Annotated in this window: 40 protein-coding genes, 1 tRNA gene and 2 pseudogenes (1 of these 43 running past the window's edge); 26 read left to right on the top strand and 17 right to left on the bottom strand. The window is 61.7% G+C overall.

Translation table 11 applies throughout. The features are described 5' to 3' along the window. Window positions 1-15 precede the first annotated feature (15 nt). From K1X71_02215 to K1X71_02235, 5 genes and pseudogenes are all read left to right on the top strand, one after another. A pseudogene (locus K1X71_02215) lies at window positions 16-318 on the top strand (glycosyltransferase). 7 nt (window positions 319-325) lie between these two features. Continuing rightward, complete coding sequence (locus tag K1X71_02220; GenBank protein MBX7071938.1) at window positions 326-1423, top strand: glycosyltransferase; 1098 nt, start codon at window positions 326-328, stop codon at window positions 1421-1423. 3 nt (window positions 1424-1426) lie between these two features. Beyond that, window positions 1427-3397 (top strand): asparagine synthase (glutamine-hydrolyzing), encoded by a 1971-nt coding sequence (gene asnB, locus K1X71_02225; GenBank protein ID MBX7071939.1) that lies wholly within the window; start codon window positions 1427-1429, stop codon window positions 3395-3397. A 279-nt stretch (window positions 3398-3676) separates the two neighbouring features. Next, window positions 3677-4939 (top strand): glucose-1-phosphate adenylyltransferase, encoded by a 1263-nt coding sequence (glgC, locus tag K1X71_02230; protein ID MBX7071940.1) that lies wholly within the window; start codon window positions 3677-3679, stop codon window positions 4937-4939. Between the two features lie 237 nt (window positions 4940-5176). Beyond that, complete coding sequence (locus K1X71_02235; GenBank protein MBX7071941.1) at window positions 5177-5986, top strand: hypothetical protein; 810 nt, start codon at window positions 5177-5179, stop codon at window positions 5984-5986. Between the two features lie 71 nt (window positions 5987-6057). On the opposite strand, the gene K1X71_02240 is transcribed toward K1X71_02235, so the two are convergent. From K1X71_02240 to K1X71_02250, 3 genes are read right to left on the bottom strand one after another with little or no spacing between them, the layout of a single operon-like run. Then, window positions 6058-6954, bottom strand: coding sequence for an MBL fold metallo-hydrolase (locus tag K1X71_02240; protein MBX7071942.1), 897 nt, complete (start codon window positions 6952-6954; stop codon window positions 6058-6060). Between the two features lie 19 nt (window positions 6955-6973). Then, window positions 6974-8458: an acyl--CoA ligase gene (locus K1X71_02245; GenBank protein ID MBX7071943.1), complete on the bottom strand. Its 1485-nt coding sequence runs from the start codon at window positions 8456-8458 to the stop codon at window positions 6974-6976. Beyond that, the gene (locus K1X71_02250) at window positions 8440-9735 is read right to left on the bottom strand and encodes an aspartate aminotransferase family protein (GenBank protein MBX7071944.1); all 1296 of its coding nucleotides are present in this window, start codon (window positions 9733-9735) and stop codon (window positions 8440-8442) included. The genes K1X71_02245 and K1X71_02250 overlap by 19 nt, the downstream gene beginning before the upstream one ends. Window positions 9736-10124: 389 nt before the next feature. Here K1X71_02250 and K1X71_02255 point away from each other — a divergent pair, with 389 nt between their 5' ends. Next, window positions 10125-11546 carry a PDZ domain-containing protein gene (locus K1X71_02255; GenBank protein ID MBX7071945.1) on the top strand — a complete coding sequence of 474 codons (1422 nt, stop codon included), beginning with the start codon at window positions 10125-10127 and terminating at the stop codon, window positions 11544-11546. A gap of 23 nt (window positions 11547-11569) precedes the next feature. On the opposite strand, the gene K1X71_02260 is transcribed toward K1X71_02255, so the two are convergent. Together K1X71_02260 and K1X71_02265 are read right to left on the bottom strand one after the other, a co-directional pair. Continuing rightward, a complete protein-coding gene (locus K1X71_02260; GenBank protein MBX7071946.1) occupies window positions 11570-11821 on the bottom strand; it encodes a hypothetical protein in 252 nt (83 codons plus the stop codon). Window positions 11822-12396: 575 nt separating this feature from the next. Next, window positions 12397-12735: a hypothetical protein gene (locus K1X71_02265; protein MBX7071947.1), complete on the bottom strand. Its 339-nt coding sequence runs from the start codon at window positions 12733-12735 to the stop codon at window positions 12397-12399. A gap of 168 nt (window positions 12736-12903) precedes the next feature. Here K1X71_02265 and K1X71_02270 point away from each other — a divergent pair, with 168 nt between their 5' ends. After that, window positions 12904-13395: a hypothetical protein gene (locus tag K1X71_02270; GenBank protein ID MBX7071948.1), complete on the top strand. Its 492-nt coding sequence runs from the start codon at window positions 12904-12906 to the stop codon at window positions 13393-13395. Window positions 13396-13406: 11 nt separating this feature from the next. On the opposite strand, the gene K1X71_02275 is transcribed toward K1X71_02270, so the two are convergent. Both K1X71_02275 and K1X71_02280 read right to left on the bottom strand, forming a co-directional pair. Beyond that, the gene (locus K1X71_02275) at window positions 13407-13655 is read right to left on the bottom strand and encodes a hypothetical protein (GenBank protein MBX7071949.1); all 249 of its coding nucleotides are present in this window, start codon (window positions 13653-13655) and stop codon (window positions 13407-13409) included. 235 nt (window positions 13656-13890) lie between these two features. Further along, on the bottom strand, window positions 13891-15477 hold the full coding sequence (locus K1X71_02280) for a sigma 54-interacting transcriptional regulator (protein ID MBX7071950.1): 1587 nt from the start codon (window positions 15475-15477) through the stop codon (window positions 13891-13893). 661 nt (window positions 15478-16138) lie between these two features. Between K1X71_02280 and K1X71_02285 the strand changes: the two genes are divergently transcribed. The 10 genes and pseudogenes from K1X71_02285 to K1X71_02330 all read left to right on the top strand — a co-directional run bounded on the left by K1X71_02285 (window position 16139) and on the right by K1X71_02330 (window position 23409). Next, window positions 16139-16363, top strand: a complete 225-nt coding sequence (locus K1X71_02285) for a hypothetical protein (GenBank protein ID MBX7071951.1) — start codon at window positions 16139-16141, stop codon at window positions 16361-16363. 192 nt (window positions 16364-16555) lie between these two features. Further along, a complete protein-coding gene (locus K1X71_02290; GenBank protein ID MBX7071952.1) occupies window positions 16556-16930 on the top strand; it encodes a P27 family phage terminase small subunit in 375 nt (124 codons plus the stop codon). Between the two features lie 80 nt (window positions 16931-17010). Further along, entirely contained in the window at window positions 17011-17523 is a 513-nt protein-coding gene (locus K1X71_02295) for a hypothetical protein (protein MBX7071953.1), read from the top strand. A gap of 144 nt (window positions 17524-17667) precedes the next feature. Continuing rightward, a complete protein-coding gene (locus K1X71_02300) occupies window positions 17668-18267 on the top strand; it encodes a hypothetical protein (GenBank protein ID MBX7071954.1) in 600 nt (199 codons plus the stop codon). Window positions 18268-18422: 155 nt separating this feature from the next. After that, complete coding sequence (locus K1X71_02305) at window positions 18423-18644, top strand: helix-turn-helix domain-containing protein (protein MBX7071955.1); 222 nt, start codon at window positions 18423-18425, stop codon at window positions 18642-18644. Between the two features lie 79 nt (window positions 18645-18723). Further along, a complete protein-coding gene (locus K1X71_02310; GenBank protein ID MBX7071956.1) occupies window positions 18724-19254 on the top strand; it encodes a DUF669 domain-containing protein in 531 nt (176 codons plus the stop codon). After that, a complete protein-coding gene (locus K1X71_02315) occupies window positions 19251-20216 on the top strand; it encodes a DNA primase (GenBank protein MBX7071957.1) in 966 nt (321 codons plus the stop codon). The genes K1X71_02310 and K1X71_02315 overlap by 4 nt, the downstream gene beginning before the upstream one ends. Continuing rightward, window positions 20213-21154 carry a DNA helicase gene (locus tag K1X71_02320; GenBank protein MBX7071958.1) on the top strand — a complete coding sequence of 314 codons (942 nt, stop codon included), beginning with the start codon at window positions 20213-20215 and terminating at the stop codon, window positions 21152-21154. Before K1X71_02315 ends, K1X71_02320 begins: the two co-directional genes overlap by 4 nt. An 89-nt stretch (window positions 21155-21243) precedes the next feature. Further along, a complete protein-coding gene (locus K1X71_02325; GenBank protein MBX7071959.1) occupies window positions 21244-21564 on the top strand; it encodes a helix-turn-helix domain-containing protein in 321 nt (106 codons plus the stop codon). A gap of 699 nt (window positions 21565-22263) precedes the next feature. Then, a pseudogene (locus K1X71_02330) lies at window positions 22264-23409 on the top strand (tyrosine-type recombinase/integrase). 169 nt (window positions 23410-23578) lie between these two features. On the opposite strand, the gene K1X71_02335 reads toward K1X71_02330, so the two are convergent. Beyond that, window positions 23579-23665: transfer RNA gene (locus K1X71_02335), tRNA-Ser, on the bottom strand. Between the two features lie 329 nt (window positions 23666-23994). Here K1X71_02335 and K1X71_02340 point away from each other — a divergent pair. Beyond that, on the top strand, window positions 23995-24183 hold the full coding sequence (locus tag K1X71_02340) for a hypothetical protein (protein MBX7071960.1): 189 nt from the start codon (window positions 23995-23997) through the stop codon (window positions 24181-24183). A 21-nt stretch (window positions 24184-24204) separates the two neighbouring features. On the opposite strand, the gene K1X71_02345 is transcribed toward K1X71_02340, so the two are convergent. Together K1X71_02345 and K1X71_02350 are read right to left on the bottom strand one after the other, a co-directional pair. Next, entirely contained in the window at window positions 24205-26133 is a 1929-nt protein-coding gene (locus tag K1X71_02345) for a hypothetical protein (GenBank protein MBX7071961.1), read from the bottom strand. Window positions 26134-26593: 460 nt separating this feature from the next. Next, complete coding sequence (locus tag K1X71_02350; protein ID MBX7071962.1) at window positions 26594-26833, bottom strand: hypothetical protein; 240 nt, start codon at window positions 26831-26833, stop codon at window positions 26594-26596. Between the two features lie 343 nt (window positions 26834-27176). On the opposite strand from K1X71_02350, the gene K1X71_02355 reads away from it, so the two are divergent. After that, window positions 27177-29804, top strand: coding sequence for an RNA-binding transcriptional accessory protein (locus K1X71_02355; protein MBX7071963.1), 2628 nt, complete (start codon window positions 27177-27179; stop codon window positions 29802-29804). A gap of 161 nt (window positions 29805-29965) precedes the next feature. Next, the gene (locus K1X71_02360; protein ID MBX7071964.1) at window positions 29966-30451 is read left to right on the top strand and encodes a hypothetical protein; all 486 of its coding nucleotides are present in this window, start codon (window positions 29966-29968) and stop codon (window positions 30449-30451) included. Between the two features lie 12 nt (window positions 30452-30463). On the opposite strand, the gene K1X71_02365 is transcribed toward K1X71_02360, so the two are convergent. From K1X71_02365 to K1X71_02375, 3 genes are all read right to left on the bottom strand, one after another. Further along, entirely contained in the window at window positions 30464-31237 is a 774-nt protein-coding gene (locus tag K1X71_02365) for an SDR family oxidoreductase (protein ID MBX7071965.1), read from the bottom strand. Between the two features lie 28 nt (window positions 31238-31265). Continuing rightward, on the bottom strand, window positions 31266-42020 hold the full coding sequence (locus tag K1X71_02370; GenBank protein ID MBX7071966.1) for a KR domain-containing protein: 10755 nt from the start codon (window positions 42018-42020) through the stop codon (window positions 31266-31268). Between the two features lie 135 nt (window positions 42021-42155). Beyond that, the gene (locus K1X71_02375) at window positions 42156-43616 is read right to left on the bottom strand and encodes an SDR family oxidoreductase (GenBank protein MBX7071967.1); all 1461 of its coding nucleotides are present in this window, start codon (window positions 43614-43616) and stop codon (window positions 42156-42158) included. A 402-nt stretch (window positions 43617-44018) separates the two neighbouring features. Here K1X71_02375 and K1X71_02380 point away from each other — a divergent pair, with 402 nt between their 5' ends. Then, on the top strand, window positions 44019-46265 hold the full coding sequence (locus tag K1X71_02380; GenBank protein ID MBX7071968.1) for an MMPL family transporter: 2247 nt from the start codon (window positions 44019-44021) through the stop codon (window positions 46263-46265). A gap of 13 nt (window positions 46266-46278) precedes the next feature. Here the strand turns inward: K1X71_02380 and K1X71_02385 are convergent, their stop codons facing one another. After that, window positions 46279-47595 (bottom strand): hypothetical protein, encoded by a 1317-nt coding sequence (locus K1X71_02385; GenBank protein ID MBX7071969.1) that lies wholly within the window; start codon window positions 47593-47595, stop codon window positions 46279-46281. 470 nt (window positions 47596-48065) lie between these two features. Here K1X71_02385 and K1X71_02390 point away from each other — a divergent pair, with 470 nt between their 5' ends. Both K1X71_02390 and K1X71_02395 read left to right on the top strand, forming a co-directional pair. After that, complete coding sequence (locus K1X71_02390; GenBank protein ID MBX7071970.1) at window positions 48066-49532, top strand: alpha/beta fold hydrolase; 1467 nt, start codon at window positions 48066-48068, stop codon at window positions 49530-49532. Window positions 49533-49628: 96 nt separating this feature from the next. Then, window positions 49629-50462, top strand: coding sequence for a sulfite exporter TauE/SafE family protein (locus K1X71_02395; protein ID MBX7071971.1), 834 nt, complete (start codon window positions 49629-49631; stop codon window positions 50460-50462). Window positions 50463-50465: 3 nt separating this feature from the next. Here K1X71_02395 and solA read toward each other — a convergent pair whose 3' ends face one another. Then, a complete protein-coding gene (gene solA, locus K1X71_02400) occupies window positions 50466-51632 on the bottom strand; it encodes an N-methyl-L-tryptophan oxidase (protein ID MBX7071972.1) in 1167 nt (388 codons plus the stop codon). Between the two features lie 84 nt (window positions 51633-51716). Here solA and K1X71_02405 point away from each other — a divergent pair, with 84 nt between their 5' ends. Beyond that, a complete protein-coding gene (locus tag K1X71_02405; protein ID MBX7071973.1) occupies window positions 51717-52847 on the top strand; it encodes an SMP-30/gluconolactonase/LRE family protein in 1131 nt (376 codons plus the stop codon). Window positions 52848-52865: 18 nt separating this feature from the next. Here K1X71_02405 and K1X71_02410 read toward each other — a convergent pair whose 3' ends face one another. Both K1X71_02410 and K1X71_02415 read right to left on the bottom strand, forming a co-directional pair. Continuing rightward, window positions 52866-53963 carry a Gfo/Idh/MocA family oxidoreductase gene (locus K1X71_02410; protein ID MBX7071974.1) on the bottom strand — a complete coding sequence of 366 codons (1098 nt, stop codon included), beginning with the start codon at window positions 53961-53963 and terminating at the stop codon, window positions 52866-52868. Between the two features lie 90 nt (window positions 53964-54053). Further along, entirely contained in the window at window positions 54054-56120 is a 2067-nt protein-coding gene (locus tag K1X71_02415) for a hypothetical protein (GenBank protein MBX7071975.1), read from the bottom strand. Between the two features lie 519 nt (window positions 56121-56639). Here K1X71_02415 and K1X71_02420 point away from each other — a divergent pair. Both K1X71_02420 and K1X71_02425 read left to right on the top strand, forming a co-directional pair. Next, a complete protein-coding gene (locus tag K1X71_02420) occupies window positions 56640-57365 on the top strand; it encodes a hypothetical protein (protein MBX7071976.1) in 726 nt (241 codons plus the stop codon). Further along, window positions 57362-57671, top strand: the beginning of a protein-coding gene (locus K1X71_02425) for a hypothetical protein (GenBank protein ID MBX7071977.1). 1151 nt of this gene lie beyond the right edge of the window; 310 of the gene's 1461 nt are visible here — the first part of the coding sequence; it begins with the start codon at window positions 57362-57364; its stop codon lies beyond the right edge, outside the window. The genes K1X71_02420 and K1X71_02425 overlap by 4 nt, the downstream gene beginning before the upstream one ends.

Raw genomic sequence — 57671 nt, forward strand, 5'->3', positions numbered from 1 at the left:
CCCTCGCTCTAAGAAGGGATGTCGCTCTCGCTACTGGAATCTATTGCCGCAGGCTTGCCCGTCATCGCCACCGACATTCCGGCCAATCAACCGCTGGTCGAACACGAGCAAGAGGGGCTCTTGGTTCCGCCACGCGACGAAAAAGCCCTGGCGGAAGCGATCATGCGGCTCTTTGGCGATCACGAACTGGCGCAGCGTCTGACGGCCGCGGCGCGGTCGCGCGTGGAGCGGCAGTTCTCACTCACTGCCTGCGCGGCGGCCCACTTGGATTTGTTCGCCCAACTGGTGACTTCCCATCGCGCGGCACGAGACTCTTGAGGCGACATTGAAGCGCATATTGCATATCATTCCGTCGCTCGACCGCTCTGGCGCCGAGAAGCAATTGGCGCTGCTGGCGACACATCTGCCGCGCGACGAGTTCGAGACGCACGTCTGCGCGCTGACGCGCGGCGGACCCTTGGAAGACGACCTGCGCGCCGCCGGCGTGCCGGTGACAGTGATCGGCAAGAACTGGAAGATCGACCCAGCGGCGTATTTTCGTTTGAAACGCCACATCGCTTCCCTCCGCCCCGATCTGGCGCAGACTTGGCTCTTTGCCGCTAACTCCTATGGCCGGATGGCGGCCTTGGCGGGCGGCGTGCCGCGAATCGTCGCCAGCGAGCGCTGCGCCGATCCGTGGAAGGCGTGGCACGAGTTGGCGATTGATCGCCGTCTGGCGCGCCGCACCGATCGCATTGTGGTCAACTCGTCGGGCGTGCGCGAGTTTTATCTTGAGCATGGCTTGCCCGCGGAGAAGTTCGTGGTCATACCAAACGCGATTCAACCCTCGCCGGCGCCCGGTGTCAGCCGCGACCAATTGCTGGCCGAGTTGCGGTTGCCTCCCGATGCGCGATTGATTGGCGCTGTGGGGCGGCTGTGGCCGCAAAAGCGCGTGAAGGACTTGATCTGGGCCGCAGACCTATTGAAGGTGGTGCGCGACGACGTTCACTTGCTGATTATTGGCGACGGGCCCGACCGCCAGCGCTTGACTCGCTACCGACGCCATGTGCGCATCGAGGACAAAGTTCATTTTCTCGGTCATCGCGACGACGTGCCGCGCCTGATGCCTCACTTTGACGCCTTGTGGCTTGCCAGCGGCTACGAAGGTCTGCCCAATGTGATCATGGAGGCGATGGCGGCCGCCGTGCCAGTGGTCGCTACAGATATTCCTGGCAATCGCGATCTGGTGATTCATGGCGAGACGGGCTTCCTCGTCCCGATGGGAGATCGCGCCGAAATTGCTCGCAAGACGCAACGATTGCTCGACGATGTTGACCTGGCGCGGCGGCTGGGCGCGGCCGGCAAGGCCCGAGTCTTGAGCCAGTTCGGCCTGGAGGCGATGGTGGATCAATACACGAGCCTGTATCGAGAGTTGTTGGGCTAAACGATGTGCGGAATTGCCGGAGCCGTTTGGACAAGCCGTGGAACACCGATCGAGCGCGATGTGCTCGAGCGGATGACCGACGTGCTGGCGCATCGCGGTCCTGATGGCCGCGGCTTCTACGAAAATAGCGCTCAAATGCTGCCTGGCGTCACCGGGGGCGCGCAGGCGGCGCTGGGGCATCGCCGACTTTCGATCATCGACCGCGCGGGTGGGCGACAGCCGATGTCGAACGAAGACGGCACGGTGTGGATCACCTTCAATGGCGAGATCTACAACTACCGCATTTTGCGTCAGCGTTTGGAGGGGTCTGGGCACGTGCTGGCCACGGCCTCCGACACCGAAGTGTTGGTTCACTTATACGAGGACGAGGGAATCGACTTTCTGCGGCATTTGAACGGCATGTTCGCCCTGGCGATTTGGGATGCCAATCGGCGACAGCTTGTGATCGCCCGCGATCGGATGGGCAAAAAGCCGCTCATCTACCGGCACGAGCCCGAGCGACTTTTGTTCGCCAGCGAGCTGAAAAGCCTGCTGCAAATCCCCGGCGTTCCGCGTGAGATCAATCCCACGGCGCTCGACGCCTATCTCACGTACCAATACGTGCCGCACCCGGAGATGATTCTCAAGGGTTTTCACAAGCTGCCGCCGGCGCACTGCGCCGTGTGGCGCGATGGCGACCTGCGCGTCGAGCGGTATTGGAACCCCGATTTCAATATCGAGCATGTATTGCCCGCCGAAGAGTATCGCCGCGAGTTGCGCCGCCTGTTGACCTCCGCGGTTGAGTTGCGCTTGCAAGCCGATGTGCCGCTGGGGGCGTTTCTCTCGGGGGGCATTGACTCGTCGATCATCGTCGGCCTTATGAAGGAACTGACCGGGCAGCCGGTAAAAACCTTCTCAATTGGATTTCCGGTTCCCGAGTACGACGAGACTTCCTACGCGCGTGAGGTGGCCGAGCGGCTGGGGACCGAACATCACGAGTTCAAGGTCGAGCCCGATAGTGTGGGCGTGCTCGAAACGCTTGCTTGGTATTACGACGAGCCGTTTGCCGACAGCTCGGCGATACCCACCTATTACGTGTCGAAGCTCACCCGCGAGCATGTCACGGTCGCGTTGACCGGTGACGCGGGAGATGAACTGTTCGCCGGCTACCTCCGCTACCGCGCGGTGAAGGTGGCCGAGTGGTTCGACCGACTGCCGGCCAGCGTACGCTGGCTGCTGACGAACCGGCTTTGGGAGCGACTGCCGGACGCGGGACGCCAACGTTCCAATTTACGGCGATTTCATCGTTGGCGAAGGGCGCTAGCCAACTCGTCTGCGCGCCGCAACTTGGATTGGGTGGGGGTGTTCAACGAGTCGGCCCGGGGCGAACTGTACACAGAGGATTTTCTGACGACGCTCCCCAGCCGCGATCCTGTGGAGTTTTTGGCTGAGGCCTTGGGCCGTTCCAGCCGGCGCGATCCGGTGACCGCGGCTAGCTTGGCCGATCTGGTCACCTATCTGCCATGCGATTTGATGGTCAAGGTCGACATTGCCTCGATGGCGAACCGCCTGGAATGTCGGGCGCCTTTCTTGGACCACCGCGTGGTCGAGTTGGCGGCGGCGATGCCGGCGCATTTGAAATATCGGCGGCTGCGCGGCAAGAGAATCTTGATCGAGACGTTTGGCGATCTGTTGCCGCAATCGGTGCAGCGGCGGGGCAAGATGGGCTTTGGCGTGCCACTCGATCATTGGTTTCGCCATGAACTACGCGACTATGCCCGCGAGATTCTGTTAGGCCCCACAGCGCAGAGCCGTGACTACTTTCGGTCCGAGGCGGTGCGGCAGATGCTCGACAGCCATCAGTCGGGCGTGGCCGACCACAGCGCGCGGTTGTGGGCGCTTTTGTTTTTTGAAATGTGGCATCGCACTTGGCTCGATGCCCCGGTCGCCAGCAGCGCGCCGGTATTCGCAAGCACGCTCGCCCAGCGCGCTTGAACCGACACTGCCCGCTCCGAGATTCCATCTGACGGACCCCGCCATTGGGGCGATGGATCGCGCCGCAAGCGGCAGAACCCCTAGAAGCGTGAATTGAGTCGGATCGCGCCGTGACAAAGGTCGATGAGAAATGCGGCGGGCTCGATTTTGGATCGCGAGTTCGAACTCAGTGACTGCGCACGTACGGTGAACGTATTTTGCCCACGTTCTGCGATCCGCAAACCTTCGCTACAATGAACCGTCGTCTGCAAACTCGTCCATTCCAGCGGGAGAAGCGCGATGCAGGATGTGCTGGCCGTGGTCTTAGCCGGCGGTAAGGGATCTCGACTGGAGCCGTTGACGCGTGATCGCGCCAAACCCGCGGTGCCGTTTGGCGGCGCCTATCGGATCATCGACTTCACGCTGTCGAACTGTCTGAACAGCGGCCTGCGCAAGATGTTGCTGCTCACGCAGTACAAGGCGATGAGCCTCGACCGGCACATCAACATCGGCTGGCGCAAGTTCCTTTGCCGGGAGCTTGGCGAATTTATCGACGTGGTGCCGCCACAACAGCGGATCGACGAAAACTGGTATCAAGGAACGGCCGACGCGGTCTATCAGAACATCTACTCGATCGAGAAAGAGCGGCCCGAGTACGTCGTGGTGCTTGCCGGCGACCATATCTACAAGATGGATTATCACCGCCTGGTCGAGTTTCACCAGGAACAAGGCGCCGACATGACGGTGGGCGCCTTACGCGTCCGAACCGAAGAGGCGGCGGGCCAGTTTGGCGTGATGGAGGTCGACCGAAACTATCGCATCGTCGGCTTTGAAGAGAAACCTCACCAACCCAAGTCGATCCCCGGCGACTCGCAATTCGCGCTGGCGTCGATGGGGATTTATGTCTTTGGGGCTCGGTTCTTGTTCGAGCAGTTGTGCATCGACGCCACACGCCAAGGTAGCGCGCACGATTTCGGCCGCAACATCGTGCCCTCCACAATCGACACGCATCGCGTATTCGCGTTTCCCTTCCTCGACGAAAACCGCAAGGGGGACGCCTATTGGCGTGACGTGGGCACGCTCGACGCTTACTACGAAGCGAATCTCGATTTGATCTCCGTCGATCCGCAACTGAACTTGTACGACCAGCGCTGGCCAATTCGCACCTACATGCCCAATCTGCCGCCGCCCAAGACGGTGTTTGCCGAGGATTCGCCGAAGGGACGTCGGGGACAGGCGCTAGACAGCATCGTGTGCCTGGGTTCAATCTTGTCGGGTGGTGGCGTTTATCGCTCGATTATCGGCTCGAATGTGCGCGTCAACAGTTACGCGCAAGTGGAAGACTCGATTGTCTTTGATCATGTCGATATCGGCCGGCACGCCAAGATTCGTCGCGCGATCATCGATAAGGGAGTGCATATTCCCCCCGGCGTGGAAATCGGCTACGACGCCGAGCTCGATCGCGCCCGTGGCTTTGTGGTCAGTGACAACGGGGTAACGGTAATCGCCAAGGCCGACGGCGTGGAGCATTTTGTCGAGTCGGAGCAGTCGGTCGGATCGTGATCGACGGCCGCCCGTAGCGTCTCGGCAAGATTCGCGGGCGCCTTCGCATTGTAGCGCCGCCACAACTCTGCGCTTCGCAGTGGTTGTGCGACCAGATTGTGGAAAACTTGTCGATTGGCTGTCGGTCTGTGCGGCCGCGACGATTCTGCTTCGGCGCCGACTTCATTACGATCTGAAGATCGGTGAGGCCACCAAGGGCCTTGCGCACCTCCGGCACGAAGCAAGGATTTTCACTGGATGGAAGCCACCTACGCAGATCTTTCCCCCGCGACCGAGGAAGCCTCGCAGCAGTTCATTGGCCAATGGCGGCGGCTGGTCAGCACCACCAACTGGGAAAAGGGACGAATCCTTTGCGAGTGGCGGTCGGCGCTGGTTGCCGCCGGCGCGCCGGCGACCGAGTACTCCGACGAGGCCTGGGCACAGCGGATTGGCGGCGTCAGCAGTCAACACGTCGGACGACTGCGGCGAACGTTTGCCCGTTTTGGCGAATCGGCAAGCGACTACGCGGGACTGTTCTGGAGCCACTTTCAAGCGGCGCTGGAATGGGATGATGCCGAAATGTGGTTGGAGGGCGCGGTCCAAAGTGGCTGGTCGATCTCGCAAATGCGCGGCGCGCGGAGCGAGGCGCTTGGCGAAGCGAGCGCTGACGCCGAAACGATCGTTGATGAAACGCCATTCGATGACGACGCGCCGACTGATGGACGCGCCGCGGTCGAGGAGATTCCACGCACGATTGCGGCCAGCGAAGAGGTCATTGCCGAGCGCGATGTGGACGACGAAAGCGACCACGATGACGGGGCAGGCGAGGCCGACTCAGGCTGGTCCGAGATGAGCGCCGGCGGCAGCGACGCGGCGGAGGCCTCGGTGCCGACTCGGCCATTCGCCGCGCTGCCCGAGTTGCCAATCGACCTGGCCGAGGCGCTGGAATCTTTCAAACTAGCGATCTTACGCCACAAGCTGGCTGGATGGAGTGAAGTGTCGCAAGAGGCCGTGCTGGACTCGCTGGCCGCACTGCGACAGTTGGCGCTGGCGCCCAGTGAAGCATAAAGGGCCGGCGAGTAAATCTGTCGCGCGCCCGGCGATTACTGCTCCCGGACGCCAACACCCTGGGCCGCTGGTCAGCCTGTCGTCCATGCTTCGCCGATGGCGAACTCTCGTTTGGCGTCGCGCGTCAATCGGGTGGCAGCGTAGCGCGGATCGTGGCTCCAAAAGACGACCCAATTGCCATCCGCCGCGCGCCCCAGCCAACGCGGCTTTTCGCGCCGCGTATCGAGCGGATAGAGGTCGTATGCCAGGCTCCAAAGCCGACGCAGGTGATAGGTGCTTGGACAAAGGTCCGTCAGGCACAGGCCAGTTTCGCCCTGCGATTCTAGCACCAGCGCCAAGTGTCCGCGTGTGTGTCCCCCGGTAACGTGCGCCGTCAGGCCGGCGACGATTTCGTCTTGATCTTCGATGAGCGCCAGCTCGACCTGATCGCGGAGCGGCGCCAGGTTTTCTTGGCTATAGGCGCCGCCCAGTTCATCGGCGGCGCTGTTGGCGTCTTCCCATTCCAGCCGTCCAATGACATGGCGGGCTTGCGGAAAGCTCGGAGCCACGCGCCCGCTTTCGTCACGATGACTGGCGCCGCCAGCGTGATCCCAGTGCAGATGGGTTAGCAGCACGGTGTCGATATCGGCGGGATCGACGTCGACTGCCTGTAGGCTCGCCATCAGCGGATTGCCGGCAGTCATCGCGTAGAACTTGCGGTCCAGCGGCGAAGCCTTGCCGCCGTAGCCGGTGTCGATGAGCACGGTTCGATGACCGTCGCGCAGCAGCAGACAATTGCAGGCGCACGGCAGGCGGTTCAATGCGTCCGGCGTGCGCGCCATTTGCCACAACCGCCGCGGCACCACGCCAAACAGCACTCCGCCATCCATTTGAAAGCGACCGCCGTCGAGCACATCGACGCGCCACTTGCCCACACGCAGGGTGACCGGCGGACTGATTTGCGGTGTTGACTGCAACGAAACGCTCACTGAGTGGCCCCCCTTGGGCCTAGGGCAATTGGCCGACCACGATCTTGCCGCTGGGGGTGCGCGGCAGTCGATCGAGCACAATCACATTGCGGGGGCGCTTATAGTACACCAGCTCGCGCTCGCAATGTTCCTGCACATGCTGCGCGCCCGCGCTGTCGGCCACCACCACAGCCGCTTTCACGAACTGCCGACCGTTGCGGTCCTCCCCCGCGTACACTTTCACCTCCTGCACGCCGGGCGCCGCGGCAATCACGTCTTCCACTTCGCAAGGAATGACTTTTAGGCCGCCGACGTTAATGACTTCGTTGTGGCGACCTTTGAGGTAGATGCCCCCCTCGGCGTCGCGGGTCGCCAGATCACCGGTCAAGAACCAACCGTCGTCTAATGGCGCAGTGTCGATTTCACCCAGGCCCAGGTAGCCCGCCATCATCGAGGAACTACGAATGTACAGCTTGGCGACGCCGGTATCGGCCGGCAAATCGGCGCTCGATCGGCGCGCCTCGGCCTCGACCCCGGCCATGGGAGGGCCTACGTAGCCGCCCAACGCAAGCTCATGGTCCGCCGGCCCCACGCTGATGCCCCCCGTTTCAGTCGTGCCATACAAGGGCCGTACATGCTGTCCGGCGCATTCAAAAAACCGGCGCGCGGTCCGCTCTGGCAGCGGCGCCCCGGCGGTCAGCACGCAGCGCGCCGCGCCGCGCAGGCGATCACCGGCGCCAAACATCAAAAGATCAAGCATGGCCGGCACGGCGGGCAAGACGGTCACCCCCAGTTCGACCAGCGCTTTGCGCACCGTGGCGGCCTCAAAGTTGCGCGTGCTGACGATATTCGCGCCGCTCACAAGCGGGACCATGACCCCCATTCCGTAGGCGTAGGCGTGACTCATGGGGCTGGCGACGAGAATCGTGTCGCGCGCGTCGATGCCAATGGTGGCGATGTAGTGATCCGCTTCCGCAATCGCCGCCGGACCTGGTCGCACGGCGATCTTCGGAACTCCGGTAGTGCCTGACGTGGGATGCAGCGGCACGCCGGGCAAGCTGGGGTAGCGAGATTCAAACGACGGATCGGCTGAGGCGACGGGACTCCAAAGGCAGTCGGCTGCTAACGAACGCGATAGTGGAGCGCCCACAAGTTCCGCTGCCATCAATTCATCGGCCGACCATCCATCGCATACGACCCAGCTTGCGCCGAAGCGTAGGGCATATCTCCGCAACTCGGCGGCCGGAGTCTTCACATGCACTAAGAGCGGTGAGCCGCCGCGGGCCAAGATTGCCGTCAGCAGGCAGACGAACAGTGGGCCGTTGCCGATGGCCATCACCACGCGCTCGCCTGGCTGCATTCCGGCTCGGACCAGCGCGTGGCCGAGTTCAGCATGATGGCGCGCCATCGTCGCGGGGCCGTAAATTTGGCCGGTATCGAGGTCGATGATCGAGCCACGATACGACTCGAACGCCGCCAGGATCGGGGCGCTACTGAGCGATTGATCTACGATTGCCAGCCGCATTGGCAGGCGTCCTCAACTCGATCCAGCACGATGCCCAACAGTTCCTCTGTGTGAGCCGTGGAGAGGAACATCGATTCGAATTGGTTGGGATGAAAATACACGCCGCGATTCTGCATGGCGTGCTGGAAGCGAATGAATCCCTCGAAGTCGCATGCTCGCCGCACTGCCCGATAGTTTGTCAAACGTCCGGCAGGCTCGTGTGTGAGAAACACCGAAACAATCGGTCCCACCTGGTGAACCACATGGGCAATGCCATGGCGCGAAAGGACGTCTCCCATGCCCACTGCCAGCATTTCACCCAGGCCGTTGAGTTGTTCATACAGCACGTCGCCTTGAGAGATGATCTCGTCGAGCACTGCTTCGCTGGCCGCCATCACCGCCGCGTTGCCAGAATAGACGCCGCCATGAAACACTTGCCGCGAGGCGATCAGATTCATGATCTCGGCCCGCGCGCCAAATGCCGCGACGGGGAAACCGCCGCCCAGCGCCTTCGACACGATCGTGATATCGGGCCGCACGCCGTACAGTTGCTGCGCGCCGCCGGCGGCCACGCGCAAGCCGCTGATCACTTCGTCGAAGATCAGCAAGCCGCCATGCTGATGCGCCAAGTCGCGCGCTTGCGCCAAATATCCTGGTTCCGGCGGAATCAGTCCGCTGTTGCCGGCGATCGGTTCCATGATGACGGCGGCCACCTCTGGGCCGTGCTCGGCCAGTGCCGCGGCTAGCCGTTCGGCGTTGTTCCATTCCACCACGATCAAATTGTGCGGATTGCCGTTCATCCCCAGGGTGCCGGGCAATGCTGACCCATAGCCGGACTCAGGCAAATCATCGAGATCGGCGTGGTAGCGATGAAAAACCGCATCGCTCCAACCGTGATATTGCCCTTCGAACGCGATCAACTTATTACGCCCTGTGAAGGCGCGCGCAAGCCGCGTCGCGGAGGCGCAAGCCTCGGTCCCGGTGCTGGAGAAGCGGACCAACTCCATGCCCGGAAACAGTTGTTTCAACTTTTCGGCGACACGGACGCTAATTTCCGTGGGAAATCCAAGCTGGCTGCCAAACTTCCCGATTTGGTAGCTGACGGCGTCAATGATCTTCTCAGCCCGATGGCCAAAGATCAGCGGCCCATAGGCCATGTTCAAATCGATGTACTGCCGCCCCTCCACGTCCCAGACGTACGGCCCGTCGCCGTAATCAGCCACTAGCGGAATGTGGTACGGCAGCACGCGCATGTTACTGCTGTCACCACCAGCAATGGCCTGGCGGGCACGAGCCAAAATTTGCTCGTTAGTAACGGCAGTTGTCGTACGGGTTTGCTGCTCAATCGTGGCCATAATTCAACTTTTCCGAAAAGCCTGCGGATTCTCGGGCACCCCGTTAGCGTGTCCGTCGCTAACGGACAATTGCCGCGAACTGCCTATTCCACAAAGACGACTCATATTACCAAAACAGCCTCTGCAATCTAGGACTAATGGGTGACTATTAGCGACTAGGAAAATTGGTAAGTTTTCCAGAACAGTGCCTCGTTTCTCCGACCGATTGCACCAGCACGTTGTGCGCCAGATGGTTCGCCAGCAAAGTTGGAACCTTGTGGTCCAAGTACTCCTGGTGGCAATAATCAAGCATCGCGCGTAGGGGAATGCGCACTTTCGAATCGAGGCGACTCATGAAACGATGCCACTGGCCAATTCTCGCGTTCGTTGTCGCACACGAATACTTCAGCGGATTTGCGGCATACGCTGTCGCGCAGCAGCCCAAGCTGGTTCCACCTGAAGAGGCGGCGCTCGTTGTGGAAGGGGTGGTGCGCGAGTTGTATACCAGCGAGCGCGAGAATCGCACGGACTATCTGGTCGAAATCACGGTAAGTAAGTCCGAAGCGCGACACATCCAGCCGGATGGCGCCCGCCAGCAGTACCCGGCGCCCGGAGAACTGTTGACGATCTACGTTTGGCAACGGCATGCACCGACCGGCCGGTTGGGGCAAGTGCAAAATCCACTGCCACCCCCCGCGGAGCGCAGCAGAATCAAAGCGTTTCTGACGCCTCGGGAGCAAGGTGGTTGGCAGGCCACCTTTCCCAAGTGGTACGAATTGCTCAACGAATCTGTGGCCGGCGTCACGACGGGCGATCCTCCCCCCAAAAGGTCACCGACTGACGATGCCACGGACGCAACCCATCTGGGCATGACGCTCGAGCGAATCCAGTTTGCGAACAAGACGGGATTGCGCGTGACCAGCATTGAACGTGGCGGCGCGGCTCAACAGGCGGGCCTGGAGGTGGGCGATGTGCTGGTTGGCGCAGGCGAGGCCTCTGTTTCGCTTGAGAGCGTCGAGCAGCTACTCGACATGACGGCGGCGAATCCACAACTCGACCTGTTGGTTGTGGATGTGAACACAGGGCGAACCGCCAAAATCACGATCGTCACACGTGCGGCGCCGGCCAGAGAAACAGAGGCCCAAAATCCCATCGATAACTCGCCGCCCCGCGAGCAACCCAGCGACGAGGATGACGGCCCTTCGCTCGGCATTGCAGCCGAACGAGTAACCTTAGGGCAGCGCACCGCGCTGAAGGTCAGCCAGGTGGAACCCAACGGCGCCGCGGCGCGAGCAGGTATTGAAGTGGGTGATATTCTGGTCAAAGCCAATGGCGCGCCGCTGACCGGGCCAGAACAACTTGCGGCAGCGCTGCGCAAGAGCGGGTCGGCCATCACGCTGACGGTGCGTGATGTGCGTACCGGGCGCGACGTGCCCGTGGAAGTTCCGCTCGGCGGCAGTCCAGTCAAACCGGCGCCCACATTGCCGACGGAACAACCGTCTGCGAACAAAACCGCGCCTGGACAAATCGGTGTCGTGACCGAACTGGCGTTCTACGACAATGAGGCCGCGGTGAAAGTCACCGAGGTCGAGCGCGGCAGCCCGGCGGAGCGGGCTGGTTTGCAGGTTGGGACGATCATCGTGCAGGCGGGGGACAAACCGGTGTTGCATCCCAGCGACTTGATCGATGCTGAGCGCGCAGCCAAAGGAAGCTTGCGTTTATCCATCGTGGCGCCGGGCAGCCGACGCAAAAGCACCATCGAAGTGCGGCTGTAGTCGGCGCGAATTGGAAGCGGCGTTTAGTCGCCTGGGGGCACAAAATCGTGGACGTTGATCGTCGGTTTCTCTTTGCGTAGCGAACGAAACCCGTTGGAAACGAAATCGTCCACGGTCGTGATCGCTTTGAACATGTAAGCGGTCTTGTCGATGCCGAGTTGCTCGACCTTGAGCACCCGCATCGCCGTAGCCAGCGCCATGAGGCGCTTGGATAGGCTATTCAAGCGGTCCGACAGATCGCGCAGATCGCGCTCGGAAAAGTCTCCCTTGGCCATGTAAAGCACTCGCGTGGTTGGCAGTGTGATGGTGGATTAACTGCCCTGGCGCCGCAGCCGTTTGCGGTCTGCGATCGCCCCGTAGCTATTGTGTGAGCGCTTTGGCCCATTGGCAATGATTCAGGGCGATTTGAGATTAAATTCCGTTGAAATGCCTGCGGCAGTCGATCGGCGCTTGCGGAATGTTCGCGTTATTCCGAGCGATCAATCGCATGCTCAATCCGGTAGATGTGGTTTGTGTGGGCGCCGCCCGTGCAAATAGTGTCCTGGCTGCTTGCCACCCGCAATTCCATGAAAGCGATCGACGCCGATAAAGTCGACATCGCCATCCGATAGTTCTCAGGCAGGCGCCGAGGTTGATATGCACGCGCGAGCCGCGCCACTCGCTTCGGCTCCGGCGCGCCGGAGCACAGCGCAGGTCATGTAGACGACGGCGCAAGAGGCAACGCATTGACGCATCGACATGATGTTCGTCCCGTTGCAAGAACGACGGCATAATCGAGACGATGCGGATGTTCGCCGGATGAACGGACGCTGACGCCGCTGTCACAGCGCCGCCGGTCGAGACGTTCACGCTAAGAGCCGACGCCCGACATGGTCAAGGTGCTGTTCGTCGCCGCGAAGGTCTCGATGGCTCCTTCGGCCTCGATCGGAATAACATCGACCGCCTTGCCATAAGGCGACGCCACGGCAAGTAGCTCACCCGCAAACGAAGCCACCGCCGTGGCTTCTAAGCGAACGCGGAAACGAAGATCGCCTTGCCGCGCGAGCAATTGCCGATTAGCGTCGCGCGACGACGACAATGCGTCAAGGCAGTGCAACGATTGACCATCCACCAGAGCGTTGAGCTGTTCCAGATCACAGGCCACATGCCAGCGACGCAACAACGTCGCTTCGTGGAGCCATCCTCTCAAGGCGCTCCCTAATCGACGTAGCTCTGCGTTGGTCGCCGCTTCTTGAATGTGAAGCCGTATCTCGCATTCCCTAGCGGGCACTTCGTCCGCCGCACGAGTGTCCGCCATTTGCGGCCGGAAGCATTGCCATAGTCGGACTGCTTGCCTTGCAAACAGCGCGAAAGAAGTTTGGATGCCCATACGAAGATTGCCCAAGGCGATGTCAGCCGACTGGCGGCGGCGGCCATGCGGCCGCCGCCCGTCAGGTTCCTGCTCCCGCCAGCCTTACAAAATACTACAAATTTTGTTAAATTTCAACAAAATCAATATTCTGCTGTGAGACAATCGAAAGCTCAGCCTCGCGACATCTCTTGCCGTGACGCTGATTTCGAACGCGGCCACAGCGATAGTCCGGGAGGCAGTTCGGTGTCTTTTTCTGCTCGCTACAGTGTGTTGATTGTGAGCCTTGGCGGATGCGTGCATAGCGTGGAAGCCTCGCAGGATTTCGCGTTAGCTGAGGCGATCGAATTCGCCTCCGCCTTCAATCGCGCCGTGGCAGATCGCGGCTATTTTGCCGCGGTGGCGCCGATTGAACACTCGACCGCTGCCGCGTTCTTGTCGCAAGTGCTGGACCAATGGCGGACCAATCCGCCGTTACCACCAACCGGCGATAGCGGCTAACCGCCATCGGATCACACCTCTCCGAATGGTTGAGATCGCTGCGGCAGCCCGGCGCTGGCGCCGTTGCAGAGTCGAACCATGTCGGCCGGCGTGCAGCGCGCCAGTCGCGGCACGAGCGCCGCGCAGTAACCGGCAACACCAACTCCCTCATTGAACGCCGTGGCAAACTCCACCGCTTCGCTCAACGACAAATCGACTTCTTCCTCCACTCGCTCCAACGCGCCGTCGGCGCGCACGATCACGATCGCATATCTAATCACGGCAGCCTCTCTGGTTCCCGTCCGGTCACCCGTCGCTGCGGCTGACCACCTTCAAATGGATGCGATCGGTCTAAACGCAATCGCCGTGCCGCGACAGCAAAGCCGCAGTTTTGCACGACATGCGGCAATTTTGCTATATGGAATGGGCGCCAGGCGCCGGCCAACGACAGCCGGAGTTGTGACGCCACAGCGCTAGTTGTATTCCATTGGGCCTGTCGTTGACGCCGCCGACGCGTTACTTCCAATTGCCGCTGACGCGAAGCCGCTTGAGTTTGGCATCGAGGGTCTGGTAGTGGTCAATGCCCAGCAGCCGGGCGGCCTCTGCTTTGACGCCATGCGCCTGCTCCATGGCGCTGCGCAGCAGGTGTCGCTGCAGTTCATCCATGGCATCTTGCAAGCTAAATCCATCGCCAAGCGGCTGCTCCCACGCTTCCGCGGGTCGGCGCGCGCTAAAATCGACATCGGCCACCGCGGCGGCGATGTCCTCACGCGAGATCACCTTTCCGGAGCACATGCCCGCCGCTTGCAACAACGCGTTATAGAGTTGACGCACGTTGCCGGGCCAGGGATACGTCTTGATGAACGTGCGGGCGGCGTCGGAGAGCGGCTTGTCCTGATAGCCTGGTTCGTCGGCGCGGAATTGAACGTTCGCGCGTTCCAAGAGCGCGGCCGCCAGCGCTGGAATATCGGAACGTCGATCGCGCAAGGCCGGCACTTTGATGGTGACAACCGCCAATCGGTAGTACAGATCCTCGCGAAATCGCCCCTCGCCAATGGCGGCCATCAGATCGCGATTGGTGGCGGCGATCACGCGCACATTGCTGGCCAGGTCGCGTGTCCCTCCCACGCGGCGAAAGACACGTTCGCACAAGCCGCCATCATGTGGCGGCTGCAGCACGCGCAGCAGTTTGGTTTGCAGTGCCAGGTCGCATTCGCCCACTTCATCCAGGAACAGAGTGCCCCCGTTGGCTAACTCGAACGCGCCATGCCGAGCGCTATGGGCGCCGGTGAAAGCCCCCTTTTCATAGCCAAAGAGTTCCGACTCCAACAGTTCCCGCGAGATCGCCGCGCAGTTCATTGCCACAAATGGCTGGTCGCGGCGCGCGCTCGAATCGTGAATCGCGCGCGCGAACAATTCCTTGCCCGAGCCGCTTTCGCCAAGTAGTAGCGTCGACAGATTGCGCATCGCCGCCCGATGCGCCAAGTCGACCGCCTTCTTCATGATGGGGCTGTCGCCAATGATATGTTGAAACCCCGCCAACTCACTGGGGCTGGCCGACTGCTTCTCCAAGTGAGCGTCTGATCTGCGATACAACTCCGGCAAGTAATCGACGGTCAGGTTGAACGGAATCTCCGTGATCCATGCGTGGCCCTGGTACGTTTGATAGAACGTGGCCGGGTATTTGCTCTTTCCCAGCAGCACCCAGATCGCCGCCATCGCTGGCGTGCCAGGGCTGAGATGGATGCAGAGTTCTATTTCTCCCCAATCCTTGCGCCGACTCAACCGATCCAACTCGGCGTCGACAATTTTGTAGATCGCCTTGTAGTCGCTGGGATTGCGCAGACGCACATCGACGGCCTGCGCGGCGGGGCCGACCCAGCGGGCGAACTGTCGCCCTCGCTGATTGGAGTAGTTGTTGAGCAGTCGAATCTCGTCGAATGCGACTTCGCCGACCAGCGCCTTGATGGGCCCCTCATCGCCCGGTTGCGGAACGCCGCCGCCGACCTCGCGCAGAATTTCCTTGCGCTGAGTTTCCGAGAGCGTGGCGGCCAGTGACCGCAGGTCGTTGTAGCCAATCCAAGTCAACAGCACGCGTTTCATAAGACGCCAATCGATTTGTGGTTGTTCCAATTATTTTGTAATTGGAGACTCCTCGATTGGCAACTTGCGAGATCGGCAGGCGGTGCGCCGTTCAAGCAATGGCAACCGCTCGCCGTCAGGTGTCGGCTACTTGTATCATCTCCTTTTGTGCCGGCGTGCCGCGCCAGCGGACCTGTCGCCAACGCACTCGGCCCAGTAGCAATGTCGCGGACGTCCCAAAGCGCCAAGCATACGCTCGCTCCTGCGGCGGTATGATCAATGGTCGCGATCCGGTCCACTGCCGGCGACAGCGCAGCAATATCCGACCTGCCTGGAACTCTGAGCGCCACGCGCCAGACTCGCGCATTTTGAGTGAGCGACACCAACGACGCGAGCAAGCCGACTAACAGGAGCAGCGCCGCGAGCGATACCTTCGGCAGCCGCTGAGATACCCTTTGGGATGACCACCACAGCCCCATTCCCACCAAGACAATGGCGCCCCATTGCCAAGGGCGCAACTGCGGCAACTCGGGCGTGACGAGCGCCAAAGGGATCGCCACCGCCAGTAGTATTCCGCCCCAACGGACAAGCTCGAAGCCGCGCATTTGGATCCACGGCGCAAAGAGAACTGAATTAAACGGATGGGGAGGGATTCGATACATCGCGCCAAACGCGGGAAATAGTGGGTTTCTCGACCGAGGCGGCGCAAAATCCGGCGCATGACAAGCGCGAATCTCGGCAAGCCGTGGCGTTCAGCAAGCGGGCCATGCAAGCCGCTGGCGGTGGCAATCATCACGGTGACGACGTGCTCGACCCCGAGCTACGCAAGATCGTAGCGGCGTGGTCTACGCTGCCGGAGGGGATGAGGCGGGCCATGCTGGCCATCGTGGAAGCCAACGTGAAGTGAACAGGATCATCACGGCGACAACTGGCACGCTGCTGGCGATCGTCGATGGCGCAGGGATAGGGGGGGTAAAATCTCCACAACGTCAATGCGGGGGACCGCACCTCAAGCGCGCGCAAAAATTCCGGGGTTTTGAAGCTCACCACAAGGAACAGGTTTATGGGCAAACGGGGACCGAAGCCGAAGCCAAGCGCGTTGCGAGTATTCGAGGGCAAGCCGGGGCATCATCGCCCCATCGATCCGCGCGAACCGAAGCCAACAGGCAAGGCCCATGCGCCTGACTGGCTGGACGATGGCGCGCGGGAGGTGTGGTTGAGCACGGCGCCGGCGTTGGAAGCCATCGGCCTGTTGAGTGACCTGGACGTAAACGCCTTCGCCAACTATTGCCGGCTAGCGGCGCTGGCGCAGAGCGCCTTTGTCGAGAGCGACTTGCCGTTGTGGCTCAAACTGATTGCGGAGCAACGTCGGCACGGTGGCGACTTCGGACTGACGCCATCATCGCGCGTTGGTCTAAAGGTGGATGGCGCGCGCGAGCTAGATGAATTGGACGTGTTCAAACGGGGCGGTTGAGCGGCGGCCCGCTAGGTTCTTCCTGGCGCGTCAAGCCGCTGATGGCAACGGGAACGAGCATCTATCGGCGGCAGTCTTGCTTGCGAGCGCTCGCGTTTGCAGACCGTCTACGTTGTCAACGTCTACGGTATTCGCTCAAACGCGGGGAAAACGGCAATACCGTTGACAAGCTGCTGCTGGCCGAGCGCGACGAAAACACGATCCGCAAGGACTTTCTGCCGAGTGAGGCTGTCGCCATCGGCGGCGCGCTTGAGGTGTACGAGCGGAAGAAAGCCAAAGAGCGGCAGCGAGAAGGCGGCAAGAAAGGTGGCGAATCCAAGGGAAAAGCTCTGGAAAATTTTGCCACACCTTCTCGCGCGACGGACAAGGTGGCGCAGGCGGTTGGGATGTCTCGACCGACCTACGAGAAGGCCAAGGCGGTGGTCGAGGCTGCGAAGGCGGACCCGAAGGCGTTCGGCGACTTGCCCAAGCTGATGGCCTACTCGATCATCAATCCGATGGCCCGCGCTTCTAGCGTCGTCAGTTCACGCCCTGGCGACGTGCTGGCCATGTCGGGGATGCCGTTCTCGGCATCGTCTAGCCGATCGGCCTGAGAGTTGGTCAGTAGTCCGAAGCGGCGTTAGAATCTCACGCGGGAAGCCGGGTAGCTCCTGGCGTAATTCGGTTCGGGCGCGCGGTGCTTCTACCTTCGCATGGCGCGCCTGAACCGGCCCGTTCTCACGCACGGAGGGTAGATCATGACGCGCGCTCGCAAGAAACCTCTCTACACCACGGAGAGAGTCAGCACGGGCATCTATGTGAACATCAAGACCGCCGCGAATACGACGGAGGGCTTGAAGGCGCTCATTGACGAATTCATGAAGGCGCAGAACGCAACATTCGACCTGCCCGCGCGGCTAGCCAAGATCGAGGAAGATGCGGCCCGAGTGCTCGACCTGCCGAAGAATGAGCGGCCCGACAGCGTGGCGGACGACGCGAGAAGAGCGCGGAGTGAGGCGAAGTGCGTCCGCATGGCGATGGAGGCGGGAGACGTGGCCCGAGCGGTCTGTCATGCCATCACGTTGGGGAGAATCGTAGAGCAGTGGAGCGTGCGTCCGTTTGAGCCGCTGGTGAGAGACGCGAAGAAAGCTCATGAAGGCAGGGCGAAGGGGGCGATTGCGACACGCGAGAAAGCGACGGCACGGCGGAAGGCGTGGCAATCTGACGTTGAGAGGCATATGGATGATCCTCACGTGAGTTACACCCTGGCGTGTAAGCGCGTGGCATCAACTGCGGGGGTGTCTGAGAGCACGGTGCGGATTGGCACCACCAACCCCCGCCCGAAGCGCAAAGGCTAAGCCCCTGCGCGCAAGGGCTAAGCCCCTGCGCGAAATAGTTGCGCAAAGGCTAAGCCATTGCGCATTCTGCGCCCTCATCACTGCCCGGCAGTGAGCCTACCGTGTAACCATGCGACCGCACTACGCGGGCGCGAACACTACACGGAGGCCATATCATGCACGTCAACATCGCTCGCCCTGTCGCGCCACCCGTCGCCAAACTGCTGCTCACTGCGAAGGAGACAGCGGCGACTCTCGGCGTGTCGACCAAGACGCTGTATCTATGGGACCGCGACGGCACGCTGCCGGCGATCCACATCGCGGCCCGGTGCGTGCGGTACTCGCCTGCCGACCTGGCGCGCTTCATCGAAGGCAAGCGCAAGCCGCAGTCGGTCTAGATCATCACTTTCTTCCCAACGAAAAAAGCCCGGCTGACCGCTGACGACGGCGCCGGGCAAAACCAAGGAGACGTTTTACATGGACGAGCGCAAATCTTTTCGTGACATTCTAAACGGACAAAATCAGCATGACGACATCGACGCGATATGGGACAGCGCGGAAGCGACCCCCGATTACGCGCCGCTGCCCAAGGGGGAGTATGTCGCCCGTGTCGAGCATGGCGGAATCCATGTCGCCCGCAGCGGAACCAAGGGCTACAAGGTGACGTTCGTTGTCGTCGAGGGCGAGCACGCGGGGCGCAAACTGTGGCGCGATCACTGGCTGACTCGCGGCACGAAAGATCGCACCAAAGGCGAGCTAAACAAGTTGGGCATCATCACGGCGGCGCATCTCCGTCGCTCGCCACCCAAGGGCATCATCTGTCGGTTGCGGGTAGTGCTGCATCGCACTGACGACGGCGCCGAATTCAACGAGGTGAAATCCTGCGAGGTGCTGCGGATCGAGACGCCGGCGCCCGACCCGTTCGCGCCGCCGGCTGAGTTACCGGCTGACACGCCAGTCGAGACGCCAGATAGCGCGCAAGGCGACGCGCAGGAGGGCGAAGCATGAACGCGGCGCCCTACGGCTTTCGGATCGTAGGGACGTGCCATGAGACGCGGCGACTGGTTACGGCCAGCGCCGCCCTCACGGCCTATGCCGCCTGCGATGAGCGCGCCCAAGTCGAGCGCGAAAGCTATCTCTCGGCGTTTCAGTACGGCGCCGAGTTTCGCCAGCATCTTGAAGCGACTGGCGCCACCAAGAATTATCGCGGCCCGTGCTGGGCGCCGTGGTTGTGGTTCGACATCGACCGCGAAGGGGACATCGAAGGCGCTCGCCGAGACGCGGCCCGGTTGTGTCTGACGCTGATCGAGCGCTTCGGTGTGTCCGACGATGCCTTGCCGATTTTCCTGTCGGGCGGCAAGGGGTTTCATGTCGGCCTGCCAACGTCACTATGGCGGCCTGAGCCAAGCGACCTATTCGACAAGCACGCGAAGCAACTGGCCGAGACATTAGCGGCATCGGCGCAAGTGCGCATCGACCGTGGAGTCTATGACAAAGTACGCGCGTTTCGAGCGCCGAACAGCCGGCATCCCAAGTCCGGCTTGCACAAGCGGCTGCTGGCGCTCGATCAACTGACGCACTGGAAAGCCGAAGCCATCGCGGAATTGGCCAAGGCGCCGGCACCGTTTGACTGGCCCGAACCGCCCGCGATATGCGAGCGCGCAAAACTCGACTGGCGGGAGGCGGTCGCGGCGGTCAACGATCATCAGGCGGCCCATGCCGAGCGACGGCAGCACGGCGCGCCGGCCGCGCTCAACCGCTCGACCCTGGCGTTTATCCGTGATGGCGCAGACACGGGGGACCGGCATCGACTGCTATTCAGCGCGGCAGCAAATCTCGCCGAGTTCAACTGCCCTAGTGAACTGGCTCACGCGCTACTTACGGAAGCCGGACTCGATAGCGGACTGCCGCCTAAGGAGGTGCGACGGCAAATCGATTGTGGCCTAAATCACAAGGGAGACGCGCCATGAGTGATGCCAGTTATCGGACAGCCGCAGACATCTTCGGCGGTTGGCGAGAAGGTTTGTTGACCGGAACCAAGCCGATCTTGTACCCCATCGGTACAGGTGAACTAGCTCGCATCGAAATAGGCCCTGGATTGGTGACGTTGATCGGCGGCGCGCCGGGCGCCGGCAAGACCGCGTTTACTATGCAATGCGTGGTTGATGCCTTGCGACTCACGCCTGAGTTGCGGGCGCTAGTTTGCAACGTCGAAATGTCGCCCGCGCTCTTGCTCGACCGGCAGCTATCGCGGCTGTCGGGCATCGACCTGGCTACGATTCGACAACGCGAATTTGTCGCCGAGCACGCCGAGCGGCTAGACGCGGCGATGGATGAGCTAGGCGCCATCGGCGAGCGATTGGCGTTTGTCCGCCCCCCGTACGCGCTCGACAACATCGCGCTGGCAATGGAAGCGACCGGCGCGCAGTTACTAGTGCTCGACTACATCCAGCGCATCGCGCCCCCTGGCGAGCATGGGGACCGTCGCGGCGCGGTCGATGCGTCGATGGGCTTCTTGCGGCAATTCGCCGAGAACCATACCGCCGTGATGATCGTTGCGGCGGTCGCCCGCCAAAAAGACAGCAAGGGAAGATCGAGCTATGCGGCGGACGGCCTGAGTCTGGCATCGTTTCGAGAATCTTCGGAACTGGAATTTGGCGCTGACGACGCCTTCATTTTGGCGCCGGACCCCAAAGAGCACGGCAAGGTGCTGCTCAAGCATTTGAAAGCGCGGAACAGCGAACCGCGAGATATCACGCTGACATTCGACCGCTGTTGTCAGCGATTCGAGACGACAGGCGGCTTTGAGCCGTGGGAACCGACCCCCCCCGGCAAGCTGCAAACCGCGCTGGCGGAGGCATGGAACGCCACGGCGCCCGCTGCTGACAACATGGAGGATGAACAATGAGCCGATGGAAGCTGACTGGCTGCGAAGTGCTGCCGAAAATGCACGCCATGCGATCGAAGCCGCCCGCCAATGGGCACAGCAACCCCGTAGTGAACGGCGCGAGCGGCAAGCCGACTGACCGCCACTATGGACGATTCCAAACGCTGAATCACTTCGTCGATTTTACGATGAGCAAGTTGTCGCGCGCCGAGGTGGCCGTTTGGATGATCTTGTTCCGCGACACGAAGAAAGATGGAACCGCCCGCGTGGCGCAAGCCGACATGGCCCGCCGCGCTGGCGCCGATGACCGCACAATGCGCCGCGCACTGCGGCGGTTGATCGGATTGCGGCTGGTGAGCGTGGTCCGCCAAGGCGGCTTGGGTCGCGGTCCATCGACCTATCGAGTGAACACTAACCCCCCCAGTTGGTAGCGGACATTGGTGTCCAAAGTAGGCGGACATTTTGCGCCTTTTCTCGCGGACACCCATGTCCTATGTCCCATACAGGGACCATAAGTGCGTCCGCCCTTTAGTGGGGCGGACACAGAAACAGAAAGGAAGCGCGTCATCATGGCCGACAGCATCCAAGATCAACTAGCCCGGTTGTGGGCTGCCAGCATGCCGCCAGTTCCCTTGCCGCCAGTTGCCAAGCCGGTGACAAAGCCGAAGGGGTCTGCGGAGTCTACGCCGAACCCTTCGCGTTTTTGCTCGCCAACGGAAGCGACTGCGGCGCCACCTGCGCCGGCGCGGACATTCGCTTCGGTGGGGCTGCCTCATCGCTGCCGCTGTGCAATCGGCGACTGGCAAGATCGACCTGCCGACAATCGGCCTGGCTGGTTGCGGACTGATTGCCGCTGCTGCGGTCGCTTCATTGGCTACCGACCGACGAAGTTGACGGCCCTGTCGGTCGAGTTTGAAGAGCGCGCGGCGATTCGGGAATTTGACGGCCAGTTGCCCCGAGACGACGCGGAACGGTTCGCGTGGTTTGAAACTGGCCCTCATCCGCTGGATTCGACGCCACAGAATCGCGTCTAACGCGATATCTCGACCGTCATCGACCAATGTATCGACCGACTGAGCCGGCCCTTAGAACGCAAATACGGTTTCCGCTTATTTCCGAACCGCATTACGATGCGAGTTCCACGCAACGAGAAGGAGGAGATTTTCGACATGGCCAGCATATCGAAGGACAAGAGCGGTGGCGGGTTCCGCATCCAATTTATGATCGGCGGCGAGCGGCGGGCCATTCGCTTAGGTAAGTGCGCCAAGGCGGACGCGCGACACGTGGCGGACCACGTGCAAGCCCTGGCCACGGCGAAGCTGTACGGCACGCCCCTGGCCCAGCAAACGGCATCGTGGTTGACGGCGATTCACCCCCAGTTGCAAGAGAAGTTGGTTCGCGCGGGATTGATCGAGGCGGAGACTCCGCAAGCCACGGTGACGCTAGGCGAGTTCATGGCCGACTACATCGCCAGTCGATGCGACGTGAAGCCCGCGACAAAGGAAATCTGGCGACAAGGTGAAATGGGGCTGGTGACATTCTTCGGGGCGAACAAGCCGTTAGGGAAAATCTCGCCGGGCGATGCGGACCAATACAAGTTGCACTTGATCGGGAAGCAGCTCGCCCCGATGACAGTGCGGAAGCGGTTGCAATTCGCCAAGATGATTTTCCGCGCGGCGGTGCGGCGCCGGTTAATCACGGAAAGCCCATTCGCTGATGTTTCCATCAAGGCGTCGGCGCCCAACCGCTGGCACTTCATCAGCCAAGAGGATACAGCCAAGCTGCTGGCGGCCTGCTCAAACATCCATTGGCGCGTGATTGTGACGTTGGCCCGCTATGGCGGCCTGCGCTGCGCTAGCGAAGTGCTGAGTCTGCGGTGGCAAGATATCAACTGGTCGGAAAATCGAATCATGGTGCAATCACCCAAGACGGAACATCACCCCGGCAAAGAGCAGCGCGTCATTCCCCTGTTTCCCGAGCTACTGCCGGTGCTGCTGGAAGCGGCTGAGTTAGCTCCCGAGGGCGCCGTCTACGTGGTCGATGAGAAGATGCGGAAGGCGGCCCTTGGTCCTAGCGGCTGGAAGAATTGCAATTTGAGTACCACATTCAAGAAGATCATCGCCCGCGCTGGCTTGACCCCCTGGAAGCGACCGTTTCACAACCTGCGAAGTTCTCGACAAACAGAGTTGGCCGAGCGGTTCCCGTCGCACGTCGTTTGCGACTGGCTGGGCAACAGCGAAGACATTGCGCGGAAGCACTATTTGCAGGTGACCGACCAGCACTTCGCGGACGCCATTGGCACGCCCAAAAAGGTGGCTCAAAACCCGGCGCAGTCGGTGCCGGAAAGTGGCGAAAATGAGACGAAACCAAACAGGGGGGTGCCCCTAAATGCGCCGCTTTTGCCCCCTATTTCTTGTCGTAACTCCTTACTACGTAAGGACTTAGCGGATGGGGAGGGATTCGAACCCCCGGTGGGCTTGCGCCCACTGCAGTTTTCAAGACTGCCGCCTTAGACCACTCGGCCACCCATCCCGGTCCTCAACTCGACGTCCACGCGAATTTGCAAGTTACTTCGCAAACTACGCCCTCGGATCATCAGGGGCAGGTTGTATATTCCCAAGACATTTTTTGATGGAATGTCTGCTAGCCCACGCCATTTGCAGACAGCATCAATCCACTCGGCGTCGAATCAGTAGAGGATTATAGCTCACAGGCAAGTGGTCGAGGACTCCGGCTTGGGCATCGCGATTCGCTAATCACGCTGCGGAACCCGGTTGACGGCCAGCGGCCGGCCTGTTACGAAAAGGGGCTCAAATCGGCCAGTCGAAGCACGCGAACCACCAAAATTAGAGGTCTGCGCCATGAGCGGAATCAGCGACCGGATGCAGGAAATCAAGCGCCGTCGTCATCGCCGTCAAAAGCTCAAGAAGCTCGCCGGCCGCCTCAAGAAGGCCACCGCCTCCGAAAAGCTAATAATTGCCGAAAAGGTGCGCCGCCTTACACCGGGCGCCGAAATCGTGCTCGAGCGCTGGGGACTGGTCAAGAAGTAGCGAGTCCGTGACAGCCACCGACTACTGTCGGTCTTCGCGGGCGATATACAGCACGCGCTGCGGCGTCTCGGGGGGCAGCCCTTTCTCTGCCACGCTCAAGTAACCCATCCGCGCCAAGCCGCGCGCGGGGTCTTTCAGTTCGGCCAATCTGGCCTCGACCGTCTGAACCAAGCCGGGCGCAGCACGATGCCGCGCGGCGCCGCTCTTGGCCAGATCGTTCCAGAGCCGGTTGAGGCTTTCAATCATCGCCTCAGTCACCTCCTCATCGGTAGCGACATGTCCTAAGTTGTCGCTCACGCACGCTCGTGCGGCGTCTCTCCAGCCAAGAACCGCCAACCGTGCGAGCGGGTCGATCCAATCGGCGTCCGCGAACAGCAGGTTTAAGTACGCGATGGTTCGCTCCGTAGAGGCGCCAGTTGTTGGAAAACGCCGAATGAACACCAGGACCGGCGGGCGCAGCGCGTCGTCGTAGACCAAGGTGTCGTTGGCCGTTGGCAGGTCGAGATTGAAGGCCGGAAAACGCCGTTCCCCCAACTGACTATGGACGCGAACGACCAATAACTCTGAGGGTTGATCGAGGACGACTCTCTCCAAATTCGCATCATCGGCAGCGAAATGAAAGTCGCTCGATCCGGCCAGGAGCGAACGACTCACGAACCCTAACTCTGGAAGCACGAGCAAATGATTGAATTGCTCGGTAGATACGAGCGCCATGAGCGGCGCTGTTCGCTCGATCGCGCGCGCGGCGGCAATGTTCGATTGATGATCGACTAGGTACTCACGGCTGCGCTCCAAGACGCCCACGCCGCGCGCGGATTGCACATTCAACCGCGGGAGAAGGCGACCGTCGTAATTCGCGATTCCCCAGACAATGGCGATAACCGGCACGACCCACAGGCGCCGATAACCGGCTTGTTGCAGCGACGTCGCGGCAACCAAAAACAACAGGGGGACCGTGATCGTCAGGTAGCGGCACTCAAAAAACACGGGCAGCACCAGCGCCGTGTTGATCGCAATCATCAGCCAACCGAGGCCGAGGATAGGCGCCTTGTCGCTCCATCGCTGAAAAACTAGCTTGAGCCTTTGACTAAAGCTCGCCGCGGCGCCAACTGTCGCCGAATAGTCGTTCGCCAAAGCAAGCAAGGTGGCGGCTATTGCGAAGACCAACAAGGCAAGCCAATCAGGCGCCGAGCAGATCCACAGCCACAAGTCTCCCTCGCGCGGCCAATGCATGCGCGTGCTGGCATTGCCCCCCAGCACAACGACCGACATCAGGCACGCGGCCAGCGCAAGATGGATCACCGCCGCCCGCGCCACACGGCGCCGGCGATCAGCCGGTCGGACCAAGCCCCACACGAGCAGCAGCAGTAAATACCATCCCACGGCAAGACTGAGCAGAAACGCCGAATTCTTTAGGAAGAACGCGGCGACCGTGCAAACCGCGGCGGCGCCGTAGCGCTCGCGCGTCGCCAGCAAAACGCCAATGGCGACGCACGCCAATGCTGGCATATCGAGTCCGATCATGTCGATCTGCACGCTGAACAGCGGGGTGAGAGCCGTTGCCAGGCAGATCAACGTCGCCATCCCTGGAGACAATTGATCGCGGGCCATGATCCAAACGGCCGTCAACGCCACCGCAGCACAGCCAAAAACGAACAGGCGGTAGAGCACAATCGCCGCGGTTATCGACGCGGCGTATTGTTGCAAGATGCCGACGACGCCCGGCAAGATCGTGGTGAGGTATGCCCTGGGGCCTCCTTTGTCTCCGTGCAGATCATTGGCCAGCGCGCGATAGTCAAAATCATGCTGCGCCAGATAAGCGGCCTCGGTCCAAAGACCATACGCCTGCTCGACGTAAGGCGGCGAGGAGAGCATCGACCAGCGCGCGATCAAGATCAGCGCGAAAGTCAGCGCCCAAACGGCCAGCCACTGCGCGCGCCTCTCATTCAAGCAAGTCGCTCCGGCCGTCATGGAATGGATACGGAACGCCGCAAGTCCATCCGGGCCGGCACATCGACCGGGAACGACCCAGATGAAACTTCGCTAGCAGTTGCCGGCCAAGGCTGAAGCGGATGCCGCAGCGCGGTTGATCGAAGAGCTGGCATGAAACTCGCGAATGCTTGCGCCGCAAGCGATGCTTAAGATAGCGCATGCTCCGCAATGAACCACCACGGATCACCCACAATCGGCGGAGCAGGCGTTGATGATTCGATGATAAACCGCCACCCGGCCCCACGCTATCGCGCGCGTCGTCCACAGGCCATCCGGCGCCTGATTCGGTGACAAAAAGACGCCTTCGCGGGTGCCGGCGCATAAAAAACAGCCTGCCGCCGGATCAATCTCCGGCGTCAAGCTGCAGCGAGTGTTGGCAAACGACTTTCGGTGAGCTTCTGGAGCGGCCGCGGCGCCGTTAGGCGGGGCGGCGATAATGCTGGTAGGCCAGGATCACTTCGTAAAGATCGGTCGAGATGGTGATCTCGTCTTCCATGAAGTCGGCCAACCAGGCGCGTTGATGCCGTGCGGCGTCGACGAGCATCGGCAGCACATCGCTCAATTGCAAGGTGGCCGTGGAGGGATTCGCCTTCGATCCGGCGGCGGCTGGAGCGCTCGTTTCCGGACCATAGTAAACACGCAATTGGCTTCTTGCCATGAGTGGACGCATCCTTACGTCGAGGAACCTTAATGCCCGCCGCCGGGCGGCAAGCGTACTTCCCCCTCGCGCACTTGTTATCGACCGGCAGGGTCGTGCGGGTTTGATCTATTTGTCACGGCATGCCGTTTTTTCGCAGAGTCGGCGGCTTGCCAATTGATCTTGACTCAGCGCAGTTTGCCAATTGTGGGACCGCGAGCTGAACGACGTCGGATCGACCGCCGCGATAGTCCGCGCAGCTTGACACCCTCCCGACAACCCCCTAGATTGCGAAACGGTTAATCCCCAACGAGACGTTCTCATTGGCTCGTTGGTCCACCGTCCCACTCGGCTCGTCCGACATATGGATGTTCGCCCAAGTATCGACCTCGAAGAGGTCGCCCGCACGCTCGGTTTGCCGCGCCCGCGTGTCTCCGCAGCCGTCGCGCTTCTGGACGCCGGCAATACGGTGCCGTTCATTACTCGCTACCGTAAGGATCAAACGGGCGGACTCGACGAGGAGCAAATCCGCGAGATTCAGGCGCGCGTGACGGCGCTGCGACTACTGGCGGATCGCAAGCAGACGATCCTGCGATCGATCGAATCGCAAGGCAAACTCACTGCGGACCTGGCGGAGCAAATTCGCGGCGCCGACAGCACACGCGTGCTCGAAGACTTGTACTTGCCGTTCAAACCCAAGAAGCAAACCTTGGCCACCTCGGCGCGCGACCGGGGGCTCGAACCGCTGGCCCAGGAAATTTTGAACGCGGATGCCGCCGCGGCAGACTTGGACGCTCGCGCCGGCGACTTCGTCAATCCCGATCATCAGATCGGCACGCCAGCCGAGGCACTGTTGGGCGCCGGCCATATCTTGGCGGAATGGTTCAGCGAGCGCGCCGAACTGCGGCAGCAACTGCGCGTGATCGTCGAGCGCAGCGGCGTGCTGTCCAGCGCGCGCATTGAAGGACCGACCGTCGACGCGACGGCAACCGTAGCCGAGAACGCGGCTACCCCGTCTGCCACGCCGGCAGAAAAGAGCCGACGCAACGACAAGGTGCAGCAACACGAGAAGCTGACTCAGCAGTTTCGCGACTATTTCAACTATCGCGAACCGGTGGGCCAAGCGCCACCGCACCGCGTGTTGGCCATCAACCGCGGCGAACGCGCTAAGATTTTGCGTGTGAAGATCGAAATCGACCGCTCAGCTTGCGAATCGGCCGCCGACGAATCGCTGGCGCCGGCCGAGCATCCGCATCGCGAATTTCTGCGTGGCTGCGCGCGCGACACGCTGGACCGCCTCATTCTGCCGAGCTTGGAGCGCGAATTGCGCCGCGAGCTGACTGAATTCGCGGAGCAACACGCGGTCTCGGTATTTGCCCGCAATCTGCGCAGCTTGCTTTTGCAGCCGCCCATTCGCGGCAAACGCGTGCTGGCGATTGATCCGGGATTCAAGAGCGGATGCAAACTCGCGGCGCTCGACGAGTTTGGCGCGCCGTTGGCAAACGATGTAATTCACATTATTGGCAGCGCCGAAAAACGCGCGGCGACTCGGGCCAAGCTACTGGAGTTTATTCGCCTACATCAGACGCCGATTATCGCCATTGGCAACGGCACAGCCTGCCGGCAAACGGAAGAGCTGGTGGCCGAGATCCTCATGAACGACCTCAAAGACGAAGAGGTCGCGTATTGCATCGTTAACGAAGCGGGGGCTAGCGTCTATTCGGCCAGCCCTTTGGGACGCGAGGAGTTTCCGCATTTCGACGCCACCTTGCGCGGCACGATCTCCATCGGTCGCCGATTGCAGGATCCGCTCAGCGAGTTGGTCAAGATCGAGCCGGGCAACATCGGCGTCGGCATGTACCAACACGATGTGAAGGCCAAGCATCTGCGCGACACGCTCGACGGCGTGGTGGAGTCGTGCGTCAACTATGTCGGCGTCGATGTGAACAGCGCCAGTCCCGCGCTGATGCGCTATGTCTCAGGGCTCAATCAACTCACCGCTCGTCGCGTGTTCGAGCACCGGCTGGCCAACGGCCCTTTCACTAATCGCGAGCAGCTCAAGCAGGTTTCTGGCTTTGGCGACGTGGCCTACACCCAATCGGCTGGCTTTCTCAAAATTGCGGGGGGCGATCAGCCGCTGGATGCCACTTGGATTCATCCCGAGAGCTATGCGGTTGCGCAGCGCGTGCTCGAAAAGCTTGGCTGCTCTCTGGAAACGATCGCCGACAAGGCTGGCGCCCAGGCTTTGGCCAATCGCCTGAACGAGATCGATCGCGATGCGCTGGCTCAAGAGGTGAGCGCCGGACGGCTGACGCTCGACGACATTCTTGCCAACCTCACCCGCCCTGGCCGCGACCCGCGAGACGATTTGCCGCTCCCAGTGTTCAAGCATGGCATACTCAAGCTGGAAGATGTCGAGCCCGGCATGGAGTTGGCGGGCACCGTGCTCAACGTGGTCGACTTCGGCGCATTTGTCGATGTCGGACTGAGCGAACGCGGTCTGGTTCATATCAGCCAAATGGCCGGCAAGTTTGTGGCCAGCCCGCACGAACTGTTGTCGGTTGGCGACACGGTGAGAGTCTGGGTGCTCGGCGTCGATCGTGAGCGTCGGCGCGTGTCGCTATCGATGATCTCGCCGCAGCAACGCGCCGAGCGCGAGCGTCCGCAGCGCGAACGGGCGCAGCGTCCGCCGCGCCGCAAGCCCGCAGCGGCTGTGCAGGGGGGACCGCCAGCATCCGCGGATGGGTCGCAAAACCAGGGTAGCGGACGGCCGTCGCACGGAGGCTCTGGTCAATCGGGACGCCGCGACAATCGTCGGCATCAGCAAGAGCGGCCACGCCGCCCGGCGCGTCCGAAGCCGCCGGTCAAACTCACCTCCGAAATGAAGGAGGGAAAAGAGCCGGTCTACAGTTTTGCGGCGCTCAAGCAATTGCTGGAGTTGCGTTCTCAAGAGCAGCCTGCGGAATCGAGCGGCGACAAGCCAGCGAACTGAGTCGCCCGAACGAGCGATTGAGGCGCTGTCTGGCGAAAGCGCTCACCACAGCGCCCTTGCCAGCCGACGCGTTGTCCCGCACATTGGTGGCTGAACCGTGATGCGCCGTATCCCATATCGGCGCGTCTTCATCCACACTCCCCAGGTCGATTGACTGATTGATGGAATTTGAAAAACGGCTGGAAAAAGCGATCGAACGCGGGCAGCGCCGCAGCGACGCCCGTGAACAGGAGGCCGCCCAGGCGGCATTGAGCGAAGAGGAACTGCGCCGCTTGCACAGTCAACATCGCTTGGCGCTGTCGGAGCATATCGAGCATTGTCTGCGCGCATTGCCGCAACACTTCCCTGGCTTTCGCTATGAAACGATCGTCGGAGAGCGCGGCTGGGGGGCGGCGATCCGTCGCGACGATTTAATCATCCAACCCGGTCGCGGCAAGGCCGAGTATTTCAGCCGTTTGGAAATGGTGATTCGGCCGTACAGCTCGGCTCATATCCTCGAGTTGCAAGCCAAGGGAACCATTCGCAACAAAGAAGCGTATCAGCGCAACCACTATCAGCGGCTGTCGGATATCGACATCACCTCGTTTAACGAGTTGATCGATTTATGGGTGCTTGAATACGCCGAGCAGTACGCGGCAATTCAATAACCGCTGGTCAGGTTAGGCGTGGACCTGCACGCCGCTATCGACCGTCAGCGTTTCTCCCTGCACCATGTCCGACAGCGAGCTAGCCAGAAACAGCACGCAATTGGCAACATCGTCAGCGGTTAGATAACGCTCGCCGGTCATGTTGCGGAACTGTCGCCCCGCGAAGAGTTGGTCCGCATAGGGTATCTTGCGCGTGGAGTCGGTTTCCACGAGTCCGGCCCGCACCACGTTCACGTTGATCCCTTTGCCGCCCAGTTCCATGGCCAGGTGCCGCACGATGCTTTCCAGAGCGGCCTTGGAGCCGCCAATCAGGCCGTACAGCGGCAATGCCATGTTCGCGCCATGACTCGACAAGGCGATGACCTTGCCGCGCCCCTCGCGCTCGTCGGTGCGCTCCAGCAAGTTAGCGCTTTGCTGCACCAGGTGCAATAAAGCCATGACGTTGGTCTTCATGGCCGCCTCGAAGTTGCGCGGGCTAGCCGACAATAGCGGTCGGAAGCCGCCCGTCGCGGCATTGCTCACCAAGATATCGAGTCGCCCAAATCGCTCCGCGACGAACTCGACCATGGACGCCACATCGTCCTGTTCGCTGACATCGGCCTTGACGACCGCGGCGCGGCTGCCGCGCGCCAAGATCAGGTCGCCGACTTCGCGGGCGGCGCTCTCGGAGGTGACATAGTTGATGATCACGTCGGCGCCTGCGTCGGCCAGCTTCAACGCGCAGGCCCTGCCAATGCCGCGCGAGCCCCCCGTGACAAGCGCCACGCGTCCGGTCAGGTCGATCATGGAAAATGCTCCTTGATTGGTCAAAGTTCTAAATGGCTTTTTCGGCGGCGAGCACCGTGGTGTACTGCGCGACGTCGAGAATCGCGTCGCCGCTTTCGCCGTAGAGTGTGAAATCAAAAACGCTGTGCTTTTCGGCGCGACTGCGAAAATGGAACCGCAGCATGCACTTCTCGCCCGCGCGTGGCTGACGCGCCAACCGCAGAAAGCCGATGCGGTGCGGCAACTCCAAACGGCCTGAGAACTGCAGAAAAATAAAGCTGCCGCAGGCCACGACGCAGGCGTCGAGCACGGCGGAAGGAAAAACCCAACCCTGCTCGCCGCGCGGCCCAGCCAGTTCGGCGAGCGACGGCGCAACGATGCGGGCGAAGCCACCCTCATAATCAAAACTGAACTCTTTGAGCGCGCGCAGCTTGTGGCCGTGGTAGAGCAAGCCGTTGTCGGCATACACAAACGGCAGCCAACCGACTGCCGGCTGGTCCATCGGCGGCGCGGCCAGGTCAGTCTGGCGCGACCCCAATTCGACGCGGCCGCTGGCGCAGGCCCGCGCCGGATCGACCATCAGTCCTTTGCGATTGCGCACTTCGACCGTCAGCCGGGCGTCGCGCTGTGGCCCATCGCCCGACAATCGCACATGCGCGCTGACCGTGCGCTGCGGTTGACACTTGATGCCTTGCACAATCTCAAAATCGCGCACCGCCACGACCTGCTGCCCCGTGGCCGCGCTGGCGGCCTGCGCCATCGCTTCCAGCGCCAGGACGCCCGGCAAGAAGGGCGCGCCGCGCAAGGTGTGTTCGATCAAGAACGGGTCGACTTCCGGATTGAAGCGCAACTCGGCCACTGACGAATGCGGCGCTTCGCCCGCCTGTACGCTCGCAATCAAGGGTGGCAGCGCCGGCGGCGATTGCTCTTTGATCGTCGCGACCGTTTGTTCGCGTTCGCCATAGAACAATCCTTCAAAATAGCCATCGGTGACGACCACCTCGGGCGTCGGCAGCGCTGCGGCAAGTTCGCGCTCGCAGTGTCGCACCCCCTCGGATGGCGAAATGTATTTCATGGCCAGCGAATTGCGATTGATTGGCACGCTGTCGCTAAGCATGGCCATGCCAATTTCGTCCCAGGTCTGCCAGGCGATCGAAGCGGTGGCGCAATCGGGGCGTTCGCCACGATGCCAAGATCCGAGCTTGGCCAGCACTTCGTTGGCGGCCGCGTAGTCGCTGAGACCGTTGCCGCCGTAACGGCCGCTGATCGATCCGAACGACAAGAAATGCCGCACAGGATCTTGACGTGTCAGCGCCATCAGCGCGAGCGCGCCATCGAATTTGGGCGCGAGTGTGCGTTCGATCAGCGCTCGCCCCTTCATTTCCAATCGCGCGCTCTTGGCGTAACCGGCGCCGTGGATCACACCCGCAATTGGGCCATCTTGCGATCGCACTTGGTCCAGAACGCGCGACAGGACCTCCCAATTCGAGACGTCGCACGAGTGGTAGGTCGCCGCGACCTGCGCCGCGCGGAACTTCTCGAGCGTGGCGTGAATCTCACGCCCCTTTTTCACGCGCGCCCAATCCTCCTCCGGCGAGCGACCATCGGCGACCGCGCGGCGGACAATTTCTTGTTTGATCTCTTTCAATCGGGCATCGTCCGCATCGAGCCAAGGCGCATCGGCGGGTGGCAAGGGACTGACGCCAACCAGGTGCAACTTCAATCCGTACTTTTTGCCTAAATGCAGCGCAGTGGCCGCGGTGATTCCGCGTGCGCCGCCGGTCACCACCCAGACACTGCCGGGCGTGATCGAACAGGCGTCGCTGTCCGCAAGCTCGCGAGGAGTCACGCGCGTGGTAAATCGTCGCCCGGCCTGCCAGGCCACCTCAATCTCATGGGTGGCGGCGGCCAACTCCGCCACGATCGCCTCCCCCACCTGTTGCGGTGGTTCACTGGCGGCCAGATCGATTACCTGGCAGCGGATGGCGCGGTCTTTGCGGCGCGCCCCTTCGACATGCACCGACTTGACGAGCCCCGCCAAGGCACCCCCCTCCGGCGCGAAGCCAGTCGATGCGATGCCAAAGTCGCCCCCCAAATTCGTCACAGCGACCAGATTCGAATTAGCGGAAGACTGAATGCCGCTCAACCGCTTGAGCCAACGCTGAGTCACCAAGAAGGGCAGCACGATGCCGCGTTCGCGCCGCTGCCGAATGGATGCCGGAGTATCCAGCAACATGGCGTCGGGATCGCGGGCCGTGACCAGCACCAGGTGTGCGGCAGGTTCAGTGGACCACTGGGCATCAAGCCGGGCTAACACTTCGTCGATTTCGCCATCCAGCGCAGGATGCTGAACCGTCTCGCCGCGAGCCGTCAACATTTGAGCGATCGCATCGGCGTCGGCATTGTCGCCGAGGACGCAAACAGTCCCTTCAAGCGCCGCGTCACGCGATGCTCGATCCAATGGCGACTCCTCCAAGGTCAATACAAATCGGCGGGCGACATCGCCGCCAGACGAGTCAACCGCAGTCGTCTCTTCCGTTTCGTTCGTGGCGGAGGGCTCGAATGGATGATCGGCCGATCCGGGACCGTAGTAGCGTTCAAAGAATTCGCGACTGGTAATCAAGGCCTCGGTGTCATCGGCGTCGGCGGCCAATTCACGAACCAAGTGCGCCAAGCCATCGCGCTTCGGCATCAACTCCGGCGCGTCGGTCATCTGAAAGGTGGCTCGCGTTTCGGGACGATAGGCCATGCCCACCTCGTCCCAGGGATGCCAATGGAACGTGATCGATCGCACATCGGGCCGTCGCGCGCGATACCAACCGCTCAGCTTGGCCAACATGTCGCTGGCAGCGCAGTAGTCAGCCTGGCCATTGCTGCCCAGCCGTCCGCTAATCGAACCGAAGCCGACGAAATGGCGGATTGGATCGGACTGGGTCAAAGTCATCAGGTTGTACGCCCCGGTGACTTTGGCGCCGAGAGTGGCGGCGACTAGCTCGGGGCTTTTCTTCTCAAATTTGCCGGAACGCTCTATGCCGGCGCCGTGCAGCACGCCGGTGATCGGCCCGCTGCGGCGGACTTGGTCCAACACGCGGGCCAGAGCCTCGCGATCAGTCACGCTGCACGTGTAATAGTCGAATGCGATGCCTGCGGCGCGAAACGCGTTCAGGTTCTTTTGAACCTCGATCGCCTTTTCCACTGGCGCCCAGGCGTCGGTCGGACGACGGCCAGCTTTTTGAGCCTCCAGAATCACCTGCGACTTCAACTCTCGCAGGCCGTTCTCGTCGAGCGTCAACCATTCGGCCGGCACATTAGGAAGCGGACTCGTTCCGAGCAAATGCAGCCGAACATCGTAGCGCTGCGCCAATTCACGCGCGCACTCCGCGGTGATGCCGCGCGCGCCGCCGGTAATAATCCAATTGCCCTGCGGCACGCGATCGGCGCGAGGCGCATCGGCCAAACGCGCCGGAATGGCGTTTTGCAAGTACCGGCGCTCTTTGCGAAATGCGACTTCGTAATCGATGGACCGCGCGGCCAGTTCGCGCAAGATATTCTTTGCGAGCGCTTCGGCAGGCTCATCGGCCGGGGCATCGATCGCCTTGACCAGCAGATTCTTCTGGTCGCGCATGATCTTGAACTCGATACAGAGCGCCTTGATCAGTCCCGCCAGCGCTCCCCCTTCCGGAGAGGCGGTCTGACCGCCAAACCCAAGATCGCCGCCGTGACATGTCAGCGCGACGACGGTGGAGCGATCGAGCCACTTCTTCGCCACGGCCTGCGTCGTCCATGCCTGTGTTAAAAAGAAAGGCGCCACCACCGCCGATTCCAAGCGCGCGTCGAACTGCGCGGGATCGCCCATGTCGGCGCTGGTCGCATCGAAATGCGACAGCAAGAACAAATGGGCGACCGGGCCTTGGGCCCAGAATGCCTCGATCTGTTGCCGCATCTCCGCCAGATTGCCCATGCGGGTTATTCGATGCACTACGGCGCCCGTCGCCCGGCATTGCCGCGACAACGCCTCGGCAACTGGATTGTCCCCCACGATCAATGCGGCGCCTTGCCACACCGGCGCGGCCGGCGTGTTGGCGGCGAACGCCATAGGGATGGTGCGCATGGTGAACCGCATACTCTCCAGCGGATCACGCGGAGTCGACGCGATGGTCGGTGGCGACTGCTTGGGCGTTTTGGCCGCGCGACCGTTGACGCTTCCGGCCGTTGGCCGTTTGGGTTCGATTCGCGCCTTCCAATGGTCCGGGAGACGAGTCGACTCCTCGCCAATCCACAGGAGACCTTTACCCGGATCAATGACCACCGAGAGGTGTGACCAATCCTCCCGCCGGTCGGCGACCGCAATGGCGACTTCTTGACGAGCGACCGTCGCTTCGGCGCGACAGGCGTCGCGCACCAGATCGGCCACGGGATAGTGTCCGGCCTGCGCTTGAGTCGCCAATGCCTCCCAGCGCGAGCGTGTCGCAGCGAGCGGCGACGCATCGATGCCGAGCGCCACCACCAAGACATCGTCGGCGGTTTGCGCGCTAGTAGCGGACGGGTTTTGATAGTGAATGGCCGTGGGCGCGGCGCTCCCTAGCAAGATTCCGACCGAAGGTGATGCGTCAGCCGCCTCCAAGGCGCTGGCGACGTCTCGCCCGCGAGTCAGCGCCCGCGCGACAGTGCGCGCCCAGCCTTCCGCTGGCGCCTGACCCGGCAGTGGCGCGGCGCTGGCGGTCAACCCCTCCGCGTTCACGCCGGCAATGCCGCCGACTGTGCCCACAAGTCCTACCAGCGCGTGTTCGACTCCCAGGAGCGGCTGGCGAATGAACACGGCCGGCTGCAGCACTTCGTCGAACGCGGCCATTAGGGGCCCAGTCCATGCTGCGGCATGCAAGAGCGACGTATCGCTCGCCTCGCGCGCGGCGAACTGCAGGCTGGATTGGCCCACATCCACAAATGCCGCGTTTTGATGCGCCATGATGCCCGCCAGCGGAACCTCTGCTCCGTCAGCGATACCTTGCAGTTCGTCCAGCTCCTGATCGGTGAAACGCTGCTGCGAATCACCACCTGCCGGCCCGACGCACGCCAAGTCCCCCAGATCGGCATATGTCCGCAATATCTGGCGGATCGCTCGCCGATAATGGCGACCATGGGCAAGCCCCATCTCATACGGCGTGCCAGTTTGCGCCACGGGCTCACATGCGGTCGGCGCCGACGGCGACAGATCGTAGGTCGGTGGCAAAACCGAATCCTCAATCGTCACCGCCGCGGGTGGCGCGATGGTGTCGGTCGCGCCGACCGCATTCTCAAAAGGGTGGGCAGTCGCCTCCCCGTTCGTTTCATGGCCGCTCATGCTGGCCGCAAACGGTGCAGACGCTCGAAATGGCACGGTGCGAAGGAAGTCGAGCACGTGCCGCAGCGTGGGAAACTGGTCGAGGGTCAGCTCCTCTGTCGGCACCACATCGAAATACTCCTGCAACTCGCCGAAGAGCTGCGCCTTCTTGATGCTGTCGATGCCGAGATCGGCCTCCAGATCGGCGTCGAGCTCCACCACTTCCGGCGGATAGCCCGTTTGCTCGACTACGAAGTTGATTAAGAAGCGTTCCAGCTCATCGACGTTGGGGGCATGAGCGTTGGCCGCGGCAGCCGGTTGTGGCGCCGGCCCGGTAACCGGAGGCGGCTCGGCCTGCGGCGCGGCTGCGCTCTCGGACAGCGACAAAGACGCCGTCGCCCGAATTGGCACGGTGCGAAGAAAGTCGAGCACGTGTCGCAGCGTGGGGAACTGGTCGAGGGTCAGCTCCTCTGTCGGCACCACATCGAAATACTCCTGCAACTCGCCAAAGAGCTGCGCCTTCTTGATGCTGTCGATGCCGAGATCGGCCTCCAGATCGGCGTCGAGCTCCACCACTTCTGGCGGATAGCCAGTCTGCTCGACCACAAAGTTGATCAAGAAGCGTTCCAGCTCATCGACGCCGGGCGCCGCCGGAGCTGCTGCCGGCGATGGGCTCGCAGGCGGAGCAGGTGTCGGCGCTGTCGACCGTGAGGGCGCAGCGGCCGCAACCTCGTCCAGGCCGGCGCCTTTCATTGGAACCGTGCGGAGAAATTCGAGCACGTGCCGCAGCGTGGGAAACTGATCAAGCGTCAGCTCTTCTGTCGGCACCACATCAAAATACTCTTGCAGTTCGCCAAACAGTTGGGCCTTCTTGATACTGTCGATGCCGAGATCGGCCTCCAGGTCGGCGTCGAGCTCCACTACATCCGGCGGATAGCCCGTCTGCTCGACCACGAAGTTGATCAAAAAACGCTCCAGGTCGACAGTGCTTGGCGCCTTGGCGACAGGTGCGGGGTGAGGCGTAACGGCATGCGGCGCGTGACCATTTTGAGCCACCGGCGCGGCAGGCGCTGGGCGTGGTGGCGGCGGCGCGGGTGCAGCCGCTTGAGCTACCGGCTTTGGCGGAGCGCTGACAGGCGCAGCGGTCCGAGCCGCACGCGCGCCGCCCGATTGGGCCGTCTGTCGCATCCGCTCGCGGCGACGCGTGGTGGCGTCGAATGCCAACAGCGGTTCGCGACGCGGTGGCCGCGCCCCCCTACCGCCAGGCAAAGGTTGTGGTGATCCATGCTCCATATCAAAAACTCCCATCACCGATAGGGCGGCCCGAACTTGTTCAATCTGCTCCAGCCCGAGCCGCTTTGGCTGATCGCAAGCAATCGCAACTTGGTCTGTTGAATCGAGAATGCGCCGATGCAAGCCGCTCAGCACCTGCTGCGGCCCCACTTCCACCAGCACGCATGGCTGGCCGGCGCTCACCGCATGAACCAGATCGACATACATCACCGGCGACGTATTGTGACGCGACAGATTGTCGCGAGCCTCGTCGGCGGTGGTCACCGATCGGTTGGTGACGACGCTCCAAAACGGCACGCGCGGATTTGAGAACTGCGCCTCGGCCAGCGCTCGTTCCAAAGGCTTGCCCGCGGGCGCCATCAATGGTGTATGAAACGGCGCCGGAACCGCCAGCAACTTCGCGCCGATGCCGGCGCCCTTGAGAATGGCTTCAAAGCGAGCGAGATTTTCCGGGGCGCCGCCAACGACTGTTTGGTCGGGGGTGTTGACGTTGGCGACATGGATCGCCAATCCTGCTTGTTGGGCAAGCTCGGCTACCCGCTGAGCGGAACCGCCCGCGGCCAACAGGCCCCCCTGCACTCTCGCCGCGGCGATACCATCGCAGCGGGCGCGCGTCAAAGCGATGGCGGTCTCGATGTCGATCGCGCCGCTGGCGGCCAGCGCCGAGTATTCGCCGAAGCTATGTCCCAGCACCGCGTCGGGGACGATACCAACGGATTGCACCGTCCGAAACATCACCCAATTGGCGATCAGCATCGCTAATTGAGTTGGCCACACTTGCTTGCCCATGGCGGCGCTGTCGCCCCAGGCAAGATCGGAAAATGACTGGTATCCATAGCGCTCCAGAATCGCTTCTACTTCGTCTAGCGCTTGTCGCGCGGCCGGCGATTGCTCGACAAGAAGCTTGAGCATTCCTGGGTACTGCGAACCTTGCCCCGGAAAGCAAAAGACAACACGCGGACGCGCGCGCGGTGTTTCACTCAGATAGATCCCTTGTTGGCGCAGCACCGCCTGCCCGGCAGGCGATGATCCCTGCTTGACGGCGAGTTCCAACTTGGCAGCTAGCGATTGTGGAGTGTCGGCGACAATCGCTGCGCGGAAGCGATCGCTCAACCGGAAGAGTCGCTCGCTGCCCTGCGCGAAAAGTTCCGCAGCCCGGCCGCAGGCGGCGGTCAATTCGCTGATCATCCCTTCTGCCGAGTCCGCTGCGAAGGTAAGCACGCGCGAACCGACCACGCTGGGATCGACCGGAATAGCAAACGGCGATGCCGCAGCGGGCTTTGACGCCGGACTCGGCTTGGCGTTCGTAACGTTGGCGGACTGTTTGACGCTGGTCTTGCCGCGGGCCGGCTTGCCGACCGCCTTGCCCGACTCGATCAGCACATGATAGGTCAGGCCGCGCGATCGCGAACACACGGCCGCCAAGGCGCCTTCGCTGGCGATTTCGGCAACCGATGTTTGAGAGGTTGGCGTAGTCAGCCCATCGGACGCGATGGGCTGACGGACATCGACCGGCCTTGGCAAGATGCCGCGATCCAATTCCAAGCTGGCCTTGATCAAAGACGCCATGCCGGCGGCGGCCTCAGCATGGCCGATCTGCCCGGCGACGGAGCTTAACATCAGCGGCCGAACGCGATCGGCGACCGTGTGTAACTGCGAGAGGGTGCGCAGTTGGTCGGCGCCTTCGTCCACACTCATCGCCCCGTCGACTTCCATCAGGCCGATATCTGCAGCGGCGCGATCGGCGGTGGCTAGCGATCGCTCGATCGACACCCGCAGCGCCTCGCCCGCGCTCGCATGGTGCGCGGCGCCGATGCCGCGAATGGTGGCCACGATGGGGTCGCCATCGCGGCGCGCGTCGGCCAATCGCTTGAGCAGCATCACCCCCACCCCTTCCGCCGGCACGTAGCCGTGCGCGGCCTGATCGAGAGGGGAACTCGGGGTGCCGTCGGCGCAGAGAGCGCCGTTGATCGCCAATCCTTCGTACTCCGGCAGCCCTAAACGTCGCTGCCCGGCCGCGCAGATCATCATATCCACATCGCCACACAACAGCGCGTCGACGCTCACCGAAAGGGCCGCCAGCGACGAGCAATGACCACTATCGATGGCAACAGCGCCCCCCATTAAGTTCCAGGTCTTGGCCGTCCGTGAAGCGAGCGAGCTAGTGCTGAAGCTCCCCGTTTCATCGATCAACGCTGGCCAATTGGCGAGCAGACGTTTGTCGTACTTCTTTTGGATTGTCTCAATTCGATCGGCTGCGGCGCCACCGTCGCGCAAGATGGCCGCGATGTGCCGCTTGAGTTCTGGCAGGCGCAGGCCCATTTGCAATTGGAAGGCGAAATCGCCGCCGAACTCGGTGCCGACCACCACTCCGACTCGCGTGCGGTCGAAATCGCGCCGGTCGTAGCCCGCCTGCTTAATCGCCTGATCGGCCGCGTCGAGCAGCATGAACTGCAGCGGATCGGCTTGCTCCACCTGCTTGGGCGGAATCTTGTGCGTCTTCCAATCGTAGACGAAGTCGGTGATGAAACCGCCACGCTTGGTGGGACTGTGATACGCGCGGCGCGAGCCGGGCTCATACGCCAAATCGGCGCGCCAGCGCTCGGGCGGCACGTCGCATTTGGGGTCACGTCCCGATACAAGCAATTCCCAAAACTGATCTGTATGGCGCGCTCCCGGCAGCACACATCCCATGCCGATCACGGCAATCGCGTCGTCATCGGCCGATTGCGGTTGGTTGCCCGCCATGGTGTTCTCGGGCAGAGCAATCAACCGGCGCGAAGCCTCGTTGAACTCCTCAACCGCCACATGCATGTTCAGGCCGCCAATGCCAAACGCGTTGACCCCGGCGCGACGCGGCCGACCATCGGGATGCGGGGCCCAGGGGGCGGGCGCTCGCGGCACGAACACCGGCACCTGGTCCCATTCGATTTTGGGATTTAGTTGACTGACGTTGGCCGCCGGAGGAACCGTGTTGTGCCCGAGCGCCAGCACGGTTTTGATAACGCCGGCAATACCCGCTGTTTCCAGAGTGTGGCCGATGTTGGCCTTCACACTGGTGATCGGCACCTTCTTGCCCGGCGGCAGTTGACCGGCCAGCACCTCGGCCAGCGTGTTCAGTTCGGTGGCGTCTCCCAATTGAGTCGCCGTGGCATGGGCTTCCACGTAGTCGAGGTCGCCCAGTTGCAAGCCATCGCGATATGCTCGCTGCATCGCGAGCACTTGCCCTTCTTTGCGTGGCGCCCACAGGCTCTTTCCCTTGCCATCGCTGGAAACCCCCAAGCCACGCACCACGGCGCGGATCGGATCGCCGTCGGCCAGCGCCCGCTCCAGCGTCTTCATGACCAGCGCCACGTAGCCCTCGCCCACGATGAGTCCATCGGCGTCTGCGTCAAATGGCCGCGAACCGGTGGAGCTCATCGCGCGGGCATGCGCGAACAGCACCAGCGAATCGCCCTTGCAGTCGGAGGCGCCGCCTACGATCACCATGTCGGCCCGGCCCAGTTGCAGCGCCCGCGCGCCAATCAGCATCGCCTGCAGCGACGAAGCGCACGCCGAGTTGAGCGCCAGAAACGGACCATCCAATCCAAACGCCTTGCTGAGCGTGCCAGCCACTAGGCTGCACGCAACGTCGGGCGAGGCCGCGGTGCGGATTGGCAAAGGCGCTCGCACGCGCGACACCAATTCGGCGATCACGCGATCTTGTTCCGCCTGTGGCAGCGCGGCGAACTCGTCCACCTCGCGCAGCATTTCGGCGGCTTCGTGCGCATAGGTGGCATAGGTGTATTCGCCACCGAGTGTGCTGCCTTGCGCGTGGCCAATGTACACGCCGGTGTTTTTGATGGGCACATTGAAGGGATCGATGCCAGCGTGGCGGAGCGCGGCGGCGGCCACCTCGCACATCAATAGGTGCGACGCGTCAACGCTGTTGGCCAACTCGTCGGCAATGGGGCAGGCGGCGCGATCAAAGTCGCGGCTTTTGACGATCGCCCCCATCTTGGAATAGGTCTTGCCCACCACGCCCACTTTGGGGTCGTAGTACATATCTTGATCGAGCCGATCGGGCGGCAACTCGGCGACGGCAGTTCGCCCTTCTACGACCAACCGCCAAAATTCATCGAGATTGTCGGCGCCAGGCAATTTGCAGCCCATGCCGATGATGGCAAGCGGAATTCGCGACCTGCTAGTCATGTTCGAATGGACTCCTGAATTGCCGGCGAGGTGCGTCGCCGCGGGCGACCCCGCCATGGGTCCACCGGCCGATCGGTCCGTCCGAACGGCCGTACTCCGAAGGGGCGCCCATCGCAAGCGCCCTAGGCTCACGTGTCACGCGGCCTGCGGACTGAGTTGCCCCGTTAAACTCCCCATCGCGTCGAGCAAATTGCGGTGGAGCGCGGACGGCGCCTCGAAGACCAGTTTGCCTGCGGCCAAGGCGTCGGTCGCCGCGACATCGCCGCGCGACAATTGTTCGAGTATGTGCGCGTTCACATACACCAGACCGACGGCATCTTCTGAGAAACCACGTTCGGCGCCCACGATCTCGCTGCCGCGAAGCAGCAGGCTCCATTGCCCGCCACCGCGGCCCGACACATCGAGCGAAACGCGCTGGTCGGCGTTGGCCGCTTGATTGGCGCTGACGAATCGCGACAACAGTTCCTGCGCGTCGAACTCAAACTCGATCTTTTCGTGCTTGGGCGAGGCAAAGTTGTGCTCAATGGGATAACGCGCGATCGTCATCATTTGATCGTAGTCCATGACCGGACATGGCAAGTGCGACAGCACGCGACTGGAGTGCGTGAGGTCGAATTGCGGATCGTCGCGCCAGTGAGATTCGTAAATCTGCATGTGGTGGTGGAACAATTGTTCGCAGGCGGCCAAGTCGCGCGGATCGGCTTGGTTGGCGGTGGTGCGCTTGGAGTACTTGCGGATTGCGTCCTGCGTCACGCTCTGAATCAATCGAACGCTCACTGGCTGCGGCGACGCAAGGTGGTATGTGCCACCGTGATAACGGCGGTTGCGAATAATGTGCAGCATGCCCGCTGCCACCCAATCCACCGGCACAAAGTTTTTTCCTTCGTGGCCTTGCAAACCGAGCCGAGCAAAAAACCGCTCGCCCATCTCTTCGGGCGGTATTCGGCCCGACATCGTGTAGGCCAATTGCAGCGGCAGATAGAAACCGTGATAGCTCGTGGTGTAGCCAGTGCGCGAGTCGCCGACGATGCTGGCCGGCCGATGCACAGTGCAGGTTTCGAAACCGCGCACTGAGCGGACCGCCTTTTCGGCGGCGAGTTTGCTGGCCTCGTACACATTGCCAGCTTCTTGCCCCAAATCGAGTTCGGTTTCTAGCACACGTCCGGTGCGCACACCACACAGATAGGAGGTCGACACATGATGAAAGTGTCGGACGCCGGCCCGCTGGCACACCTCTAGCACTCGACGCGTGCCTTCGGCGTTGGTGCGGTGCGGCTCGCCATCTGGCTGCGCGCGAAACACCAGGCTGGCGGCGCTATGGACCGCGGTATGCACATGCGAGCGAAGCCAAGCCAGATCGCCCCCATCCAGGCCCAAATCGGATTCGCGCAGGTCACCTTCCAGAATCACAGGTCGCCGCATCGAGCGCCCCGCGATCCCTTCCCAACGTTGCACAAGCGCTTCAATTCGCTGGCGTGCGGTGCTTAATTTGCCCGGGCGTACGATCACCGCCAGGTGCTCGCCGCCCAGTAACAAATCGCGCATTAAATAGCGACCCAGCAACCCGGTTGCGCCCGTCAGCAGCGTATATGACATAAGAAATGAAAGTCCTGTTGCCCGTTGACTCAACGCTGCCTGGCCGATCATCGGCGGACGGCGCGTGGCTAGTGCTATCAAGCACCGTGCTAGCGGTCGTTTATAGCGACATTAAGATAATAAAAATACAGCGATTGAGAAGACTGGGTATATTGAGTCGCGAATTACACGCTTCCGCCTCATGTGCGAATTGATACCACAGCGGTCGCTCAGCAATCGGCGCGATCCATCGAATTGGTTGCCATTTGAACCAAGCTCCATTTGCGTGATGCCATTTCCGGTGAGATTCCATTGAGTTCCCACGAAAACAGAAAATCTCGGCGATTCGCATTTTGGACCGTGATCCTGTTTGCACTTGGTGCGCCGATCGTCTTTTCGGGAATGGTACTTTCACTGAGCCAAATGCAGAACGATGTCACGCAGTGGCTACCAGCGGAGTATCCCGAAACGCGGGAGTTCGTCCGCTTCCTTCAGCACTTCGACCCCGAGGCGTTCGTCCTAGTGAGCTGGGAGGGCTGCACGCTGGATGACCCGCGTGTGGCGCGCTTTGCCGAGGGTCTGGTCGGGGCGCCCAGCATCGAGCCGGGCGCCACGCGTTCTCCTTACTACAGCAAGGTCATCACCGGTCCCAGCATGCTGGAAACGCTAACCAGCACGCCTATCAATCTGACCCGCGAACAGGCGATTCAACGCTTGCGCGGCTCGTTGATCGGCCTGGATGGGCGCACGACCTGCGTCGTATTTTCCATGACTCCAGAAGGCGTTGCGCACATGCGACCTGCCATCGACGCCTTATACGAGGTAGCCCAGCGTGAGTGCGGCCTTACGCAAGCGCAACTCAAGCTCGGTGGACCACCGGTCGACAATGTCGCCCTCGACGTGGCGGGCGAGCAGAGCATGCTGCGCGTGCTTGGGCTGACTTCGGTTTGTGGTCTCTTGGTCTGCTGGTGGTGTTTGCGCCATCCCTTGTTGATTGCGGTGGTGTTGATCGCCGGGTTTTACACGGTGGCGGCAAGTTTGAGCGTCTTCTACTTCACGGGCGGGGTGATGAACGCGATTGTGCTCACCATGCCCCCCCTGGTTTATGTGGCAGGGGTGTCCGGCGCTATTCATCTCGCCAATTACTATCGCGAGGCGCTGCCCGAACACGGGGTAATCGACGCGCCGTGGCAAGCGGTGCGGCAGGCCACCTTGCCGCTGCTGTTAGCCACTTTCACCACGGCCGTAGGGCTACTCTCTCTAGCCGCCAGCGAACTGGCGCCAATTCGGACGCTCGGCATTTACTCGGCGATTGGGGTGTTCATTGGTCTGGGCTGCATCTTGTTGTGGGTGCCTGCGGTGCTGGAACTTTGGCCCGTCGTCGAGCGGCCGCGCCAAACTTCGGCAATCCACCGGAGAGGGCTCGACGGATCGCAATTGACGCGGCTGGGCGCCGCCTACCCCAAGTTGGTCACGGTATGTGTCCTGGTTCTGCTCGGCGGCGTGGCCTGGGGTGCGACGCGCTTGGTGTCGTCGGTGCAAATCATGCGGCTGTTTTCGCCCGATGCCAAGATCATCAGCGATTATGCCTGGTTGGAAGAGCGACTCGGCCCGCTCGCGCCGATCGATGTGGTGGTTCATTTCGCCCCGAACTGCGCGCTTGATCTTCGGCAGCGGATTGAATTGGTCGAGGACTTGCAAGGCCGCGTCAACGAGTTGGAACATGTCGGCAGTTCGTTATCCGCCGCCACCTTCGCGCCCGATTTGCGCGCCATCGCTCGGCCGCAGAGCGGCACGGCATCGATCTTCAATCGCAAGCGCATGCGGCAAACCGTACAAAAGGTTCGGCTCGAGCGACATCGCGCCGATTTTGTGCGATCGGGATTCTTGCGAGATGCGGACGGCGGAGAGCTATGGCGAGTCACGGCGCGCGTTGCCGCTCTCGCGGATGTCGATTACCACGCGTTTACGCAATCGCTCGACGCCGCCGTGCAACCGCTCGTGCGCGGCCTTCAAAAACGAGGTTTTGATGGCGTGTCGGTAACCTATACCGGAGCGCTGCCGATTGTCTATCAAGCGCAAAACTCGTTGCTGCGCGGCATGCTCATTGGCTATGGCAGCGACGTGGCCTTGTTGGCAGTGGCAATGGTCGTGGTGATGAACAGCCTGTCGGCGGGGCTCATTTTGCTCGCCGCCAGCGTGTTGCCGGCGCTGGCGGTGTTTGGCGCCATGGGTTGGCTAGGCATCGTGGTCGACATGGGAGCGGTGATGCCGCCCAGTGTGGCGCTCGGAGTCACAGTCGACGACGTGATGCATTTTCTCTTGCGCTACCGCGATGGCGTGCGCGCGGGGCAATCGCGCCGCGATGCGGTTCTCGAAGCGTATCATCATTGTGGCCGCCCCATGTATCAAAGCTGGGCTATTCTCGGGCTGGGAATCTTGGCCTTCGCCTTCAGTCCCTTTTTACCAACGCGTCGATTCGGCTACGTGATGGTGGCGCTGTTGACGGTCGGGCTGATTGGCAACTTATTGTTCCTCCCGGCCCTTTTATGTGGTCCGCTGGGACGGCTCTGGCAACGGTCGCTGTTGAAGCGGTCTGAAACGCGCCGGACCGAGCAGGAGCAAGCAGAACCGGCGCCGGCCGTTTCCACCGTGGCGGCCGTGCGCTAAGCGCCGGGTCGCGTCAGGTTCGACTTTGCAACGTTTGCTGAATCCGCTCCATCAGGTTGTCGGCTAATTGGTCACGTTCAGCGCTGGTGAACCAAGCGGGGTCGCAACGCACGAATAGGCCCAGTCGACCAGCGTAGGTGAGCGCCACGACGGCCAGACGAGTGCCTCGCCGCAGGGGCGCCGTACCCGAGATTCCCTCCAAGCGCAGGCCGCCACATAGTGCGCGGCCGTCGTCTTGCGCGTGCGGCCATTGAGAGAAGACGGGCCCCACATTACTGAACACCGCCGTGGCGAACGACCACTGCCGGCGCAAGAACCAATCGACAATCCCGCGCGACTTGCAGGCGATCTTTAGTCCGCCTACGAAATACAAGCCAATTCTCCAGCGTTTAATGGCGGTAGTCTGCCGCTGAATAGCTCGCAGCAAGGCGGTTCGGTCCGCCATCTGCTTTGGCTTCCGCGTCACGAAGGCGAAGCTCAGCACGTTCGCCACTGGCATTCGCCAATCTTCTTTCTGTCTCAGGTTGGTCGGCACCAGGATTCGCAATCGGCCGCGCTTCAGTCCGTGGTCGCGGTTCCAATCGGCGAGCGTCAGCAGCAGATCGCGCAACAGCAAATCGTTGACCGTAACCCCTATTTCATGCGCGATCTCCACCAGTGAGGCCGATTGCTCGCGGCGCAACCACTCAGTATGGAAACTGACCGACTGACCACTGCCGCCACTCGCCGCGGGTTGCGCTGACGCCACGACCGCTGCCCGGCGTGAGACCAGTGGCCACCAGGCTCGTACGGTATTGACTCCATCCATGAACGTGGGCTGATAGTCCGCCAGGCCATATTCGTCTCGACGGGCCAGACTTGTGGCATCCAGCTCTCGCCACTGTGGCTCCCCCGATTTGCCATCCACAACATGCGCATACGCCAGCAACAATTCTTCGGCGAACAGCAACGCAGCCAGACCATCGGAGCAGGCGTGATGAAACACAAGCCAAACGATCGATTGCTCTGCCGCCGTGTCCACACAAACACGTAGCCCGCCGGCCGTGCAACCTGTCAAACCAAGGCAATCGACCAGCGGCGCTTCGCCAGGGGCGAGTTCCACAACCTGCGGGGCGTCGCCGGCAACCCAGACGGGCCAACGACCACTGGCGTCGATGCGCGCCGTTAGTAAGGGATGGCGCACAAGCGATATTTGGAGCGCGATATCCAGGGCCGATCGATCTAGCGCGCCGGACAGTTCCAATCGCACCGGAAAGATCGGCGGATACTCCGGACGATCGTCGGCCAGGTAGTAATACTCGAAGGCCGTCACCGGCAGCGGAAGTATCACGTCGATTGCGCACCTGGACAGTGAAATGCGGACACAGCGCCGTACCGCGTGGTCGTCATCATACTCAGATGCGCTGGCCTATGCGGAGAATCCACTGGCCAGAAAAAAGAGTGTCTCCACGCGGCGGGGGTCGTGCCGCGTGGAGACGGCGCTCGTTAGGAGTCTGCTAACTCTCCCTGCTTGCCGCCGAGCGCGGGCGGAGAATGCTAAAAAAGGCCGGCAGATCCGGTCGACTGGATCTGCCGGACGGGGACGGAGTCGCTAGATCTTCGTACCCCTCTATTAACTAAGACGTGTCGCGTCGGCTAATTCGGACAAGATTTCGCCAAGTTTTTTGCGGAACGGTAGATTTTTTCGCACGCGCGATCGCGCGGTGACCATTAATGGTCAGAATTGATTCCCTAAATCACGCGACCGGAAAACCTTGCTGAAGGGCTGCGAGCAGTAGAATTCCAGACTCGGAGACTGTAATGGCCAACTTCGTCTTTCAATTCACCGCAGCAATCGCCATTACCCTGATTGCCAACTGCGCATTGGGGGCCGAAACCGCAGAGGCCGAAGGCGGGACGCCGGCGCCGAGAATCACCCGCGCCGACCTGGGCAGGTCGTACCTCCGCCTGGAACAGGTCTATTTTTCCAATCTGCCCGACGAAGCTGAGCATATCGCCGGCATCAACAAGGTCTTTGACAAATCGACGCTCGCGTTCTTTGGCGGCAACTTCGCCGGCACTCTACGCGTCATCGATCAATTGTCCGCGGAGCTACTGGCGGGCCCGTCGCCCGAATTGTTGGCGGCCATGGCGTTACACGCCGATTTCGATCCCCCAGTACTGACACTGGACAGCGATCGCAAACCGCAGTTGAACCTGCGCATGCTCTATGATCCAGAAACCAGGTCGGCGACATCAGTTCGACTCACAATGCAGGGACTCTTCAATGCGTCCCTTGATATCAATGCGGAAAATCGACTTTCGAACAGCAGCTTTGATCTCTCCACGTTGCGCGATCGGCTGCAGCCGGGAATCTACGAACTCAAGGCCAACACCAAGGAATGCGAGATCGTCGTCGCGCGCTGGATCGTGGTCGATCGATCCCTCGATGAGATCCGGCAGGACAATGAGGAGCGGTTGGCGAAGTTGCACGCGTCGACGCCCGCCATCGAAGCGGCGATTGCCGCCTGTAAAGACCGCAACGAACTGCTGACCAATAGCCCGTCGACTGAAAAATCGGCCCAGTTCAACACCGACTTAAACGCGCTGGCCAGCGACGTTGCCATCGAGATTGGTACCCTGGAAAAAGGCGCCGACCCGTACCGACTGCGCGCTGGAGACTATTGGCGGACAGTGCGTTCGGGCGACCGGTCGATTCCGCTGCGAGTATTCGCGCCTGACAAGTGCCAGGAGGTTGCCTGCCCGTTGATCGTGGCGCTGCACGGCGCGGGCGCGGACGAAAATATGTTCTTTCAAGGATACGGCGCCGGACGTATCAAGCAATTGGCTGAACAGCACGGCGCGATTGTCGTCACGCCTTCGACCTATGCCATGGCGTCCAATGGCGACCACTTCGATGCCCTGCTGACTGCGCTCGCGCACGATTACGACATCGACTCGCGGCGAGTTTATGTGCTGGGACACTCCATGGGAGGCGGAGTGGCCGCAAACCTGGCCGCCACCAAGTCGAACCAGATTGCCCGCGCTTGTTGTCTGGCGGGCTATCGCGTTCCCAAATCGGAGAAAATGTCGCCCACGTTGATTATTGCCGCCGAACTTGACGGAGTGGTGGCAGCCGCGGGACTTGAAAAGAGCGCCCAGAAATCGGTCGATATCGGCCTACCCGTGGAACTGCGCGTGATGCCAAACTACGGCCACACACTAATGGTGGGAGTCGCGCTGCCTGAAGCGATCGATTGGCTTTTCCAGTCAGATGCGACACCGTAACCGCATGCTGGGGTTGTCTAAGGGCGCACGGACGGTGTGCCAAACTGGCGCCGTCGATTACAATGAGCCGCTTTTACCAGCGAGTCGGCGCCGCGCATGAATTGGGACTACCTGTTTTGTTGTCTGGCGGCGCTCTTGGCCGGGGCCATCAATTCCGTGGCCGGCGGCGGCACACTGCTCACATTTCCCGCTCTATTCGCCGCTTTGGGCTATTCGCCAGACGCCTCTGTCATCGCCAACGCCACCAGCACCACGGCGCTGGCGCCGGCGTCGGCGGCTTCGGCCTGGGGCTACCGTCATGACTTGAGAGGCATGTGGCGATGGGTGCTGGTGCTCTTGGCACCCAGCTTAATTGGCGGCCTGATTGGGTCGGCGCTGGTCATTCAATTTCCCAGCGCCTTCCGAACGCTCGTGCCATGGCTGATATTGACGGCGGCGGCGCTGTTTGCGATTCAGCCTGCGATCTCGCGCTGGCTGGGCATCGGCCACGATGCGGGGCTAACCACAACGCGCCGCGTGGTTGGAGTGGCCATTGGCCAGTTCTTTATTGCCATCTACGGCGGCTATTTTGGCGCGGGCATTGGCATACTCATGCTAAGCGGGTTGGCGCTCATGGGGCTGGCCGATATTCATGCCATGAACGGCCTCAAGAACCTATTGGCAGTCGCCATCAATGGCATGTCGGTGGCCGTTTTTGTTTTTTCAGGCAAGGTGCATTGGCCGCTCGCGGTCACCATGGCCGCCGCTTCAATAGCAGGCGGCTATGGCAGCGCTCGAATTGCCCGCCGCCTTAATCGAAACCTGGTTCGCAGCTTGGTCGTCGGCATCGGTTTGACGTTGGCCGCCTATTACTTCTATCGTCAGCTCACGATCGACGACGGCGTACCGCCCAACCGACCTGCCGGCGAGCACGCCGCGGCGACCAACTGACTCTCATTGTGTCGCGGCTCGATCTGCAAACTTCGACACCGAGCGAAATCGCTCTGCGCCTAGAAATCCGATCGGCAATTCGGTGGCGCCATCCAATGCCAGATCGGCCAGCGCTTGGCCGAGCGCCGGCGCGAACTTGAATCCATGTCCCGAGAGTCCGGCCGCGTAACACACATTTCCGTGCTCGGGATGTCGGTCGATCACAAAATGCCGATCGGGCGAAACGGTGTAAAGGCAAACCGCATGATGCGCTGGTTGGCCTTGCAGGTGGGACAGATGCTCGCGCACAAAGGCGTCGACTCGCTGTTGGTCAGTCGCGCGCAGATCGCGATCGACCAACAGAGGATCATCCACTCGCTCGCCGCCGGTGTGTTCGGCAATCTTGACTCCCCACGGCTCCAAACTCGGAACTCCGTAGAATTCACCAGCGGCCGTTTCGTATAAGAAGCAAGGACAGCCGCGTTGGGCCTCGTATTGCGAGCCCTGCGGACGATACCAAAACAGTGGCTTTCGCAATACGGTGAGAGGGATGCGCAGATCGGTAAGCAACTGCCCCGCCCAGGCGCCCGCTGTAATGATCAAACGCGAGGCGGTGAATCGCGACGACTCCGTAACCACACGAACTTGATCTGTAGTTGCATGCCACGAAAGCACCGATTCGCCGGTCAGGGCCGCGGCGCCGAGCATTAGCGCTTCCTCGACGTAGGCCCGCACGCAGTTCTCCACCTCCAAATACCCGGCCGCCGGTTCGAAGACGCCCAGATGAGATCGGTCGGGCGCCGCCAGTCCGGGCCATCGCGCCGCAATTGCCTCGGGCGCAACCTCCTCGATTGGCAGCCGGTGGCGGCGAGCGCTAGCCAGCACGCCGGCAATCACCTCCCCCGCTGGCGGCCCGACTTGCAATAACCCAACCTGATGCAACAACTTGCGGCGGCGCCGCGCTTCGAGCTCGGCCCAGCCCCGATAGGCCGCCAGCACGAGCGGCACATAATCGGGGTGCTCGAAATAGGCCTGCCGGATGATGCGGGTTTGACCATGCGAACTACCACGATCATGGGCGATGGGAAAAGGATCGATTGCCAGCGCCTTGACGCCCCGCCGCGCAAGTTGATACAGCGTGGCGCTGCCGACGCCCCCCATGCCGACCACGATCACATCGAACTGGGTCATGTCGATTTCCGCTCAGATTGACAGCGATTGTCACGCGCCCGATAAACATTCGCGCAGCGCTTCTCCACTCAGGAGACAATCATCGTGTCCGATCCGCCCGTCACAATGCAAGTTGATTCACGGCATAGCGGGCAGCGCCGCCCACCAAGCCGCGTGCGTCGGATGTTCGTTGCCGTAGTGCTGATCGTGGCGCTAGTGGCCGTCTATCTGGCGCTTTCGCCCTCCCCAATCGACGCGCTGCCCTACGATCCTCCCCCCAGGCCGGCCATGACCGGAGTGCTTGCGCCGAACGACAAGTTGCGCGCGGCAGACGCGCTTGCCGCCGGACATCTCATCGGGCCAGAAGATGTTGAGCCGGATGGCAAGGGTGGTGTTTACACGGGCCTTGAAGATGGCCGGATTGTTCGCATCGACGCCAGTGGCAAGGTCGAGGAATTCGTGAATACCGGGGGGCGGCCGCTTGGCCTGCGGTTCGACGCGCAAGGCAAATTGATTGTCGCCGACGGCGTTAAGGGACTCTTGGAAATTGCTCCGAACAAAGAGATCAAGGTGCTAACAACCAAGGCAAATGGTCAGCCGCTCGGCTTCACCGATGATCTGGATGTGGCCCGGGATGGCACGATTTACTTCTCCGACGCCAGCACCAAGTTTGGCGTGGGAGAATATCTCTACGACATGCTCGAAGCGCGCCCGCATGGTCGGCTGGTTTCGCACGATCGCGCGACTGGCGAAACCAAAATCTTGCTCGACGGCCTCTATTTCGCGAATGGTGTCGCCTTGTCGCCCGAGGAAGACTTCGTGCTGGTGAACGAAACCTATCGCTATCGAATCTCCCGCTATTGGCTCAAGGGGCCGCAAGCTGGACGTTCGGAGATATGGATCGACAATCTACCGGGATTCCCGGACAACCTATCGAGCAATGGACACGGTAAGTATTGGGTCGCGCTTTTTACCGAGCGCAACGACACGCTCGATCGGCTGTCGCCGCGGCCACGGATCAAGAACATCATGGCCAAACTGCCCAAATTCTTATGGCCGGCGCCCGCGCCCTATGGGTTCGTCATCGCGGTGGACGAGCAGGGGAAGATTTTTGAGAGCCTGCAAGACCCGGGTGGACAGAACTTGAAAGAAATCACATCGGCGGCCGAGCGCGATGGGTATTTGTATCTGGGGAGCCTCTCCAACGACCGGGTCGGACGCTACCGATTGCCATAGCCGTCGAAATAGGACCAACTATCTTCCCCTCCACAACTCGATGGGCCGCGCGGTGCCGTTGGCCAATGGCAACTCGATCTTGCGGCCTTGGCCCGCCGACGCGTAGGCCGCCAGGATGATTTCCAATGTGGCGCGGCCATCCTCTCCACTCACGAGCGGCGCCCTGTCGTCGCGCACGCACTCGACAAAGTGAGCCATCTCCTGTGGAAATCCGTAGTTCCAGTTTTCCTCGTACATGGTGAAGCTCCAGCCTTTTGTGCCCCCCGACTTCTCCACGGCGTAGTCATACCCTTGCTTGGAGTAGGTATGGATCGAATTGCCACGCAGCAGATCGGCGTAGGCCTGACCCTCGCCGCCAAACACCTCGGCCCGGTCATCCATGCCTCCTGGCTTTGACCAACTCTCTTCGGCCAGGCCGGTGATGCCTCCCTCGAACTCGACAATGATCAACGCGTCGTCGTCGGCCGTGGTGCGATGGCTATGCACGCTGCTGGTCAAATGCGCGTAGACGCTCTTGGCGCGCGGCGGATTGTCGCCGCCCTTGCCAGACAACAGCCAGCGAAAGAACTGCACCGCGTGACATCCCATGTCGAGGGCGACTCCCCCGCCACTACGCTGTTCGTTGTAGAACCATTCGCTGTGCGGTCCGTCGTGCTTCTCCGATTGCTTCACAAGATGCACGCGCCCCAGCGCGCCAGAATCGACAAGCTGCTTCAGCCGCACGTATTTGGGCGCGAAGCATAATTCTTCGGCGTACATCAACTTCACACCGGCGCGGCGGCAGGCGTCGATCATTCGATCGCATTCGGCCAGCGTCATTGCCATGGGCTTTTCGAGCACCACATGCTTGCCGGCGGCTGCGACATCGAGCACGGCCTGACAGTGCAGGTCGTTGGGAATGCCCAACACCACCAGATCAATTTCCGAGAGATTCAACAGCTCGCGATAATCGGTGAACCAGCGCGGGATCCCTCGCTTTTCGGCGAATTGACGAACGTGTTGTTCGGTAGGACTGGCGACCGCCAAGACCTCCGCATCGGGCACGGTGCGCAGCGCCTCATAGTGAATGGCCGTAATGAATTGACTGCCCAGCAGTCCCACGCCAACCTTGGACATAGCGCGCCTCGAGTCGCCAATGAATTGAAATGCTTGCCGCAAGCAGCGGCAAGTCTGGCGCGACAGGTTGGGCGCGTCAAGCGGCGCGGATCATGGTTCCGCGCATTGTGGCGCGGCGCATTCGGCGGCGACGCCTTCTGGACTGCCGATCGATTCGGCGGGCTTGTCCCCCGCGACACGGTTAGCGCGAGCCATCCGCCAGGCGCTGGGCGCGACCTGCGCGCCCCACAACACAGCGATGGCAAAGCTCGCGAGCGCCGCATACCAATAAACGCTTCCTTGCGGCGCCTCCAGCGCCAGAATGAACGAACCGGAGCAGATCGCCACAATGACCAAACCGACCTTGGCGCCGAACGAATGTTTCTGCTGACTGCGCGCGTGTCGATCGATGGCCGATCGCGCAGAGAGGTTAGCCAGTTCGCGCATCGCCGCCATGTCGTGATTCAGTTCGGCGGCTTTGGCCCGCTCACGGCGCAGCGTGGCGACCGGCTCGGCATCGACCGCCGACGGCGCGGCTACAGCAGCGGCCGCGGGTTTGGGCTCGGCGCGTTTCGTCGGCGTCGGTGGCGCAACGCCTCCCTGTTGTCGTGCTCGAGCCAGCAACTTGGCCATATAGGTGTCGATGGACTCCTCTTCGTCGCCCTCCGCTTCTGATACGGCCGGCAGCGACTGGCTCAATTCCGACGCAGGCGCCACAGGCGTGCCGAGCGAATCGTCGCACTCCGTGTCTTGCTTGAGGATGCCCGCCAGCGCAAGTCGCTGGAACACATCATCCGTCTCAGTATCCGCGCGCGATGCGTTCTTCACTTGGGCGACTTCCACTTCTTCCTGCGGTGGCTCCTCCTGTTTGATTTCAGCCTGCCGCTGGTCTAACTCGGCGCGCTCCGCCTCAAGTTGCTGGCAGCTCGCATGGAGCGCATCGCGTTCCGCGTTCAGTTCGCGGGCGTGCTCGTCGAGTTGGTCTGCCCGTGTCTCTAGCTGCTCCTGCTGTCGACGTTGCTCGTTCAACCATGCCTGCCGTTCAAGCTCCAATGCGGCGCGATCGGCCTCGGCCTGACGTTCCAGATCGGCCACCCGCGCATCGAGTTCGGCGCGCACGTGTTCGAGTTCCGCGGCTTGCCGTTCAAGGTCGGCGCGCTGCTCGGCATTGGCTGCGTCGTTCTGCTGCGTTTGAACTGCCTCGGTATCGGCGCGCTCCTGAGTGTGAGTTTCCAGCTCTCTTTTTTCTTGTTCTAACCGCGCTACGGATTGATCCAGTTCGGACACACGCGCCGCTAAAGTTGCCCGCTGGTCCTCCAACTGTGCGTGCTCGGCCTCCAGTTCTTGGCGTCGAACGTCCCAAGTTGCTTGGTGTTCGCCCAGTTGCTGGCGATAGGTCTGTTCGTTCTTTTCGCGCTCGCGCGCGACTTGATGTCGTTCTTCGACCAACCGCTGCTCTTCGGCGGCCAATGTCGCCCGTTCGCGCTCCAAATTGACATGCGCTTCGGAAAGCGCATCGCGTTGGCGCAATAGTTCTTCGAGTTGCGATTGCCGCTCGCGCTGCCACGCGTCGCGCTCTTGGGCGAGAGCCGCGCTGGCACTGGTCGAACTATGAAGCTGCTGCGCCAGCTCAGCGAGTCGGGCGTCTAGCTGTTGCCGTGTGGCGAGCTGCCATGCGTCCCATTCAGTTTGACGTGAAACGAACGCGCGTTCCGCTGCGGCCAGCGCCGCTTCGGCGTGCTCGAGCTGCTTTGGCGCGTCAGCGCCCTGCAACGCGCTTGCCGGTGGCGCCTGGCGTGCGCGAGGCGTCCTCTCGACTTTCCGCTGCCGAGTCGTGCGCTGCCCTTTCGGTCCCAGGACATCCAACATGCAACCACCAAGGCCAATCTGGTCCCCAGACCGGATTGCTGCTTCGGCGACAGCCTCGCCATTCACTTGCAAGTCGCCGGTCATCGCGCGCAGCAGCGTGTGACGCTCACCGCGCAAGATCCAGCACGCGATTGGAGCGGCGATCTGCAATTGCAGTTGGCAGCGCTCATCGGCGCCGACCAGGCATTTAGACTCCCGCACCGTAATCACCTGGCCGTCGCTGGGACCACCGCGCACTCGCAATCGCAGAGGGCGCGCGGCCTTGCCAAGCAGGGGTGTCGTGCTCGACGTACGCGAACTGCGAATCATGCAGGTCATCTCCAAGAAAGGTCGCTGTGTGCGCATTGCTAGCTCGGTGAGCCAATGGCATGTAGGTCGAAAAATCGCCTAAGTCAAAGTCTTGCTGACGTTTGGCGACGCACCACGCGCAAGAATCGACTGTCGCAATTCTCTCTCGCGCGGGTTGTGGCGGCACATCCCGTACAATACGAATAGCTGCGTGATCTCTCGCAAGCCGAAAAGCGGGCAACCGATTGGCAATCCGCGGAATTGATGAACGATCCGGGCGATACATCAGCGTCAGCACGATTCGAGTTGCCATGTGCGTGCGGCGCTTGGATGCGCGGAGACTGCGCCCCAGCGCCCCTCCACTGCCTTCGCTGCGGCGCCGTGTTGGCGCTCGGCGCGCCCGGTTCTACGGCCGGCGCCACTGATTCACAATTGCGGGACCGCACCACACGGTGGCAACTTCCGCGGTTTTGGAACGCGCGATCGGTTGTTTCACGTCTGGCAAGTTGGTTCACTCTTCCCCGCGCTATCGCCCTGACGATGCTCGCCGTGTTGGCGCTTACTGGCTGGTGGACCTGGGATCGGTATCGATATCGCTTGGCGAAAGCCGAACTAACTAGAAGCTGGCGTGAGGGCTCGGCCGCGTTTGGCAAAGGAGACTTTGCCCGCGCCGAAGCGCTGCTGCGCAACGCCGATCGGGCAGGTCAGATTGTCGGCAGGCACGTCTTGCTGTCGCGGCAGGCCCGGCAATTGCATAGCGAGGCGCAAGTCTGGCTGTCGCTTTGTCCGCGACCCCTCGATGATTTTTTTGTCGAATACTTGGCCGGCGATCCCGCTGCGGCCGTGGCAGCGTTTGATCGAGAGTTAGCAGGTCGCACCCTGGTTTTCGATGGCACGCTGACCCGGAAGCTGGTTCGCGCGCCAGCATCTGCTAAGAAAGATGCGCCCCCGCGCGCCACGTCCAGCCAATATCAAATAGATTGGATTTGGCGGACCGATGCGGTGGAGGTGCGACTGGTCATCGGCGAGCAGCCGGTGCTGGCGAGGTTGCAACTCGAAGAGCCACACCGCGTCGTTTTTGGGGCTCGCCTCGAGAAGTTAGCCCTTGTCTCACCCGGCGATGGGCAGTGGCAGATGCGTCTGGTCCCCTCCGGCGTGGTGTTGCTTACGGCGGCTACCCCATTGGAACAAGCTCACTGGCCAGGCGACGATACCTGGCGGCCGATTCTCGACGAGCAGCGCATCGCGCTGGAGATCATTCCATGACACTCCTGATCGCGATCATGCTCCTCGCTGCCTTTCCGGGTGAGCCACTTGAAGTTCACGAGTTGGAATCGTCGATCGCCAACCATTTGGATCGTGATCTGCGCGTGACCGGCCGCTTTGACTCCTATTCCGCCGGACGCATGCGGTTGATCGATTCCAAAGTTGACTTTCGGCTCGGCCCAGACGTCGCCGTTCATCGCAATCCGCAGTTTGTGGAACTGACTGGGAAACTGAGCCAATCGGGCGGCCACCCAGCTTTTGAAGTCATGTCGCTTGCCAAAATCCCAGGCGAAACGGCGCGTTACG

It is taken from the genome of Pirellulales bacterium (assembly GCA_019694455.1).
Lineage (GTDB): Bacteria > Planctomycetota > Planctomycetia > Pirellulales > JAEUIK01 > JAIBBY01.

Bases quoted from the DNA above. Each gene is read 5' to 3' on its own strand.
- asnB (MBX7071939.1), top strand. From the start codon at position 1,427: ATGTGCGGAATTGCCGGAGCCGTTTGGACAAGCCGTGGAACACCGATC.
- glgC (MBX7071940.1), top strand. From the start codon at position 3,677: ATGCAGGATGTGCTGGCCGTGGTCTTAGCCGGCGGTAAGGGATCTCGA.
- K1X71_02235 (MBX7071941.1), top strand. From the start codon at position 5,177: ATGGAAGCCACCTACGCAGATCTTTCCCCCGCGACCGAGGAAGCCTCG.
- K1X71_02245 (MBX7071943.1), bottom strand. From the start codon at position 8,458: ATGCGGCTGGCAATCGTAGATCAATCGCTCAGTAGCGCCCCGATCCTG.
- K1X71_02255 (MBX7071945.1), top strand. From the start codon at position 10,125: ATGAAACGATGCCACTGGCCAATTCTCGCGTTCGTTGTCGCACACGAA.
- K1X71_02260 (MBX7071946.1), bottom strand. From the start codon at position 11,821: ATGGCCAAGGGAGACTTTTCCGAGCGCGATCTGCGCGATCTGTCGGAC.
- K1X71_02280 (MBX7071950.1), bottom strand. From the start codon at position 15,477: ATGAAACGCGTGCTGTTGACTTGGATTGGCTACAACGACCTGCGGTCA.
- K1X71_02300 (MBX7071954.1), top strand. From the start codon at position 17,668: ATGACGCGCGCTCGCAAGAAACCTCTCTACACCACGGAGAGAGTCAGC.
- K1X71_02305 (MBX7071955.1), top strand. From the start codon at position 18,423: ATGCACGTCAACATCGCTCGCCCTGTCGCGCCACCCGTCGCCAAACTG.
- K1X71_02310 (MBX7071956.1), top strand. From the start codon at position 18,724: ATGGACGAGCGCAAATCTTTTCGTGACATTCTAAACGGACAAAATCAG.
- K1X71_02315 (MBX7071957.1), top strand. From the start codon at position 19,251: ATGAACGCGGCGCCCTACGGCTTTCGGATCGTAGGGACGTGCCATGAG.
- K1X71_02320 (MBX7071958.1), top strand. From the start codon at position 20,213: ATGAGTGATGCCAGTTATCGGACAGCCGCAGACATCTTCGGCGGTTGG.
- K1X71_02340 (MBX7071960.1), top strand. From the start codon at position 23,995: ATGAGCGGAATCAGCGACCGGATGCAGGAAATCAAGCGCCGTCGTCAT.
- K1X71_02350 (MBX7071962.1), bottom strand. From the start codon at position 26,833: ATGGCAAGAAGCCAATTGCGTGTTTACTATGGTCCGGAAACGAGCGCT.
- K1X71_02355 (MBX7071963.1), top strand. From the start codon at position 27,177: ATGGATGTTCGCCCAAGTATCGACCTCGAAGAGGTCGCCCGCACGCTC.
- K1X71_02360 (MBX7071964.1), top strand. From the start codon at position 29,966: ATGGAATTTGAAAAACGGCTGGAAAAAGCGATCGAACGCGGGCAGCGC.
- K1X71_02365 (MBX7071965.1), bottom strand. From the start codon at position 31,237: ATGATCGACCTGACCGGACGCGTGGCGCTTGTCACGGGGGGCTCGCGC.
- K1X71_02370 (MBX7071966.1), bottom strand. From the start codon at position 42,020: ATGACTAGCAGGTCGCGAATTCCGCTTGCCATCATCGGCATGGGCTGC.
- K1X71_02375 (MBX7071967.1), bottom strand. From the start codon at position 43,616: ATGTCATATACGCTGCTGACGGGCGCAACCGGGTTGCTGGGTCGCTAT.
- K1X71_02380 (MBX7071968.1), top strand. From the start codon at position 44,019: ATGCAGAACGATGTCACGCAGTGGCTACCAGCGGAGTATCCCGAAACG.
- K1X71_02390 (MBX7071970.1), top strand. From the start codon at position 48,066: ATGGCCAACTTCGTCTTTCAATTCACCGCAGCAATCGCCATTACCCTG.
- K1X71_02395 (MBX7071971.1), top strand. From the start codon at position 49,629: ATGAATTGGGACTACCTGTTTTGTTGTCTGGCGGCGCTCTTGGCCGGG.
- solA (MBX7071972.1), bottom strand. From the start codon at position 51,632: ATGACCCAGTTCGATGTGATCGTGGTCGGCATGGGGGGCGTCGGCAGC.
- K1X71_02410 (MBX7071974.1), bottom strand. From the start codon at position 53,963: ATGTCCAAGGTTGGCGTGGGACTGCTGGGCAGTCAATTCATTACGGCC.
- K1X71_02415 (MBX7071975.1), bottom strand. From the start codon at position 56,120: ATGATTCGCAGTTCGCGTACGTCGAGCACGACACCCCTGCTTGGCAAG.
- K1X71_02420 (MBX7071976.1), top strand. From the start codon at position 56,640: ATGCTCGCCGTGTTGGCGCTTACTGGCTGGTGGACCTGGGATCGGTAT.